The sequence below is a fragment of the Butyrivibrio sp. FCS006 genome (genome assembly GCF_000424525.1).
Classification (GTDB): domain Bacteria; phylum Bacillota; class Clostridia; order Lachnospirales; family Lachnospiraceae; genus Butyrivibrio.
Genome location: NZ_KE384203.1, coordinates 57,672 through 115,342, shown reverse-complemented (window position 1 = coordinate 115,342; position 57,671 = coordinate 57,672). Strand labels below are relative to the sequence as shown.

Annotated in this window: 60 protein-coding genes (2 of these 60 cut by a window edge); all 60 read left to right on the top strand. The window is 44.3% G+C overall.

Going from position 1 to position 57,671, the window contains the following annotated elements; translation table 11 throughout:
* On the top strand, window positions 1–272 hold the 3' portion of the coding sequence (locus G633_RS0107760) for a PaaI family thioesterase (RefSeq protein WP_196804245.1). Its footprint begins 145 nt before the window's first position; 272 of the gene's 417 nt are visible here — the last part of the coding sequence; its start codon lies beyond the left edge, outside the window; its stop codon occupies window positions 270–272.
* A gap of 30 nt (window positions 273–302) precedes the next feature.
* A complete protein-coding gene (locus G633_RS0107755; RefSeq protein WP_022768358.1) occupies window positions 303–914 on the top strand; it encodes a hypothetical protein in 612 nt (203 codons plus the stop codon).
* A 154-nt stretch (window positions 915–1,068) separates the two neighbouring features.
* Window positions 1,069–1,533 carry a ribosome maturation factor RimP gene (gene rimP, locus G633_RS0107750; protein ID WP_026512448.1) on the top strand — a complete coding sequence of 155 codons (465 nt, stop codon included), beginning with the start codon at window positions 1,069–1,071 and terminating at the stop codon, window positions 1,531–1,533.
* 23 nt (window positions 1,534–1,556) lie between these two features.
* Complete coding sequence (nusA, locus tag G633_RS17770) at window positions 1,557–2,717, top strand: transcription termination factor NusA (protein ID WP_022768360.1); 1,161 nt, start codon at window positions 1,557–1,559, stop codon at window positions 2,715–2,717.
* A gap of 23 nt (window positions 2,718–2,740) precedes the next feature.
* Entirely contained in the window at window positions 2,741–2,998 is a 258-nt protein-coding gene (rnpM, locus tag G633_RS0107740; protein WP_022768361.1) for an RNase P modulator RnpM, read from the top strand.
* 2 nt (window positions 2,999–3,000) lie between these two features.
* On the top strand, window positions 3,001–3,339 hold the full coding sequence (locus tag G633_RS0107735) for a L7Ae/L30e/S12e/Gadd45 family ribosomal protein (protein ID WP_026512449.1): 339 nt from the start codon (window positions 3,001–3,003) through the stop codon (window positions 3,337–3,339).
* Complete coding sequence (gene infB / locus G633_RS0107730) at window positions 3,326–6,217, top strand: translation initiation factor IF-2 (RefSeq protein ID WP_081664724.1); 2,892 nt, start codon at window positions 3,326–3,328, stop codon at window positions 6,215–6,217. The genes G633_RS0107735 and infB overlap by 14 nt, the downstream gene beginning before the upstream one ends.
* A gap of 24 nt (window positions 6,218–6,241) precedes the next feature.
* Entirely contained in the window at window positions 6,242–6,664 is a 423-nt protein-coding gene (rbfA, locus tag G633_RS0107725) for a 30S ribosome-binding factor RbfA (RefSeq protein ID WP_022768363.1), read from the top strand.
* Window positions 6,661–7,614, top strand: a complete 954-nt coding sequence (locus G633_RS0107720; protein WP_022768364.1) for a DHH family phosphoesterase — start codon at window positions 6,661–6,663, stop codon at window positions 7,612–7,614. The genes rbfA and G633_RS0107720 overlap by 4 nt, the downstream gene beginning before the upstream one ends.
* 66 nt (window positions 7,615–7,680) lie before the next feature.
* Window positions 7,681–8,640 (top strand): tRNA pseudouridine(55) synthase TruB, encoded by a 960-nt coding sequence (gene truB, locus G633_RS0107715; RefSeq protein WP_022768365.1) that lies wholly within the window; start codon window positions 7,681–7,683, stop codon window positions 8,638–8,640.
* A gap of 15 nt (window positions 8,641–8,655) precedes the next feature.
* Window positions 8,656–9,564, top strand: coding sequence for a bifunctional riboflavin kinase/FAD synthetase (locus G633_RS0107710; protein WP_026519578.1), 909 nt, complete (start codon window positions 8,656–8,658; stop codon window positions 9,562–9,564).
* A gap of 178 nt (window positions 9,565–9,742) precedes the next feature.
* Window positions 9,743–10,009: a 30S ribosomal protein S15 gene (gene rpsO, locus G633_RS0107705; RefSeq protein ID WP_022764670.1), complete on the top strand. Its 267-nt coding sequence runs from the start codon at window positions 9,743–9,745 to the stop codon at window positions 10,007–10,009.
* Between the two features lie 189 nt (window positions 10,010–10,198).
* On the top strand, window positions 10,199–12,286 hold the full coding sequence (locus G633_RS0107700) for a polyribonucleotide nucleotidyltransferase (protein WP_026519577.1): 2,088 nt from the start codon (window positions 10,199–10,201) through the stop codon (window positions 12,284–12,286).
* A gap of 189 nt (window positions 12,287–12,475) precedes the next feature.
* The gene (locus tag G633_RS0107695) at window positions 12,476–14,080 is read left to right on the top strand and encodes a peptide chain release factor 3 (RefSeq protein ID WP_026519576.1); all 1,605 of its coding nucleotides are present in this window, start codon (window positions 12,476–12,478) and stop codon (window positions 14,078–14,080) included.
* A 23-nt stretch (window positions 14,081–14,103) separates the two neighbouring features.
* Window positions 14,104–15,564: a transglutaminase domain-containing protein gene (locus G633_RS19230; protein ID WP_051200037.1), complete on the top strand. Its 1,461-nt coding sequence runs from the start codon at window positions 14,104–14,106 to the stop codon at window positions 15,562–15,564.
* A gap of 98 nt (window positions 15,565–15,662) precedes the next feature.
* A complete protein-coding gene (locus tag G633_RS0107685) occupies window positions 15,663–16,016 on the top strand; it encodes an Asp23/Gls24 family envelope stress response protein (protein WP_022768370.1) in 354 nt (117 codons plus the stop codon).
* 15 nt (window positions 16,017–16,031) lie between these two features.
* The gene (gene nusB, locus G633_RS0107680; RefSeq protein ID WP_026512451.1) at window positions 16,032–16,433 is read left to right on the top strand and encodes a transcription antitermination factor NusB; all 402 of its coding nucleotides are present in this window, start codon (window positions 16,032–16,034) and stop codon (window positions 16,431–16,433) included.
* On the top strand, window positions 16,423–17,649 hold the full coding sequence (gene xseA / locus G633_RS17760) for an exodeoxyribonuclease VII large subunit (RefSeq protein ID WP_051200035.1): 1,227 nt from the start codon (window positions 16,423–16,425) through the stop codon (window positions 17,647–17,649). Before nusB ends, xseA begins: the two co-directional genes overlap by 11 nt.
* 18 nt (window positions 17,650–17,667) lie before the next feature.
* Window positions 17,668–17,892 carry an exodeoxyribonuclease VII small subunit gene (xseB, locus tag G633_RS0107670; RefSeq protein ID WP_026519575.1) on the top strand — a complete coding sequence of 75 codons (225 nt, stop codon included), beginning with the start codon at window positions 17,668–17,670 and terminating at the stop codon, window positions 17,890–17,892.
* On the top strand, window positions 17,892–18,836 hold the full coding sequence (locus tag G633_RS0107665) for a polyprenyl synthetase family protein (protein ID WP_035770963.1): 945 nt from the start codon (window positions 17,892–17,894) through the stop codon (window positions 18,834–18,836). The genes xseB and G633_RS0107665 overlap by 1 nt, the downstream gene beginning before the upstream one ends.
* Window positions 18,837–18,858: 22 nt before the next feature.
* Window positions 18,859–20,709, top strand: coding sequence for a 1-deoxy-D-xylulose-5-phosphate synthase (gene dxs / locus G633_RS0107660; protein WP_026519573.1), 1,851 nt, complete (start codon window positions 18,859–18,861; stop codon window positions 20,707–20,709).
* Window positions 20,710–20,716: 7 nt separating this feature from the next.
* A complete protein-coding gene (locus tag G633_RS0107655; protein ID WP_026519572.1) occupies window positions 20,717–21,616 on the top strand; it encodes a TlyA family RNA methyltransferase in 900 nt (299 codons plus the stop codon).
* A 10-nt stretch (window positions 21,617–21,626) separates the two neighbouring features.
* Window positions 21,627–22,475: an NAD(+)/NADH kinase gene (locus G633_RS0107650; RefSeq protein WP_026519571.1), complete on the top strand. Its 849-nt coding sequence runs from the start codon at window positions 21,627–21,629 to the stop codon at window positions 22,473–22,475.
* Between the two features lie 14 nt (window positions 22,476–22,489).
* Window positions 22,490–22,945, top strand: coding sequence for an arginine repressor (gene argR, locus G633_RS0107645; protein ID WP_022768378.1), 456 nt, complete (start codon window positions 22,490–22,492; stop codon window positions 22,943–22,945).
* 1 nt (window position 22,946) lies between these two features.
* Window positions 22,947–24,644 carry a DNA repair protein RecN gene (gene recN / locus G633_RS0107640; RefSeq protein WP_026519570.1) on the top strand — a complete coding sequence of 566 codons (1,698 nt, stop codon included), beginning with the start codon at window positions 22,947–22,949 and terminating at the stop codon, window positions 24,642–24,644.
* 12 nt (window positions 24,645–24,656) lie between these two features.
* Window positions 24,657–25,304 (top strand): DUF1836 domain-containing protein, encoded by a 648-nt coding sequence (locus G633_RS0107635; RefSeq protein WP_026519569.1) that lies wholly within the window; start codon window positions 24,657–24,659, stop codon window positions 25,302–25,304.
* Window positions 25,304–27,745, top strand: a complete 2,442-nt coding sequence (locus tag G633_RS0107630) for an ATP-dependent helicase (protein ID WP_026519568.1) — start codon at window positions 25,304–25,306, stop codon at window positions 27,743–27,745. The genes G633_RS0107635 and G633_RS0107630 overlap by 1 nt, the downstream gene beginning before the upstream one ends.
* Before the next feature lie 54 nt (window positions 27,746–27,799).
* Window positions 27,800–28,066, top strand: coding sequence for a hypothetical protein (locus tag G633_RS17755; protein WP_022768382.1), 267 nt, complete (start codon window positions 27,800–27,802; stop codon window positions 28,064–28,066).
* An 8-nt stretch (window positions 28,067–28,074) separates the two neighbouring features.
* Window positions 28,075–29,487, top strand: coding sequence for a 23S rRNA (uracil(1939)-C(5))-methyltransferase RlmD (rlmD, locus tag G633_RS0107620; protein WP_026519567.1), 1,413 nt, complete (start codon window positions 28,075–28,077; stop codon window positions 29,485–29,487).
* Window positions 29,488–30,134: 647 nt separating this feature from the next.
* Complete coding sequence (locus G633_RS0107615; RefSeq protein ID WP_026519566.1) at window positions 30,135–30,953, top strand: hypothetical protein; 819 nt, start codon at window positions 30,135–30,137, stop codon at window positions 30,951–30,953.
* Between the two features lie 107 nt (window positions 30,954–31,060).
* Entirely contained in the window at window positions 31,061–33,166 is a 2,106-nt protein-coding gene (locus G633_RS0107610) for a M13 family metallopeptidase (RefSeq protein WP_026519565.1), read from the top strand.
* A gap of 59 nt (window positions 33,167–33,225) precedes the next feature.
* Complete coding sequence (locus G633_RS0107605) at window positions 33,226–33,789, top strand: HD domain-containing protein (protein ID WP_026519564.1); 564 nt, start codon at window positions 33,226–33,228, stop codon at window positions 33,787–33,789.
* Window positions 33,790–33,795: 6 nt separating this feature from the next.
* Complete coding sequence (locus tag G633_RS0107600; protein ID WP_026519563.1) at window positions 33,796–34,476, top strand: MBL fold metallo-hydrolase; 681 nt, start codon at window positions 33,796–33,798, stop codon at window positions 34,474–34,476.
* Between the two features lie 283 nt (window positions 34,477–34,759).
* Window positions 34,760–35,578 (top strand): class I SAM-dependent methyltransferase, encoded by an 819-nt coding sequence (locus G633_RS0107595; protein WP_026519562.1) that lies wholly within the window; start codon window positions 34,760–34,762, stop codon window positions 35,576–35,578.
* A 147-nt stretch (window positions 35,579–35,725) separates the two neighbouring features.
* The gene (locus G633_RS19925) at window positions 35,726–36,910 is read left to right on the top strand and encodes an NUDIX domain-containing protein (RefSeq protein ID WP_196804244.1); all 1,185 of its coding nucleotides are present in this window, start codon (window positions 35,726–35,728) and stop codon (window positions 36,908–36,910) included.
* Complete coding sequence (locus G633_RS0107585; protein ID WP_026519560.1) at window positions 36,903–37,685, top strand: class I SAM-dependent methyltransferase; 783 nt, start codon at window positions 36,903–36,905, stop codon at window positions 37,683–37,685. Before G633_RS19925 ends, G633_RS0107585 begins: the two co-directional genes overlap by 8 nt.
* Before the next feature lie 24 nt (window positions 37,686–37,709).
* On the top strand, window positions 37,710–38,450 hold the full coding sequence (locus tag G633_RS0107580) for a class I SAM-dependent methyltransferase (RefSeq protein ID WP_026519559.1): 741 nt from the start codon (window positions 37,710–37,712) through the stop codon (window positions 38,448–38,450).
* A gap of 8 nt (window positions 38,451–38,458) precedes the next feature.
* Window positions 38,459–38,968, top strand: coding sequence for an NUDIX hydrolase (locus tag G633_RS0107575; RefSeq protein ID WP_026519558.1), 510 nt, complete (start codon window positions 38,459–38,461; stop codon window positions 38,966–38,968).
* A gap of 8 nt (window positions 38,969–38,976) precedes the next feature.
* The gene (locus tag G633_RS0107570) at window positions 38,977–39,384 is read left to right on the top strand and encodes a GNAT family N-acetyltransferase (RefSeq protein WP_026519557.1); all 408 of its coding nucleotides are present in this window, start codon (window positions 38,977–38,979) and stop codon (window positions 39,382–39,384) included.
* A 19-nt stretch (window positions 39,385–39,403) separates the two neighbouring features.
* Complete coding sequence (locus G633_RS17750) at window positions 39,404–39,961, top strand: GNAT family N-acetyltransferase (RefSeq protein WP_035771116.1); 558 nt, start codon at window positions 39,404–39,406, stop codon at window positions 39,959–39,961.
* Entirely contained in the window at window positions 39,958–40,443 is a 486-nt protein-coding gene (locus tag G633_RS0107560; RefSeq protein ID WP_026519556.1) for an adenylate kinase, read from the top strand. The genes G633_RS17750 and G633_RS0107560 overlap by 4 nt, the downstream gene beginning before the upstream one ends.
* On the top strand, window positions 40,425–41,207 hold the full coding sequence (locus G633_RS0107555) for a methyltransferase domain-containing protein (protein ID WP_330363341.1): 783 nt from the start codon (window positions 40,425–40,427) through the stop codon (window positions 41,205–41,207). Before G633_RS0107560 ends, G633_RS0107555 begins: the two co-directional genes overlap by 19 nt.
* A gap of 166 nt (window positions 41,208–41,373) precedes the next feature.
* Complete coding sequence (locus G633_RS17745) at window positions 41,374–42,111, top strand: sensor histidine kinase (RefSeq protein ID WP_051200034.1); 738 nt, start codon at window positions 41,374–41,376, stop codon at window positions 42,109–42,111.
* A 2-nt stretch (window positions 42,112–42,113) separates the two neighbouring features.
* Window positions 42,114–42,596 (top strand): NfeD family protein, encoded by a 483-nt coding sequence (locus tag G633_RS0107545; RefSeq protein WP_026519554.1) that lies wholly within the window; start codon window positions 42,114–42,116, stop codon window positions 42,594–42,596.
* A gap of 1 nt (window position 42,597) precedes the next feature.
* Window positions 42,598–43,563: a flotillin-like protein FloA gene (gene floA, locus G633_RS0107540; protein WP_022768398.1), complete on the top strand. Its 966-nt coding sequence runs from the start codon at window positions 42,598–42,600 to the stop codon at window positions 43,561–43,563.
* Between the two features lie 344 nt (window positions 43,564–43,907).
* The gene (locus G633_RS0107535; protein ID WP_026519553.1) at window positions 43,908–44,633 is read left to right on the top strand and encodes a LytR/AlgR family response regulator transcription factor; all 726 of its coding nucleotides are present in this window, start codon (window positions 43,908–43,910) and stop codon (window positions 44,631–44,633) included.
* 305 nt (window positions 44,634–44,938) lie between these two features.
* Window positions 44,939–46,519, top strand: coding sequence for a ribosome small subunit-dependent GTPase A (gene rsgA, locus G633_RS19225; RefSeq protein ID WP_051200033.1), 1,581 nt, complete (start codon window positions 44,939–44,941; stop codon window positions 46,517–46,519).
* Window positions 46,516–47,337 carry an ornithine carbamoyltransferase gene (locus tag G633_RS0107525; RefSeq protein WP_026519552.1) on the top strand — a complete coding sequence of 274 codons (822 nt, stop codon included), beginning with the start codon at window positions 46,516–46,518 and terminating at the stop codon, window positions 47,335–47,337. Before rsgA ends, G633_RS0107525 begins: the two co-directional genes overlap by 4 nt.
* 19 nt (window positions 47,338–47,356) lie before the next feature.
* Window positions 47,357–48,229, top strand: coding sequence for an NAD-dependent epimerase/dehydratase family protein (locus G633_RS0107520; RefSeq protein ID WP_026519551.1), 873 nt, complete (start codon window positions 47,357–47,359; stop codon window positions 48,227–48,229).
* Window positions 48,186–48,905 (top strand): sulfite exporter TauE/SafE family protein, encoded by a 720-nt coding sequence (locus G633_RS0107515; protein ID WP_026519550.1) that lies wholly within the window; start codon window positions 48,186–48,188, stop codon window positions 48,903–48,905. Before G633_RS0107520 ends, G633_RS0107515 begins: the two co-directional genes overlap by 44 nt.
* Before the next feature lie 108 nt (window positions 48,906–49,013).
* Window positions 49,014–49,742, top strand: coding sequence for a MerR family transcriptional regulator (locus tag G633_RS0107510; protein WP_026519549.1), 729 nt, complete (start codon window positions 49,014–49,016; stop codon window positions 49,740–49,742).
* A gap of 282 nt (window positions 49,743–50,024) precedes the next feature.
* A complete protein-coding gene (locus tag G633_RS0107505; RefSeq protein WP_026519548.1) occupies window positions 50,025–50,573 on the top strand; it encodes a GNAT family N-acetyltransferase in 549 nt (182 codons plus the stop codon).
* Between the two features lie 28 nt (window positions 50,574–50,601).
* A complete protein-coding gene (locus tag G633_RS0107500) occupies window positions 50,602–51,372 on the top strand; it encodes a nucleoside phosphorylase (protein ID WP_026519547.1) in 771 nt (256 codons plus the stop codon).
* Between the two features lie 21 nt (window positions 51,373–51,393).
* Window positions 51,394–52,167: an inositol monophosphatase family protein gene (locus tag G633_RS0107495; RefSeq protein ID WP_035770956.1), complete on the top strand. Its 774-nt coding sequence runs from the start codon at window positions 51,394–51,396 to the stop codon at window positions 52,165–52,167.
* Window positions 52,168–53,736 carry a cardiolipin synthase gene (gene cls, locus G633_RS0107490; RefSeq protein WP_081664719.1) on the top strand — a complete coding sequence of 523 codons (1,569 nt, stop codon included), beginning with the start codon at window positions 52,168–52,170 and terminating at the stop codon, window positions 53,734–53,736.
* A 51-nt stretch (window positions 53,737–53,787) separates the two neighbouring features.
* Window positions 53,788–54,738, top strand: a complete 951-nt coding sequence (locus G633_RS0107485) for an SGNH/GDSL hydrolase family protein (RefSeq protein WP_026519544.1) — start codon at window positions 53,788–53,790, stop codon at window positions 54,736–54,738.
* The gene (locus tag G633_RS0107480) at window positions 54,735–55,397 is read left to right on the top strand and encodes a sugar O-acetyltransferase (RefSeq protein ID WP_026519543.1); all 663 of its coding nucleotides are present in this window, start codon (window positions 54,735–54,737) and stop codon (window positions 55,395–55,397) included. The genes G633_RS0107485 and G633_RS0107480 overlap by 4 nt, the downstream gene beginning before the upstream one ends.
* Before the next feature lie 20 nt (window positions 55,398–55,417).
* Window positions 55,418–56,083 (top strand): lysoplasmalogenase family protein, encoded by a 666-nt coding sequence (locus tag G633_RS0107475; protein WP_026519542.1) that lies wholly within the window; start codon window positions 55,418–55,420, stop codon window positions 56,081–56,083.
* A 255-nt stretch (window positions 56,084–56,338) separates the two neighbouring features.
* Window positions 56,339–57,430, top strand: a complete 1,092-nt coding sequence (locus G633_RS0107465) for an MFS transporter (protein WP_026519541.1) — start codon at window positions 56,339–56,341, stop codon at window positions 57,428–57,430.
* Between the two features lie 88 nt (window positions 57,431–57,518).
* A protein-coding gene (locus G633_RS0107460; RefSeq protein ID WP_026519540.1) for an O-antigen ligase family protein crosses the window boundary here: on the top strand, window positions 57,519–57,671 show its start. 1,185 nt of this gene lie beyond the right edge of the window; only the first 153 of its 1,338 coding nucleotides appear in the window; it begins with the start codon at window positions 57,519–57,521; the stop codon falls past the right edge of the window.

Here is a 57,671-nt window from a genome sequence, read left to right as displayed (position 1 = left end):
TTTCATTTGTTGATGCTATGGCGGGAGCGACGGGAAGCATGAGCGGATATTATGTCACAACCGTATCTGCTAATCTGAATTTTCTTTTACCTGCTGTGAACACAGAGTATATATACTGTGAGTGCATGAAGCTAAAGACCGGTCGGCACATTCTTGTGTTTGATATAAGAGTTACCGATGATGCCGGGAATCTGCTTGATAGCGGAGAATTCTCATTTTATGCAAGTAAAGTTTCTGTTCTTGAGGGGAATTTGAAATTCGGGGATAAGTAATTGTAAGAAAAGGAAAAAGAGGAGAGAGTTATGAAAAGAGTGAACAAGTTATTGATTATGGCCATGACCGGCGCAGCTGTCATTAGTCTTGTTGCATGTTCAAACGGTGATGTGCCAAAAGAGGAAGAAAAAGACCTTTACCAGGCCTTTCTTGATGGAGAAGTATCTGCAACCCGTATCACTGAAGACGGTGGGGAATATACCTTCAAGTACTCAGATCTTCCGCATGATCCGGAGGACTGGGAGTGCTACACAGTAAGTGATGAGAGAGTTGACCTTGACAATGACGGTGAAGAAGAGCTGATCATAAACGGCCCTTACGGCGGAATGTATATCGATGTCAGAGACGACAAGGTATATGTCCTTGCAGAGGGTGAGGGAACAACCGGCGAACTTAGCTACACAAACTATCAGGATGCAGTATATATAGTTCATCGTGATACATCCCACGGCGGAAGGCAGATGTACTGGCTTGATAAATACAACGGTAAGGGCGAAGCCGAAGACTCTTTTACCCTGTCTGCTGAGTACTGGGATAATGAGAATGACCAATATGATGAGAACAGCACCTTCACCTTCCGGGATAAGGCAATCACAATGCAGGAATACGAGGATCTGGTAAAAGAGATCATGGGTAAATAGTAGGGGGAACTAGAAAACCCTTGACGAAATCGCATAAACATGGTATTGTCTACATGTAAATTGTAAGTGGGCTCGAAAAAAGCCCACTTTCTTTATGCCAAGATAACGGAAAGGCGCTGTTATCTTGACGGTCTCAATTAAGAGAGGAAATTACATAATGAAGAAAAGCGAAATTGAAGCAAAGACTGAAGCAATCTTACAGCCTATCTGCGAGAAGTTCGGTGTGAGGATCTATGATGTCGAGTACGTCAAGGAAGCCGGAGAATGGTACCTTAGAGCCTACATCGACAAGGATGGCGGTGTTAACATCAATGACTGCGTTGATGTAAATCATGCGCTCTCTGATGCGCTTGATGCGGATGACTTTATTGAGGAAGCCTACACTTTGGAGGTTTCAAGCCCCGGACTTGGAAGGCAGCTCAAGAAGGACAGGCATTTTGCAAACAGTATTGGTCAGGACGTTGAGCTTAAGCTCTTTAAGCCCAGGGATGGAGTTAAGGAGTTTGCCGGTACACTAAAGGCGTTTGATGACACCACAGTTACCGTAACTATAAATGATGAAGATGAAACTTTTATAAGAAAAGAGATATCAGTTATTAAGCTTGCTCTGGATTTTTAATCCGGACGGAAATGGAGATTACGATGAGTAAAGAATTAATGGATGCCCTTGAGCTACTTGAGAAAGAGAAGAACATCAGCAAGGATTCACTTTTTGATGCTATAGAGAACTCTCTTATCACAGCATGCAAGAACAACTTCGGTAAGGCTGAGAACATCAGAGTAGAAGTTGACAGAGAGAGCTGCGATTTCAAGTGCTACGCTGACAAGGAAGTTGTTGAGACAGCAGATGATGTAATGGATCCCAACCTTGAGATCTCACTTGATGATGCCAAGAAGATTTCAAAGAAGGCCAAGGTTGGAGATATCGTTCCTGTATCTCTCAATTCCAAGGAGTTTGGACGTATCGCTACACAGAACGCCAAGAACGTTATCCTTCAGAAGATTCGTGAGGAAGAGCGTGGCGCTATCTATAATGAGTATTTCGAAAAGGAGCATGACATCGTAACAGGTGTTGTTCAGAGATTCATCGGCAAGAACATCTCTATCAACCTTGGAAGAGCAGATGCTATCCTCAATGAGAATGAGCAGGTTAAGACTGAGGTTTACAGACCTACACAGCGTCTTAGAGTATATGTTCTTGAAGTTAAGAATGGTTCAAAGGGACCAAGGATTCTTGTATCCCGTACACACCCTGATCTTGTAAAGAGACTCTTCGAGCAGGAAGTTGCTGAGATCCAGGACGGTACAGTTGAGATCAAGTCAATCGCAAGAGAGGCAGGAAGCCGTACCAAGATCGCTGTTTATTCCAAGGATCCTAACGTAGATGCTGTAGGAGCATGCGTAGGTGTTAACGGAAGCAGAGTCAACCTTATTGTTGATGAGCTCGGCGGCGAGAAGATCGACGTTATCAACTGGGATGAGAACCCCGGTAACCTCATTCAGAATGCTCTTTCACCTGCAAAGATCGTAGCAGTATTTGCTGATCCTGAAGAGAAGAGCGCTAAGGTTGTTGTTCCTGATTACCAGCTTTCACTTGCCATTGGTAAGGAAGGTCAGAATGCAAGACTTGCAGCAAGACTTACAGGCTACAAGATCGATATCAAGGATGAGACACACGCTAAGGATGCTCCCGGATTCCGTATGGAAGACTACCTCGATGATGAGGATGAGTACGATGAGGAGTATGAGGGCGAGTACGAGGAAGAGTACGAAGAGGCACCTGAAGAGGGCACTGAAGAGTAACTTAAACTCTGGTTGGAGAATACATGCAAAAGAAAATTCCCATGAGAAAATGTGTTGGCTGTGGTGAGATGAAGGAAAAGAAGGATCTGATCAGGGTTCTTAAGACTCCTGAGGATGAGATACTTCTTGATACCACCGGCAGGGCCAATGGCAGAGGAGCATATATATGTAACAATGCCGATTGCCTTAAAAAGGCAGTTAAGAACAAAGGCCTTGAGAGATCACTTAAGTCACATATACCGGCAGAAGTGCTTGAGCGAATGGAAAAGGAGCTTAGCTAAAGTTGGATCCAAATAAGGTTTATTCTTTGCTTGGTCTTTGTATGAGAGCAGGCAAGGTTAAAAGCGGAGAAACAGCCGTAATGGATGCAATCCGCAAAAGAAAGGCTTGTTTGGTCATTGTAGCAGAAGATGCTTCAGATAATACGACCAAACAGTTTAGTGATAAGTGTAAGTATTATAACGTCCCGATAGTTTTCTTTGGAGACATGGAAAAACTGGGACATGCAATTGGTAAGGATGTTCGAACTAGTCTGGCAATAACGGACAAAGGTCTGTCTGAGTCACTTCGGAAGAACTTACTCGAAGAAACAAGTGGAGGAAATGCGAATGGCAAAAATTAAAATATCCGAACTTGCGGGAGAGCTTGGATGCGAGGCAAAAGAGCTGATAGCTTTTTTGCAGGAAAAAGGAATAGAAGCAAAACGCTCTAACAGTTCAATAGAAGAGACAGATGCTGACGTTGCCAGAAAGAATTTTGGTAAGGGACAGGGAAAGAGCGCTGCAGAAGAAGCACCTAAAAAGGCTGCAGAGGCTCCAAAGGCTGTAGAAGCACCTAAGGCTGTAGAAGCTCCCAAGGCAGAAGAGCCTAAGAAAGAACCTGTAAAAGAGGCAGCTCCGGTACCAAAAGCAGGAGAGCAGGCACCTGTCAAGAAAAAGAAGAAGATCATTGTTGTTACCAACAACAATAATTCACAGAGAGGCGGACAGGGCCAGCAGGGTGGAAACGGAAACAGAGACTTCGGAAACAGAAACCGTGACAACAGAAACCAGGGTGGCAACGGACAGGGCCAGAGAAGACCTACATTTGCTCAGGCTCAGAACACATACCGTCCTATCAAGCCTTTAACAGCTCCTTCACAGATGGAGAGCTATAACCAGCCTATCAATAAGTCTGTAGCTCCAAAGCCTGCACCAAAGAAGGAAGCAGCGCCTGTTCAGGAGGCAGCTCCTGCACCTGTTAAGAATACAGCACCTGTTCAGCAGAGTGCACCTGCACAGCAGCAGGCACCGGCAAGACCTGCACAGCAGCAGGCTCCTGCAAGACCTGCAGCACCTGCTCAGAATAGAGATAACAGGGATAACAGAGACAACAGAGATAACAGAGACAACAGAGATAACAGAAATCCTCAGAGAGGCGACAGACCTGCCTTCCAGGGAGGAAGAAACGATAGAAACGACAGAAACGACCGCGGCCAGTCAAACGGCGGTGGTAAGTTTGGTGGCGGAAAAGATAACAGATTCGCCGGCAAGAATGATAACAAGGGTGGTCAGAGAGGCGGCTTTGATGGCGCAGCTGACAGACCTGAGGGCGGACATGACTCAAGACGCCGTCAGAACCAGGAGAAGGATAAGAGAAACAAGAAAGACTTTGCTCTTGAGCAGGAAGAGATGATGCCAAGAAGCAAGAGAGTCGGCAGATTCATCAAGCCTGAAGTTAAGAAGGTGGAGGAACCTGAGGAGCAGATCAAGGTTATCACAATCCCTGAGAAGGTTTCCATCAAGGAACTGGCTGAGAAGATGAAGATGCAGCCTTCAGTTATCATCAAGAAGCTCTTTATGGCAGGTCAGATTTCAACTGTTAATACTGAGCTTAGCTATGAGGATGCTGAGAATATCGCAGCTGATTATGATATCCTCTGCGAGAAGGAAGTTCCTGTAGATGTTATCGAAGAGCTTCTTAAGGAAGAAGACGATGCACCTGAGACACTTAAGAAGAGACCTCCTGTAGTCTGCGTAATGGGTCACGTTGACCACGGTAAAACATCACTTCTTGATGCTATCCGTAAGACATCCGTTACAGACAGAGAGGCAGGCGGAATCACGCAGAGAATCGGTGCTTATACAGTATCTGTAAATGACCAGAAGATCACATTCCTTGATACTCCCGGTCACGAAGCATTCACAGCTATGCGTATGCGTGGTGCTAATTCTACAGATATCGCAGTACTTGTAGTTGCTGCTGATGACGGTGTAATGCCTCAGACAGTTGAGGCTATCAACCATGCTAAGGCTGCAGAGGTTGAGATCATCGTTGCGATCAACAAGATTGATAAGCCAAATGCCAACATCGACCGCGTTAAGCAGGAGATGACAGAGTATGGTCTTGTTTCAACAGATTGGGGCGGAACAACAGAGTTCGTACCTGTTTCAGCTAAGTCAGGTGAAGGTATTGAGGACCTCCTTGAGACCATCATCCTCACAGCTGATATCCTTGAGCTCAAGGCTAACCCTGACAGAGAAGCAAGAGGACTTGTCCTTGAGGCAAGACTTGATAAGGGCCGTGGCCCTGTAGCTAACGTTCTTGTTCAGAAGGGAACACTTCATGTCGGAGATTTCATCTCTGCAGGAGCAAGCTCAGGTAAGGTTAGAGCCATGGTTGACGATAAGGGCAACAAGCTTAAAGAAGCTCGTCCTTCACAGCCTGTTGAGATCCTTGGTCTTTCAGATGTTCCAAATGCCGGTGAGGTATTCCTTGGACATGAGACAGACAAAGAGGCTAAGCAGTACGCAAACACATACCTTCAGCAGCACAAGAAAGACCTTATTGAAGAGACAAAGGCTAAGATGTCACTTGATGATCTTTACTCCAAGATCGAGGAAGGAAGACTTCAGGAACTCAACATCATCATCAAGGCCGATGTACAGGGTAGCGTAGAGGCCCTTAAACAGAGCCTTCTTAAGCTTTCCAATGAGGAAGTTGTTGTTAAGGTTATTCATGGTGGCGTTGGTGCCATCAATGAGTCTGATGTAACCCTTGCTGCAGCATCAAATGCCATCATCATCGGATTTGATGTTCGTCCTGATGCAACAGCTAAGAGCATGGCTGAGCACGAAGGCGTTGAGATCAAGCTTTACAAGGTTATCTATCAGGCAATAGAAGAGATCGAGTATGCTATGAAGGGCATGCTTGCACCTATCTATGAAGAGAGAGTTACAGGACATGCTGAGGTTCGTCAGATCTTCAAGGCATCCAAGGTTGGTAACATCGCCGGTGCATTTGTCAAGGACGGTGTCATCAAGAAGGATTGCAAGGTTCGTATCTACAGAGATGACGATATGATCTTCGAAGGAGATCTCGGATCACTTAAGAGATTCAAGGACGACGTTAAGGAAGTTAAGGAAGGCTTCGAGTGCGGTCTTGTATTTGACGGCTTTGACCAGATCCATGAAGGAGACAGGGTAGAAGCTTATGAGATGGTAGAGGTACCACGTCAGTGATGCCCTTCCACAGAGGAATAAGAAATGCGTAAAAACAGTAATAAAAACAGAAGAATAAACGGTGAAGTCCAGAAGGTTATTTCAGAGGCAATCCGTTACAGCAAGGACCCAAGGATCAGTCCCTTTACATCTGTCATGGATGTAGAGGTTGCTCCTGATCTTAAGACCTGTAAGGTCTGGGTTACTGTAATGGGTAATGAAGAGGACAGAGCAAGAACTCAGGAGGGACTTAAGTCCGCATCCGGTTATATCCGCTCTACTCTTGCAAAAGAGCTTAACATGAGATATACACCTGAGCTCAGATTTATAATGGACGACTCCATTGAGTATGCAATTAACATGTCCAAGAAGATTGATGAAGTAACGGCTAAGGATAACGAGGCAAGACTTGCCCGTGGAGAGAGCCTGGACGAAGATTTGCCGGAAGAAGATCAGGAGGAAGAATGAAGATTGACCAGCTTGTCCAAAGCGCAAAAACAATCGGAATAAGTGGCCACATCAGACCTGATGGTGATTGCATCGGCTCATGCATGGGACTGTATCTTTATATCAAAAAGAACTATCCCAAGATTCGATGCGATGTCTTCCTTGAGACAATTCCACCGGAATACAGATTTATCAAAGATATAGAAGATGTAAGAAGTGATTTTCAGACAGATATTGAAAGCTATGATATATTCTTTGTTCTGGATTGTTCCAAGGACAGGACAGGAGATGCAGAGAAGTATTTTGATGCAGCTGCAAAGACAGTAAATATTGACCATCATGTGAGCAACAAAGGCAGTGGTGACGAGAACTACATAGTACCTACTGCAAGTTCAGCATGTGAGCTTATTTACGATGTTATTGATCCGGACAAAATTGATATTGAAATTGCCAAGTCCCTTTACATGGGAATGGTAACAGATACGGGCGTTTTCAAGTACAACAACACATCGCCCAAGACCATGAAGACTGCAGCAGAGCTGATTTCCTACGGCTTTGACTTTGGTAGCCTTATTGATCATGTCTTTTACGAAAAGACCTATATCCAGAATCAGATTCTTGGAAGAGCCCTTCTTGAGAGCATTATGCTGATGGATGGAAGATGCATAGTATCGGTTGTCTCCAAGCAGACAATGGAATTCTACGGCGTTTCAAGCAATGACCTGGATGGTATTGTAAATCAGCTGCTCCTCACGATCGGAGTTGACTGCGCGATATTTATGTATGAACTTGCACCACTTGAGTACAAGGTAAGCCTTCGCAGTAACGGAGCAGTAAATGTGGCTGAAGTAGCCGAGATGTTCAGCGGCGGCGGACACGTCAGGGCAGCAGGCTGCACTGTCAGCGGAACAAGCCACGACGTTATCAACAACATTACTAAATACATTCACAAACAGCTCTACGGAGTTTGATTGAGACTTATGGATCACAAGGCAAATCGTGAGAGATGTCTTGTGATTTTTGTAAGCGGGTAAAAAATGCAGAACAAATACAACGGACTTATAAATATATACAAGGAGCAGGGCTTTACTTCAAATGATGTAGTGGCTAAGCTCCGCGGAATCCTTAAGCAGAAAAAGATCGGCCACACCGGGACTCTTGATCCTGATGCTGTAGGAGTTTTGGTTGTATGCCTGGGAACAGGGACCAAACTGGTCGAGATGCTCACAGACCACGACAAAGAGTATATTGCCGTGTGCAGACTTGGCGTTACCACAGATACTCAGGATATGTCCGGTCAGGTCCTTGAGACAAATGAAGTAAATGTCACTAGGGAAGAACTTCACGAGGCAGTAAAGGCTTTTGTTGGTGATTACGACCAGATTCCGCCTATGTTTTCCGCAATCAAGCAGAATGGGAAAAAGCTCTATGAGCTTGCGAGGGTAGGCATAGAAGTCGAGAGGAAAGCCCGTAAGATTCACATAGATGCCATTACTATTTTAGATGATTCACTACTTGCGTCCGACCACATTTTTACCATGGAGATCAAATGCTCCAAGGGAACCTATATCAGAACCCTTTGCCATGACATCGGCCAGAGGCTGGGATGTGGCGCAGCGATGCAGCATCTTACAAGAACCCGTGTGGGAGCATTTTCGCTGGACAGTGCAGTTACTCTGTCGCAGGTGGAAGAGCTCAGGGATGCAGGAACTTTAGGAGACATAATTAAATCGCCTGAGTATATTTTCAGGGACCTTGATAAGATCCATGTAAAAGACGCTGCAAGAAAGCTTTTGGAAAACGGAAACAGCTTCAGAAAGGACAACGTCCTCAATGAAGATCCCACCGGCGTTAATGACACTGAATACGAAAAAGAGATGTTTAAGGATGGCAACTCTTTCAGGGTTTATTCTGAGGACGATACCTTCTTTGGCATCTACACATACAATGAAAGAACAAGACTTTTTAACGTGGACAAGTTCTTTTACGAAGCATAATCGAAAGATCATAAGATGGAAATAATTACCGGAACAACCAAGTTTCATATAGACGAGAAAAGTGCCGTGGCTATCGGTAAATTCGACGGAATACACGTGGGTCACAAAAAGCTCCTCAAGTACATTTTGGAGCAGAAAAAAGACGGCTTAAAAAGCGTAGTCTTTACCTTTGATCCATCGCCGGAAGAATTCTTTACCGGGCACAAGGTGCGCCAGCTCTACACCAGGCAGGAAAAGAGAAGAGAGTTTAAAAAGCTGGGAATCGACGTCCTTATTGAGTTTCCTCTTACGGAAGTAACAGCAGCTACAGATCCGGAAGACTTTGTAAGAAGGATCCTTGTCGGTCAGCTCTCTGCAGATTACATTGCAGCCGGAACCGATGTGACCTTCGGAGCCGGAGGAAGAGGAGATCAGTACCTATTAAAGAGCCTTGCAGGAGAACTTCTTTACGAGCTTGAACTTATCGACAAGGTAAGACTTGACGGTGCAGAGGTCAGCTCCACGAGGATCAGGAATGAAGTAGCCGACGGCAACATGGCCATGGCAGAAAGACTCCTTGGCAGTTACTACAGTGTCTGCGGAATTGTCGAGCATGGAAGACATATCGGTCATACGATTGGGATTCCCACAGTCAACATCATTCCGCCTGAAGATAAGCTGCTTCCTCCTTACGGAGTCTATTCCAGCAAGGTTCACCTCGGCGGTAAGGTGTACGACGGAATGACCAATATAGGCAGAAAGCCAACTATATCCGAACAGGAAAAGGTCGGAGTTGAGACCTATATCTACGACTTCGACGGCGATGCCTACGGGGAGTTTATTGAGGTTGAGCTACTGAGATTCGTAAGACCCGAGATGAAGTTTGACAGTCTTGATATGCTTAAGGCTCAGATACAGAGTGATCTGGAGAATGCCAGAGCATAAACTGCATGAGTAAAGATAATACTTTACACAAATGACTTTGTGTGATAGTATAAATTGGTTGCAGCTTGATTTCCTGCAACAGTAACAGAAACGACCTTTACTAACGGTCATGGACACTCCAACCGGGCCTTGGTAACAGGCGCATTTCAGGATTAAAGATTTAAAAGGAGAAAAGAAAATGATCACAAAAGAGAAGAAAACTGAAGTTATCAACAAGTTTGCCAGAAAGGCCGGCGACACAGGATCACCTGAGGTTCAGGTAGCTATCCTTACAGAGAGAATTCAGGAGCTCAACGAGCACCTTCAGAAGAACCCTAAGGATCACCACTCAAGAAGAGGTCTTCTTAAGATGGTTGGTCAGAGACGTAGCCTTCTTGGATACCTCAAGAAGAAGGACATCGAAGCTTATCGTAAGCTCATCGCTGATCTTGGTCTCAGAAAGTAATTTTTGAAAGCAAAGGCGGGATAAGGCTGATTAACGTCGGCTTATTCCGCTTTTCTACGTTTATGAGAATTTGCGCTTTTTATGCGCTTTTCTATAGAAGAGTAAACATGTTTTAATGCACACGCACCCGAAGTAGTGCCGGGATTTTGGCACTGGATGAGGGAAGGCGGATGAGCAGAAGGAGAAAAAATGGTAAAAACTTATTCAATGGAACTGGCTGGTCGTACACTTAAGGTTGAGATTGGCAAGGTAGGAAAACAGGCAAACGGATGTGCTTTCATGCAGTATGGAGATACAACAGTTCTCTGCACAGCTACAGCATCAGCTAAGCCAAGAGACGGAATTGATTTCTTCCCACTTTCAGTAGAGTATGGTGAGAAGTTCTACGCAGTTGGTAAATTCCCCGGTGGATACAACAAGAGAGAGGGTAAGCCATCTGAGAATGCTATCCTTACAAGCCGTGTAATCGATCGTCCTATGAGACCTCTTTTCCCTAAGGACTATCGTAACGACGTTACAATCGAGACTATGGTTATGTCAGTAGATCCCCAGTGCAGACCTGAACTGGTTGCTATGCTGGGCGCATCTGTTTCAGTTTCTATTTCAGATATCCCATTTGATGGCCCTTGCGCTATGACACAGATGGGTATGATCGACGGCGAGCTTATCGTTAACCCTACTCAGGAGCAGTGGAACACCGGTGACCTCAAGCTTACAGTAGCATCTGTAGGACAGAAGGTTATCATGATCGAGGCCGGTGCTAACGAGATCCCTGAGGAGAAGATGAAGGAAGCTATCTACAAGGCTCATGATGTGAACCTTCAGATCATCGAATTCTTCAAGGGCATCGTAGCTGAGGTTGGTAAGCCTAAGCACGAGTACACAAGCTGTGCTGTTCCTGAAGAGCTCTTTGCTGCAATCAAGGAAGTTGTTCCTCCTGAGGAGATGGAGAAGGCAGTCTTCACAGATGACAAGCAGACAAGAGAAGGCAACATTGCAGAGATCACAGATAGACTTACAGAGAAGTTTGCAGACAACGAAGAGTGGCTTGCAATCCTCGGTGAGGCTATTTATCAGTATGAGAAGAAGACCGTTCGTAAGATGATCCTTAAGGATCACAAGAGACCTGACGGACGTGAGATCAAGCAGATCAGACCTCTTGCAGCAGAAGTTGACCTCATCCCAAGAGTACACGGAAGTGCTATGTTCACTCGTGGACAGACACAGATCTGTGACGTTGTAACTCTTGCACCTCTTTCAGAGGCTCAGAAGGTTGAAGGTCTTGATGCATTTGCTGCAGACAAGAGATATGTACATCAGTACAACTTCCCTGCTTATTCAGTAGGTGAGACAAAGGTTTCAAGAGGACCCGGACGTAGAGAGATCGGTCACGGTGCACTTGCTGAGAGAGCACTTCTTCCTGTTCTTCCAAGCGTTGAGGAGTTCCCTTATGCAATCCGTGCAGTATCAGAGACATTTGAGTCAAACGGATCAACATCAATGGCTTCAACATGTGCATCCTGCATGTCACTTATGGCTGCCGGTGTTCCTATTAAGAAGATGGTTGCAGGTATTTCCTGCGGTCTTGTAACAGGCGATACAGATGACGATTTCGTAGTTCTTACTGATATCCAGGGCCTTGAGGACTTCTTCGGAGATATGGACTTCAAGGTAACAGGAACAAAAGACGGTATCACAGCTATCCAGATGGATATCAAGATCCACGGTCTTACAAAGCCTATCGTTGAGACAGCTATCGCACAGTGCCGTGAGGCAAGATTCTTCATCATGGATGAGTGCATGAGCAAGGCTATTGCTGCTCCTCGTCCTGAAGTATCTGAGTATGCTCCTAAGATCGTTTCTCTCCAGATCGATCCTGAGAAGATCGGTGATGTTGTTGGACAGAGAGGAAAGACAATCAACGAGATCATTGCAAGAACAGGTGTTAAGATCGACATCACAGATGACGGTAAGGTTTCTGTATGCGGTGAAGATAAGGCTATGATCGAGAAGGCTGTAGAAATGGTTAAGACCATCGTTACAGACTTCGAGAAAGGTCAGGTATTCACAGGTAAGGTTGTAAGCATCAAGGAGTTCGGTGCATTCGTAGAGTTTGCTCCCGGCAAGGAAGGAATGGTTCACATCAGCAAGATCTCCAAGGAGAGAATCGAGCACGTTGAGGACGTTCTCACACTTGGTGACACTGTTAAGGTTGTATGCCTTGGCAAGGACAAGATGGGCAGAATCAGCTTCTCAATTAAAGACTGTGCCCAGTAATTTACTGTATTGACATAATACGGGGCTGCTGAAATCTATGTTTGTCTTCTTGGCACGCTTGCGCTGGTGATATCTGGCAACGGTACTAAGCACCTAAAGGACAGGTGCTAAGTACCGGCCGATATCAACCACCTGCGGCGACAAACATAGATTTCGCAGCCCCTCGTTTTAGGTAATAAGGATATTAAAATGGGTAATTCTAAAGATACGATTAATGAGATAAACAAGCGACGTACATTTGCGATTATTTCGCATCCGGATGCCGGTAAGACTACACTTACAGAGAAGTTTTTGCTTTATGGTGGTGCTATTAATATGGCCGGATCTGTAAAGGGTAAGGCGACAGCAAGACATGCGGTTTCTGACTGGATGGAGATTGAGAAGCAGAGAGGTATTTCTGTAACATCATCAGTACTTCAGTTTAATTTCGAAGGGTGCTGTATCAATATCCTTGATACCCCCGGACACCAGGATTTCTCGGAGGATACCTACAGAACACTGATGGCTGCGGATTCAGCAGTCATGGTAATAGATGCAAGTAAGGGTGTTGAGGCCCAGACAAGAAAGCTCTTTAAAGTCTGCGCCATGAGTCATATTCCGATCTTTACCTTCATCAACAAGCTGGACAGAGATGCAATGGACACCTTTGATCTTCTTGATGATATCGAGAATAATCTCGGTATTGCCACATGTCCCATGAACTGGCCAATCGGTTCAGGTAAGAACTTCAAGGGAATCTATGACAGAAGAGAGAATCACATCGTAACTTTCTCTGAGACCCAGAAGGGTACCAAGGAGGGAAAAGAGACTATCATTGCAATGACAGATACAGATGCCATTGACAAAGAGGTTGGTCAGGACGCTTTCAGCAAGCTCACCGATGATATCGAGCTCCTCGACGGAGCAGGTGCTGAGTATGATCTTGAGAAAGTAAGAGCAGGTGAACTTACGCCCGTATTCTTTGGATCAGCTCTTCAGAATTTCGGCGTAGAGCTCTTTTTACATCACTTCCTTAAGATGGCTACACCACCGACAGGAAGGGTTTCAGCAGACGGCACCAAGATTGACCCTAAGGAGAGTGATTTCACTGCCTTTGTCTTCAAGATTCAGGCTAACATGAACAAGGCTCATAGAGACAGGGTTGCTTTCATGAGAATATGCTCAGGCAGATATGATGCAGACAAGGAAGTTAAGCATGTTCAGAGTGGCAAGGTTATGCGTCTTTCACAGCCTCAGCAGCTTATGGCTGATGAGCGTAAGATCCTCTCAGAGGCTTATGCGGGAGATATCATGGGCGTATTTGATCCGGGTATCTTCTCTATCGGAGATACAGTATGCATGCCTAAGGACAACGTGGTATATGAGGGAATCCCTACCTTTGCTCCCGAGCACTTTGCAAGAGTTCGCCAGGTTGATACCATGAAGCGTAAGCAGTTCGTAAAGGGTATCACACAGATAGCTCAGGAAGGTGCCATCCAGATCTTCCAGGAGTACAACACAGGTCTTGAAGAAATCATTGTTGGTGTTGTTGGTGTCTTGCAGTTTGATGTATTAAAGTTTAGACTTGAGAGTGAGTATAATGTTGAGATCATCCTTGAGAGCCTTCCATACGAGTACATCAGATGGGTGGACAACGAGGATGTAGATATGTCTTCACTTGTTGGAACTTCCGACATGAAGAAGATCAAGGATATGCACGACAGACCACTTCTTCTGTTTATCAACGAGTGGAGTGTCGGTATGACAATGGAGAGAAACAAGGGACTTATTCTTTCCGAGTTCAAGAAAAACTAAGATTTTACTCTGGAGGGGCGCTTTTGAAAAAAGCTGTCATGACAATTAAAAGGGGCATTGCTCTTGTGCTGGTGACGGCAACCTGCGCATTATCTCTGACCGGATGTGAATATGAGAGTTTTGATGACTATCTTAAGGCTCTTGGAATCAAGGATCCGATGGAGTATAGCGATGACATCTTTGAAGCTGCCAGTGTAGAGGATATCTATGTGGCAGAAGAAGATGTTCCGGCGCAGGAAGTTGAGCAGGCGGCAGAAGAGATTTCTTTTGACATAGGAACGCTGGAGAGCTCAGAGCCGGAAGAAGATGCTGCAGCGCTTGAGTTTAGCACAAGCGAGCCGGCAGATATTGCTCTTGAAGCAAAGTACAAGAACGCATCCGAGGCAGATATTGACGAGGACATGAAGGCTGCAAGAGTTGCCATCGGTCTTACGGATGACGGAATTGCCAAGCTCAAGAAGCAGCAGGAAGGTCTTTATGCCTATGAGCATCTCACGGATGCAGGCAAGACCCTCTACGTAGAGATCCTTGCGACTCTCAATTCTCTGTCAAAAGACATAATAGTATCCACCACAAGTGATGATGCGATAGAGATGGTCTTTGACTATGTCATGGCTGATCACCCGGAGATTTTCTACGTAGATGGCTATCAGTACACCAATTATTCGGTTGGTGATACTATAACCAAGATTTCTTTTACCGGTAATTATCTGTATGATGCCACAGAGGTAGCGAAGAGGCAGGCCAAGATCAATGAAGCAGTTCATGCATGTCTTGCCAATGCACCGGCTTCAGAGGATGATTACTACATCATCAAGTATATATACGAGTATCTGATCGCCAACACCGATTATGATATCGGTGCTGCGGACAATCAGAATATCTGCTCGGTATTTATTAACGGAAAGAGTGTATGCAACGGCTATGCCAAGGCTGCCCAGTACCTGCTTAACAAGATGGGAGTCAGCTGCACACTTGTTACCGGAACGGTTAATACCAAGAACGGAAAAGACATAAGACATGCCTGGAACCTTGTTCTTTGCAACAACACTTATTACTACCTGGATGTGACATGGGGAGATGCTTCCTATCAGACGGTTTCAGGTGAAAGTGCGGATGCAACCAAGCTCCCGGATGTTAATTATGACTATCTCAATGTAACGACTGCCGAGCTTCTCAGAAATCACACTATCTCAGATATTATTCGCATGCCAGTATGCAACAGCATGACTGACAATTACTATGTCAGAGAGGATGAGTACTTCACATCAGCTGAGCTTGTACTGGTCGGAGATCTCTTTGACCGCAGATACAAGGACGACAGCAGGAATGTGACCATAAAGTGTGCGTCGGATGAGATTTATGATGCGCTCTTTGAGGAGCTTATCACTAACAGAAAAGTGTTTGAATACCTTCAGGGAGATACTTCACAGGTATCATATACCACTTTTGAAGATACCAGAACTATTATATTTTGGCTCTGACCCATGTTTTGGATATTTATGATATAATGAGTGATAAAGGTATTTAAAGTTATAATAAAGCATGCTTGTTTTATCGCAAGTAAATGAGAGGAACTGAAATGGGAAAAGAAATTGCAGAAGTAGGATCAGTTAAGATCGCAGATGATGTTGTGGCCAGAATTGCAGCACTTGCAGCCCTTGAGGTTGATGGTGTTTCAGCTATGGCCGGTAATTATACAAGTGAGAATTTAGAGAAAGTCAGCAGAAAGAACCTTTCAAAAGGGGCCAAGGTCATCGTTGGATCAAGCGACGTGAAGGTTGATCTTGCACTTATGATGTCATACGGTTTCAATATTCCTGCAACATGTCAGCAGGCACAGACCCGTGTTAAGGCTTCTGTTGAGAACATGACAGGACTTGAAGTAACAGATGTCAACATCAGGATTGCCGGCATCACAATGCCCAAGGCATAAGAAGGACAAATAATGATGAATAGAACAGAACTAAGAGAGCAGGTTTTTGAACTGCTCTTTCGTGTTGAATTCAACTCAATGGAAGATATGTCAGAGCAGGAGGAGCTCTTTACCCAGACCTCTGACAAGGAAATAAGTACTAAGGACGCTGATTATATCAGGGATAAGTACGAGAAGATCGCTGAGAAGCTTCCGGAGATTGATGAGGCAATAAATAAAGAGACAACCGGATGGAACACAAGTAGAATTGGTAAGGTTGATCTTGCCATCATCAGACTTGCTATCTATGAGATCAAGTATGATGATTCGGTACCTACCGGTGTCGCAATTAACGAAGCTGTTGAGCTGGCCAAGAAATACGGTCAGGATGGCTCACCTGCCTTCGTAAACGGAGTGTTAGCTAAATTTGCGCAGTGAATATACAGTCACACAGGTTAATACATACATAAAAAATATGTTTACACAGGACTTTCTCCTAAGGAGTCTTACGGTCAAGGGAGAGGTCAGTAACTGTAAGTACCATTCATCCGGTCACATATATTTCACTATCAAGGATAATGGTGCTGCTTTAGCCTGCGTGATGTTTTCCTCTGACAGACTTAAGGGTCTATCCTTTGAGATGAAGGAAGGCCAGCAGGTCAAGGTCTCAGGTTCGATAAGTGTATATGAAAGAGATGGTAAATACCAGCTTTATGCAAGGAAGATAGAACTTGACGGAGCTGGAGTTCTTTATGAGAGATATGAAGAGCTAAAGAAGAGACTACAGGAATCCGGTATGTTTGCATCTGAATACAAGCAGCCGATTCCAAAGTACATACGAACTCTCGGTGTTGTGACGGCACCAACAGGGGCTGCTGTGCGCGATATCATCAATGTCGCCACCAGACGTAACCCGCATATCCAGATCATTCTTTATCCTGCCATAGTACAAGGCGAAAAGGCCGCCGAGAGCATAGTAAAGGGCATTCAAACTTTGTCCTGCTCAGAGGCTGATGTCATCATCGTCGGACGTGGCGGAGGTTCTATAGAAGATTTATGGGCATTTAATGAAGAGATTGTCGCTCAGGCAATTTTCGACTGCCCCGTTCCGATCATTTCAGCAGTTGGACATGAAACAGATACTACAATCGCAGACTTTGTCTCTGACAGAAGAGCACCTACGCCTTCCGCAGCAGCAGAGATCGCGGTATTTGAATACGACAGATTTATTCAGGATCTTGAGGATTACAGAAATACTCTTTTGACGCGAATGGACAGAAAGCTTGGGCTATTGTCTATCGAGGAAAAGAGATTGTCTCAGGCTCTTAAGCACCTGAGCCCCATGGGCAAGATCAGGGATAAGCTACTTAGGATGGACCAGTATCAGGATTCTCTTAAGATGCTTATGGAAAAGAGACTTAAGGCTGCAAGGCACGAACTGGAAGTAGATATAGAGAGGCTTAAGGGGCTTTCACCACTTGACAGACTTAAGACCGGCTACTCCTATGTCGCTGATGATAAGGGGAAAAATGTTCGCAGCACATCGGATGTTGAGATAGGGGATGAACTATCTGTCTATGTAAGTGACGGCCTTATAAAGACAAGCGTCACAGGGACCGGTACGGTGGGATTTTTATCGGGCCGGGAGGACTAATGAGAAAAGGAGCCGCTTATGGCAGCTAAGAAAAAAGAAGAAAACATGACAATCGAGGAAGCTTTTGCTGCGATTGATGAGAAGATAAAAGCTCTTGAGGATGAGGACATTTCTCTGGAGGATTCTTTTGCGCAGTACAAGGAAGGAATGGAGCTGCTGAAGTTCTGCCACGAATCCATTGCGAGCGTAGAGCAGAAGGTTAAACAGATTGCCGATGACGGCAGCTTGGAGGATTTTGAGTAATGAGCAGTGTTTCCATTGAGGATGAACTCTTAAAGAGAGCAGCCTATTTTGAAGATATACTTGGGAAGTCACTTCCTGCAGAGGAAGGATATGCAAAGACTGTTATAGAGGCCATGAATTACAGCCTTTTGGCAGGAGGAAAGAGGCTTCGTCCTGTGATGATGCTTGAAGCTTTTAAACTCTTTGCGGGACAGGATGCTGATGATTCCACCCTAAGACCGTTTATGCTGGCCATGGAGATGATACACACCTATTCCCTTGTGCATGATGATCTCCCTGCCATGGACAATGACGAATACAGAAGAGGCAGAAAGACTACTCATGTGGTCTACGGCCCCGGAATGGCAACTCTTGCAGGAGACGGACTGCTGAACCTTGCATTTGAGACGGCAATTAAAGGTGCTGTCTCAGGAAAAGAGCTTGTCTACTATGACGGTGATACTTCAAACCGCTATCTTGCAGCACTAGAGGTCCTGGGAAGAAAAGCCGGCATCTATGGCATGGTTGGCGGTCAGTGCGCAGATATATGTGCTGAGAATAATCATGATTACGATGATGAGACAGCTAAGGCTGTGCTTCATTATATAGACGAGAACAAGACCGGAGCTCTCATTGAAAGCAGCCTTATGATAGGTGCAATACTCGGCGGAGCATCAGCCGAGCAGGTTAAGAAAATTGAGAAGATGGGCAGCAACGTGGGAATAGCTTTCCAAATTCAGGATGATATTCTTGACATTGAAGGTGATGCCAAAGAACTCGGTAAGCCCATAGGTTCTGATATTAAGAATGAAAAGACTACCTATGTCAGCCTCTATGGCATGGAAGAAGCGAGGAAGAAGGTAAAAGAGCTTTCTGATGAGGCTACAGAGATACTAAGGGAATTTGGACAAAAGGACACATTCCTCGAAGGACTCTTTGAATATCTTATTTACAGAAAGAAATAACACGCAGTAATTGGAGTTAATTATGCTTCTTGATCAGATAAATAAGACTGGCGATATAAAGGGTATTGCCCGAGAGGATTACCCTGAACTCGCCCAGGAAATAAGACAGTTTCTCATAGACAAGATTTCAAAGACAGGCGGACATCTCGCCTCTAATCTTGGTGCAGTTGAGCTTACCATGGCTCTTCATATCGCACTGGATCTGCCTGATGATAAGATCATATGGGACGTAGGCCATCAGTCCTACACTCATAAGCTTTTGACCGGAAGGAAAGAGGGCTTTGATACTCTGCGCCAATACGGTGGCATGAGCGGATTCCCAAAGAGATGTGAGTCCGATGCTGACTGTTTTGACACAGGACACAGCTCCACATCTATATCAGCAGGTCTTGGAATGGTCAAGGCAAGAGATCTTAAGGGTGAGGATTATGCAGTAGTATCAGTGATAGGTGACGGATCCTTAACCGGAGGACTTGCTTATGAAGCCCTGAACAACGCTTCAAGGCTTGAGACCAACTATATAATTATCTTAAATGACAATGAGATGTCCATCTCCGAGAGCGTCGGAGGAATGGGCAAATACCTCAATAACGTCCGTACAGCACAAGGGTACCTTAACCTGAAAGAAGATGTGTATGCGCAGCTTCGTACCAGCACCAAGGTCGTAGATTCCATCAGAAGAGCCAAGAACTCTTTTAAACAGCTCTTCGTGCCCGGCATGGTATTTGAGAACCTCGGCATAACATACCTTGGACCTGTAAACGGACATGATACTGCAGGCCTTGTGCGTGCAATCAAGGAAGCCAGAAAGGTCAAGAAGGCCGTTATGATCCATGTGGTGACCAAGAAGGGTAAGGGGTATGAACCTGCTGAGAAGCACCCGGCAAGGTTCCATGGAACAGAGCCTTTCATCGTGGAGAACGGACTTCCAAGAAATCCAAGGACAACTGCCAACTACCAGGATATCTTTTCAACGGTAATGTGCAAGCTCGGTGCCAGGGATGATAAGGTTGTGGCTATTACAGCAGCCATGGCTGACGGTACGGGACTTAAGAGATTCAGAAATATCTATCCCGACAGATTTGTTGATGCGGGAATTGCAGAAGAACACGCAGTTACTTACGCGGCCGGACTTGCTCTCGGAGGCTACAAGCCGGTATTTGCGGTTTATTCATCATTCCTTCAGAGGGCTTACGATCAGATACTTGAGGATGTATGCCTTCAGAATCTTCCTGTAGTCTTTGCGATAGACAGGGCGGGACTGGTTGGAAGTGACGGCGAGACACATCAGGGAATATTTGATCTCTCCTACATGTCATCCATGCCCAATATGCATGTGCTGGCGCCAAAGAATAAGTGGGAACTCTCGGATATGCTGAAGTTCGCTGTCAGCTTAAACGCGCCGGTTGCAGTCAGATACCCAAGAGGCAATGCCTACGCCGGACTTGAGGACTTCAGGGCACCTATAGAGATGGGCAAGTGTGAGCCTATCTATGAAGAAAAAGACATCTGCCTTTTAGCGGTGGGAAGTATGGTCAGGATTGCTGAAGAGGTAAGGACAATACTTAAGGACAAGGGTTACAAGTGCTCATTGGTAAATGCGAGATTTGTTAAGCCTATTGATACGGATTACATTCACAGGGCAGCAGCTACCCACAGACTCTTTGTAACAATGGAAGAGAATGTGGCCTCAGGTGGATACGGTGAGAAGGTCAGGAGCTATATCGATGAAAAGAGACTTGATGCAAATGTCCTTTCCATAGCTATACCTGATCAGTTTGTAACCCATGGAAGCGTTGATAAGCTCCTTAAGGAACTTGGAATGGATGCTCAGTCCGTGGCGGATAGAATAGTAGAGGAAGTACAAAGGTAACGAATTTATGGCAAAAGATAAAGAGCGTCTTGACGTTCTTCTGGTAAACAGAGGCCTTGCGCCCTCGCGTGAAAAGGCTAAGGCTCTTATAATGGCCGGCGATGTCTTCGTCAATGGCCAGAGAGAGGATAAGCCCGGAACCACCTTTGAGGAGGCCAAGATAACATCACTCGAAGTTAAGGGTGCTCAGCTGCCTTATGTCAGCAGAGGAGGACTTAAGCTTGAGAAGGCGGTCAAGAATTTCGGGTTCTCGCTTGAAGGCAAGGTGTGCATGGATATTGGCGCATCCACCGGCGGCTTTACAGACTGCATGTTGCAGAACGGAGCAGCCAAGGTTTATTCCGTTGACGTGGGACACGGTCAGCTGGACTGGAAGCTTAGAAGCGATGACAGAGTGGTCTGCATGGAAAAGACCAACTTCAGATACATGGTCAGGGATGACATAGATGACGATCTGGATTTTGCATCCTGCGATGTGTCTTTTATCTCACTGACCAAGATCCTGCTTCCTGCAAGAAGACTACTAAAAGACGGAGCAGAGATGGTGTGCCTGATAAAACCCCAGTTTGAAGCCGGAAAAGAGAAGGTCGGCAAAAAGGGCGTTGTAAGGGATCCGGAGGTTCACTCCGAAGTCGTACACAGAATATTTGATTTTATGGGGATTGCGGGCTTTGAAGTTCTTCATCTGGACTTCTCGCCTATAAAAGGGCCTGAGGGCAATATAGAGTATCTGATCCATATCCGCAAGGATGCTTCGAGAAATGCTGAGGTTGAGGGGCTTTCCGAGGCAGACGGAGAAAAGAAACTTGCAGAGATTCAGGCAGATAAGAGCGGTATTTCTTTTGAAGAAGAGAACAATAAGCTCATAGAGGATGCGGTATTAAGGGCAGCAGCAGAGCTTAAGTAGGGGGCTGGCTATGGACAAGTTTTGCATTGTTACTAACAGGGTCAAGGATAAGGACTTAAAGGTTACAAACCACATTAAGAATTATTTGGAAAAACGTGGCAAGACGGTTGTTATCGCGTCGGAGAAAAGCGAGGAGGAAGATCCTCTTTTTATCACAAGAAAGCATCTGAGCATCATACCTGAGGATACGGACCTTGTGATCGTTCTCGGTGGTGACGGTACCATGCTACAGGCAGCAAGAAGCGTTGCCTATCAGGATATTCCGCTTGTGGGCGTTAACATGGGAACAATGGGATATCTGGCTGAGGTTGAGGAAGCCGGAGTAGATGACGCTCTTGATCGCATACTTAAGGGGTGGTATGAGATTGAAGACAGGATGATGCTGCGAGGCGCGCTTGAAGGCAAAAAGGACTATTCCCTCAATGACATCATTGTTACAAGATACCAGGGAATCGCAACGATCGGTTACAACATTTTTGTAAATGATCAGTTCCTGTGCAGTTACTATGCAGACGGACTTGTGGTATCTACACCTACAGGTTCCACCGGATATAATATGTCGGCAGGTGGTCCCATCATTGAGCCATCCGCAAATATGATCCTTGTAACCCCAATCTGTCCGCATACGCTCAATTCCAGGAGCCTTGTCTTTTCCCCGAATACAAAGATCGATGTTGAACTGCTTCCCGGAAGAGACGGAAATCCAATGACAGCCATCAGCAGTTTTGATGGCAGCGGAACTCTCCTTATGCACACAGGAGATAAGATTGAGATTAAGATGTCCAAGAAAACTACTAAGATCCTAAGGCTTAACAAAGTAAGTTTCCTTGACGTCATAAGTAAAAAATTTGAGAAATAAGAAAGGAGTTTGTCATGAAGAAGAACAGACATGACAAGATTATCGAGCTCATTAACAACTATGAAGTAGAGACACAGGAGCAGCTTGCATCACTTCTTAAAGATGCGGGCTATGATGTGACTCAGGCTACGGTTTCCAGGGACATCAGACAGATGAAGCTCACCAAGCAGGTGACACCTGACGGAAGACAAAAGTATGTGTATACCACAGCTGATCCTGAAGTTATGCATGATAAATATGTCAGCGTAATTAAGGCCGGCTATGTGAATATGGACGTTGCAGGAAATCTTCTTGTTATCAGGACGGTTTCAGGTATGGCCATGGCGGTTGCAGCAGCAATAGATGCTCTTGATATGCCTGAGATCATCGGCTGCATTGCAGGTGATGATACAATCTTTGTGGCAATGAAGTCCGAAGAGATAGCCAAAGAGTTAATGGATAAGTATAAGGGCTTTTTAAACAGAGGATAAGATGTTATATAGTTTACACGTTAAGAACCTTGCTCTTATCAAGGAGCAGGAGATCGAGTTTTCCAAGGGCCTTAACATTCTCACCGGTGAGACAGGCGCAGGTAAGTCTGTCGTCATCGGGAGTGTTAACCTGGCTCTGGGAGGAAAGGCAGATGCTTCGCTCATCAGAACCGGCGAGGAGTATGCCTTGGTAGAGCTGGTTTTTGGAGTTGAAAATAAGCTCCAGATGCAGCGCCTTAAGGAGATGGATATTCCTGTAGAGGAAGATGGAACGCTTATCCTGCAACGAAAGATCATGCAGGGAAGAAGTGTTTCAAAGATCGGGGGAGAAAGTGTTTCAGCAAGACAGCTGAAGGATATCTCTAGTATTCTAATCAATATTCACGGTCAGAATGACCATCAGGAGCTTCTCCACAAGAAAAAACATATTGAAATTCTGGATGATTACTGCGAGGCTGAACTGGCAGGGTTTTTTGCTGAGCTCGCAGCTAAGTATTCTCATATGAGAGAGCTGGAAAAAGAGCTTTCTGAGACCGATATTGACGAGACTGCAAGGATCAGGGAGCAGGAGCTTTTAGAGTATGAGATAGGCGAAATCGAGGATGCAGCTCTGGTAGCCGGAGAGGATGAGGAGCTTGAGAGCAGCTATCGCAAGATGGTAAATGCTCAGAAGATATCGGGGGCGGTTTATCAGACAGCTGCCATGGTAAACTCTGGAGACGGTGAAGAGAGCGCTTCTGATATGGTTGGAAGAGCGGTAAGGGAGCTATCAAGTGTGGTTTCCTATGACGAGGAGCTTGAGGACCTTCTTTCGCAGTTATCTGATATTGAGAATCTGCTCACTGATTTCGGACATTCCATTTCGGATTATATTTCTGACCTGGAGTTTGATGATGAGAAGTTCAGGACAACAGAGGACAGACTCAATACGATAAATCATCTTAAGGACAAGTACGGCGGCAGTATAGAAGCCGTTCTTAAATACATGGAAGAAAAGAGTAAGAGGCTGGATGCACTAAGTGACCTTGGAGCTCACAGAGATAAGCTCATGAAGGAGATTGGTGAAGAGAAATCGAAAGCTCTTTTACTGTGTAAGAAAATCTCTGATGTCAGGAAGAAGGGAGCCAAGGGCCTTTCTGAGAAACTGCGCGCTGCGCTCATTGACCTTAACTTCCTGGATGTAAGGTTTGAAATTGATGTCAGAAGTGACGAGGAGAAGATAACTTCAAGGGGCTATGATGATGTGGAGTTTATGATCTCAACCAACCCCGGAGAAGCGCTTCGCCCTCTTGATCAGATAGCAAGCGGTGGTGAATTGTCGCGTATCATGCTGGCTCTTAAGACAGTGGTGGCTGACAAGGACGACATCAGCACTCTGATATTTGATGAGATAGATGCCGGAATCAGTGGTAAGACTGCCTGGAAGGTTTCTCAGAAGCTGGGCGAGTTATCACGTGAACATCAGATAATCTGTATCACACACCTTCCACAGATTGCGGCTATGGCGGATACTCACTTTATGATCGAGAAGGGGCTGAAAGACGGCAGAACCGTCACCGGAATTCACAGCCTTGACGAGGAAGCCGGCATTAAGGAGCTTGCTAGACTTCTTGGTAGCGATAACATCACGGAAGCGGTTATAACCAATGCGCAGGAGATGCGCAAGATGGCTCTTGATACTAAAAAGAGTCACAGATAATGAGGTTTAGAGATGACAATTGACAATGATGATCTTTTGAACAGCATAATGGCTTCTCTTGGGAGAATAGAGACAATTTCTTTGGATGAGATTCCAAATATTGATCTTTATATGGATCAGCTGACCTCTTTTATGGATGAGAGACTTAAAAAGACAACACGTCATCCCGGAGAGGACAAGATCCTTACCAAGACCATGATCAATAACTATGCCAAGAATGATCTGCTTCCTCCGCCTGTTAAGAAGAAGTATTCCAAGGATCATCTCATTTTGCTTATAGTTATTTACTATCTCAAGAGTATTCTGTCAATCAACGATATCCAGACTCTGATAGAACCCTTAAAGCGCAGGTTCTATGGGGCAGAGGACAAGCTCGATCTTTCAAGGATATATGAGACTCTGTATCAGCTTCAGGAGGAGTCTTTAGAGCCTGTTAAAGAGGATATCACCAAGAGATATGAAAGGGCTATGCAGACCTTTGACGATCCGGATATCAATGAAGAAGAGCAGAAGAAGATGCGTCTTTTTTCATTCATAACTCTTCTTAGCTACGACGTTTATGTCAAAAAGCTGCTCATAGAGAAGATTCTGGACAACATGACAGAAAATGATGATAAGCCGGACAACAAAAAAGAAAAGAAAACCAAGGATAAGAAGTAATGGGAATTTACGATACACTCAATTCGCAGCAGAAGAAAGCAGTGCTGCAAACTGACGGACCGGTGCTTATTCTGGCCGGGGCAGGCAGCGGTAAGACCAGGGTACTGACCCACAGAGTAGCTTACCTGATTGATGAATGCGGGGTTAACCCCTGGAATATAATGGCCATCACCTTCACCAACAAGGCAGCAGGTGAGATGAGGGAAAGAGTCGATAAGATCGTGGGCTTTGGTGCCGAGAGCATCTGGGTTTCCACTTTCCACTCGAGCTGTACCAGAATACTCAGAAGATATGCAGACAAGATCGGTTACAGCAATAATTTCACGATTTATGATACGGATGATTCCAAGGCACTTATGAAGGATGTCTGCAAGAGATTCCAGCTGGAGACTCAGCAGCTCAAGCTCAGAAATATAATGGGCATCATATCCAAGTGCAAGGACAATCTGGTCAGCCCTGAAGAGTACGCTCTTTCAGCGGGCAATGACTATATCAAGACAAGAGTTTCCAAGGCATATACCGAGTACCAGCTGGCGCTGAGGAAGAATAATGCCTTTGATTTTGATGATCTTCTGATGAAGACCGTTGAGCTGTTCAAGAAGAATCCTGACATTCTTGACTCCTATCAGGAGAGGTTTAAGTACATTATGGTGGATGAGTATCAGGACACCAACAATGCGCAGTTTGAGCTTATAAGGCTCCTTGCTGACAAGTACAGAAATCTCTGCGTTGTAGGTGATGACGATCAGAGTATTTACAGATTCAGAGGCGCCAACATCAGGAATATCCTGGACTTTGAAAAGGTATATCCCGATGCTACCGTTATTAAGCTGGAACAGAACTACAGATCTACCCAGCAGATTCTTGATGCTGCCAATGCAGTTATCAGCAACAATTCAGGGCGTAAGGCTAAGGCTCTTTGGACTGACATCAAGGATGGGGAGAAGGTACACCTGCGGGAGTTTGATACTGCTCAGGAAGAGGCCGAGTATATAGCTTCAGAGATTGGAAAGCTAAAGAGAAATCATAAGCTTTCCTATGATGAGACAGCAGTTCTTTACAGGACCAATGCCCAGTCCAGACTTTTGGAAGAGAGATTCGTTTACGAGGGTATTCCCTATGATATCGTAGGTGGCACAAACTTCTACTCAAGACGTGAGATAAAAGACCTTCTGGCATATCTTAAGACCATTGACAGTGGACTTGACGATATCGCAGTCAAGAGGATAATCAATGTTCCCAAGAGGGGAATCGGCGCAACAACCATAGATAATGTTCAGGCCTACGCCGATGAGAGGCAGATCAGCTTCTTTGAGGCTCTGTGTGAAGCAGACCAGATCATGACAATATCACGTGGAAGTGCTAAGCTTACCGACTTCGTGACCATGATCAGGGCTTTCAGGACCAAGAGTAAGACTTTCTCCCTGGAAGAGCTCCTTAAGGATGTCATCGATGTTGTTGGATATATGGACTATCTGAAGACACTCGATGATGATGACGACAGTGGGGACAACGATAGAGCTGCCAACGTAGACGAGCTTATATCCAAGATCGCTGCCTATGAGGAGAACGAGGAAGTTGAGCAGCCTACTCTTACGGGATTCCTGGAAGAGGTGGCGCTGGTTGCCGATATAGACAGAATCGGAGAGGACAATGAGAAGGTCCTTCTTATGACACTTCACAGTGCCAAGGGACTTGAGTTTGAGAACGTGTATCTGGCCGGAATGGAAGAGAACGTCTTCCCCAGCTATATGGCGCTTCAGTTTGAGGACTCGGATCCTGAGGGCATTGAAGAGGAGAGAAGACTTGCGTATGTAGGCATAACAAGAGCTAAGAAGAATCTTACTCTTACAGCCGCAAGACGCAGAATGGTAAGGGGCGAGACCCAGTACAACCGTCTCTCAAGGTTTGCTCAGGAGATTCCGGATGAGCTGCTTGATCGCAACAAGCCTTTGACAGCAGCTTCCTTCCTGTACGAGGGCGGCGAGACTATTGATGATGACTTTGACTATTCATCAGACGATGATTACTTAGACGGCGGATATTCGGGAATCAAGCCTGCTTTTGCAAAGGGACTGGCTAAGAGTGCGTCCAAGAGCTCTTTTGCTAATGGAAAGTCAGAACTGGCCAATACATATAAGTTGAAGGCTAAGCCCAAGCCTAAGGTAACTAAGCCCAGAGCAGTGCCGGACAAGCCATATATAGCCGGCGCAGGTGCGACTCATGCTAAGGGACAGCTTGCAGGAATTTCCAAGGGAATGCCGATGAAGGCAGAAACTCCGGACTATGTTGTAGGCGACAGAGTATCCCACGTGAAGTACGGAGAGGGCACTGTTACAGGTCTCGAGCAGGGCCCAAGAGATTACAAGGTTACGGTAATGTTTGACGGACCGGGCCAGAAAGTAATGTACGCCGCTTTTGCAAAACTTAAGAAAATATAAGCCCGATACATGTTATAATATTTACATCAAACAATTTTTTAGGAGGGGTTACAAATGGAAGTAAAATCTAAAATTGAAGACTTAATTGAAATGACACGTATTAACGAGCTCCTGGATAAGAGAGAGGCAGCAAATGCCAAGAAGCCTTCCAACGTGATCCTTTGGGCACTGGCAGTACTCGGAGCAATTTCTGCAGTAGCAGTTATTTCTTTCCTTGTATATCGCTATATGACTCCCGCGTTTGAAGACGATTATTACGATGATGACTTCGATGATTTCGAAGATGACTTTGAGGACGAGGACTTCATCAGAGAAGGCTAAATTTTATTGTGAAGAAAAAAGATATTATCGAGGGAATTGTAAAGAAAGTTGAATTCCCCAACAAAGGAATAGTTGAAACCAGTGAAGGGAAGGTCATCGTAAAGGGTGTCCTTCCCGATCAAAAAGTATCTGTCCAGATAACAAAGCTTAGGAAGGAAAGGGCAGAGGGAAGAGTAGTGGAGGTCCTTGAGGAGTCTCCCGATGCTCAGGATAGTCCCTGCATACACTTTGGAAAGTGTGGCGGATGCAGCTATCTTACCATGCCCTATGTCAAGGAGCTTGGCCTCAAGGAACAGCAGGTCAAGACACTGCTTAAGCATGCTATGGACAGACAGGAAGGCAAGTTTACCTGGGAGGGTATCAAGACCAGCCCGGTTAAGTTTGCGTACAGAAATAAGATGGAGTTCACCTTCGGTGACGACTCCATAGGAGGCCCCCTTTGTCTTGGTATGCACAAGAGGGGCAGTTTTTATGATATCGTAACGGTCTCAGGATGCAGAATCGTTGATGATGATTATAAGGCCATTCTCTCAGCAACTCTGGACTACTTTGCCCCGATGTATGAGAGGAAGGAAATCTCTTTCTACCACAGAATGAAACAGGTGGGCTATCTTAGGCACCTCCTTGTAAGGAAGGCTGTTAAGACCGGAGATATCCTTGTGGACCTTATCACTACCTCTCAGGAAGAGCATGATCTGTCAGGCTTTACGGAGACTCTTTTATCTCTTGATCTCACCGGAAGAATTGCAGGAATCCTTCATACCAGGAACGATTCCCTTGCTGATGCGGTAATTGACGAGGGCACAGAGATCCTCTACGGACAGGACTTCTTCTACGAGTACCTGCTGGGACTTAAGTTCAGGATCACTCCGTTCTCATTCTTCCAGACCAACAGTTTGAGCGCTGAAGTGCTTTATACTACGGTAAGAGGATACATCAGAAGTTTATATGATCAGAAGAAGATCAGCCAGGATGAGATCATCTACGACCTGTACTCAGGAACCGGCACTATTGCACAGCTCCTTGCTCCTGTTGCCAACAAGGTCATAGGTGTTGAGATTGTGGAAGAGGCTGTCGAAGCAGCCAGAGAGAATGCCAAGTTAAACGGCCTGGACAACTGCGAGTTCATCTGCGGAGATGTCCTTAAGGTTCTTGACGAAATCGAGGACAAGCCTGATTTCATCATCCTTGATCCGCCTCGTGACGGCATTAACCCCAAGGCGCTTCAGAAGATCATCGGCTACGGAGTTCGTTACATGATCTACGTCTCCTGCAAGCCCACATCCCTCGCCCGCGACCTGGAGATCCTTCAGGACGCCGGATATGAGATGACTAGGGGCGTTGCTGTGGACCAGTTCCCCTGGACGAGCCATGTGGAGACAGTCGTTCTCTTGACGAAGGCAAGCGGCAGCGAAGGATGAGTGCTGTAAGCGCTGTTGTTCCGGAGAGATAACATTTTTATGACTAATTTGCAGTCCGCCGTTCTTGGCGGACTGCTATAATTCTATTTTTCTTAGAAATTGGCAGTGGCATTTTCAGTCTATTCACTGCTGATATTTCCAAAAATCAATTTATGGCAGTTGTAATTTTGAGGCGAATTCTGCTTTTTTCTTGTATTAAGAGTTAAAGAGTGAAGAAATGCTGGAAAACCTGTTGCTTTGAAGAGTTTCATTGATTTCAACCGGTGTTTTTAGTTGTAAATCCTGTTGAAAATAGCGATTTTATCAATTCCAACAGATGATTTTAGCTGGAACAACCTGTTGGGAATGATAATAATATCAATTTCAACAGGTACAATTAGATGCATTTACCTGTTGGAAAAAGTAAGTATAGAAAATTCAACAGGGCAGACACTCAAATAAACCCTGTTGATAACCATAAATAACTCAATTACAACAGGAAGAAGCTGAGAAAATACACTGTTGAAATTAAGAGAAATAAGGAAATCAACAGAGTGATATGGATCAAGCATAAGCAAGTAAGTGCATACAAAAAGAATACATTGGAGTGATCAAAAAAATAACATCAAAGAAAAGAAATAGAAATGAACAGAAAGGAACAGTAGGAATTGCAAGGATTAAAAGAATTACTGGTAAAGGAATCAAAACGAATTAAAGAAATCAAAAGAACAGTTGATGAAAGGCTCAAAGATGTTCCGGATGGAACACTTAGAATAACGACGGCAAAGAAGCAAGTCCAATATATACAATGTAAACAGGTACAATGTACGGAGACAAGTGATAGACAGGAATTCAAATTGTCCTATATTAAGAAAGATGATCTGCCATTAGCCAAACAGCTTGCTCAAAAATCATATGACCAGAAAGTCAAAAAGCTTGTGGATAGGAGAGAAAAGCAACTTGAAAGGCTGGTCAAAGAGTATAATGATGACGAAATTGTGGCTATCTATAACAGTTTGAATGACAAAAGAAAAAGTCTAATAAAGCCTGTAGAGCCCACTTACGAACAGCGCCTGGCTGAGTGGAAATCAGTCCCATATGTCGGCAAAAGCTTTGAAAATGTTAAAACTGAAATCTACAGCAAGAAGGGCGAGAGAATGCGCTCCAAATCTGAGAAATTTCTTGCGGATATGTTCTATGACATGGGCATTGAGTATAAGTATGAATGCCCATTGTATCTAAAGGGATATGGTATAGTTTATCCCGATTTCACATTGTTAAGCAAAAAGACATTTGAAGAAATATACTGGGAGCATGAAGGAAGAATGGATGATGCTGAGTATGTCGAGAAGGGTATCAGGAAAATCGATCAGTACACAAAGAATAATATCATCCCCGGAAAGCGTCTGATCCTCACATATGAGTCATCAACCTATGCGCTCAATACTACAATTGCAGAGATGCTGATCAGAGAACATTTGCTTTGAAATCAGTGCCTTGAATTTTCGACAGATAAATGGTAAAGATAAAATACAACAGGAAGATAAAGAAAGATCATCAAAGGCGCTGTCGAGTTATGATAAGGAGAACATCCATGACAAAACTAAACAAGAAGTTTCTTTCAGTGATTATGTCAATTACACTTATATGTGCAACTATCACGGGCTGTGGAAAGGCAAATACTGAAACTGTAGAAAGTGGAGACGTACAAAGTGATGTTTCAGGGCTTCCAATGGATTCATCGGTCATGACCCCATGGATCAACTCAACAATCCTCGGTATGGTCACAGAGGATGTTAATGCTGATCTTAAGGATGATTTTTACCTTAATGTGAATCATGACTGGTTGATGAATGCTAAGTTGCGCCCGGGATATCCAACCGAAATGCCTCTTCTTGACGCCGCCGATATTGTAAAAAACAGATGCATGGATATGCTTACAGATACAAGTCTTACAGGCGAAGATGCAGAAAAAATACAGAATTACTACGAACTATGGCTTGACTGGGAGGGACGAAATGAAACAGGTATCGACCCGATTATCCCATTTGTGCAAAAGGTAAGAAATGTTTCATCTCTTGATGAAATGTCAAAAGTTCTGGTTTCAGAAGAAAACTTCAAATGGGGAGTCAGTCTGGCAACGGTAGACCTTTCGCTGAACAGTGAGAACTCCATTCTCTACGAGGTTCAGATATCTCCTACAGAACTTTCACTGCAGGATTCTGCTGAATACAAAATCCTCACAGAAAATGGAAAACGTAAGCAAAAGGCAAACAAAGAAACAGCTGGCTATATGCTTGGCAGAGTTGGTTTTTCCAAAGATGAGATAGACAAAGCTTTGCAGGATATGTATGATTTTGAGGCCAAGCTGACAGAATATGAAAAGAGTGTTTTGGAAAGAAGTGACCCGACTTATGTAACGGCTTCTGTTAATCCTGTAACCATGAAGGATATTGAGACTCTTTCTCCCAATTATCCCTTAGTAGAGTATATGGAGAATTATGGCTGGTCAAAATCCAAACTTATCAATCTAAGCGAGCCGGAGTGGCTTAAGGGTTTAAATGAGCTTTATACAGAGGAAAATCTGGAGGGCATTAAGGCATATATCCTTGTCCATAGCATCGTAGCTTACATAAGTGTCATTGATGAAGAAGCATATCGCGAGTATCAGAGAATAAGCAATGAGGCTTCAGGTACAACTGAGAGTATGCCGGATACAGAACTTGCTTATTCTGATGCCAGGGAAAAGTTTCCGGGCAGCTTTGGACGCATTTATAAGGAAAAGTATTTAACTGAAGAAATGAAACAGGAGATCACAAAGCTATGCCAGGATGCTATTGACGCTTATGATAATATGTTTGACTCTGTTGACTGGCTTTCAGAAGAAACCAGAAAAGAAGCCAAAAATAAGCTTCATAAGATGAAGATAAATGCTGTCTATCCTGATAAGTGGGACGATGATTCTATCTATGTAGTTAAGTCAAAAGAAGAGGGTGGAACACTTTTGCAGGCGATACTTGATTATGGTGAAGCGTTACGAAAAGATTCCTTAAGTCGCCTCAATACCACAATCGACAGGGATATTTGGATGGTTGACATGCTTGATACAAATGCGTTCTATAATCCAATGGACAACTCCATCAATATAATACCGGGATTCTTCTGTGATGTTACTTATAGAAGTGATATGTCCTTGGAAGAAAAATATGGTGCACTTGGCAGTGTTATAGGCCATGAAATCTCTCATGCTTTTGATACTAACGGTGCTCAGTTTGATGCAGAGGGTAACCTTAATAACTGGTGGACGGACGAAGATTATGCAGCATTTAAAGAAAGAGCTGACAAGCTTGTGGCGTACTACGATAAGGTCGTAGCCTTCGATGATGGCACAGCGTACAAGGGACAGCTTGTACAGACAGAGGCTATAGCAGATATGGCAGGCTTAAAATGCATGCTAATTATGGCCGGCAAAATAGATGGCTTTGACTACGATAAGTTCTTTAGGGCAAATGCACATTTGTGGGCAAGAGTCGGAACAGTTGAATACATGGAGGCGGCTGTACTTTCTGATAAGCATCCGCTTCATTATTTGAGATCCAACGTTACTTTGGCTCAGTTTGATGAATTTGTTGATTGCTATGACATTAAAGAAGGTGACGGTATGTACATGGCACCTGAAGACAGGATTGCAGTATGGTAGAATACTCCAAATACATACTGATTTTTTAATTGCCAGGAGTCATAAAGAAGAGGATAAGTATGAATGCAAGAGAGTACCTGGATATTTTACATGTGGCAGAGAGGTTAAAAGATACACCTCGCCATTGCACAACCACAAACCGTAGAACCGAGAGCGTAGCTGAACACAGCTGGCGAATCTCGCTCATGGCATTTCTTTTAAGGCATGAGTTTCCTGAACTGGATATAGATAAGGTTGTAGATATGTGCCTTATCCATGACCTTGGCGAATGCTTTACCGGTGATATTCCTACTTTCATCAAGACAGATGACGACAGGGAAGTTGAGGATTCTCTTTTAAATAAATGGGTACAGTCCCTACCGGAAGAATTATCAAAGGATATAGCTGACCTCTATAGGGAAATGGACGCACAGGAAACAAAGGAAGCAAAGCTCTATAAGGCTCTGGATAAGCTGGAAGCTCTTATTCAACATAACGAATCACCTATAGATACCTGGTCAGAGAATGAGTATGAGCTTAACAAGACCTATGCATTTGATACAGTGTCTTTTTCCGAATGGCTTACGGAACTGAGAAAGGCTGTGCTTGACGATACTTTGAAAAAGATTGATGAAGGGAAATGAAACACCATGGAATTGAAGAGGCTATCAAAGCACATATGGTATATGCCCTTTGAGGAGGAAAGAGATCGCCCGAACCTTGGTTATGTCAAAGGTGATAATTACAGCATAGCGATTGATGCAGGCCACTCAGCTGCACATACAAGGCAGTTTTATGATCTTTTGGAAAAAGAGAACCTCCCACTTCCGAGTATGACAGTAATAACCCACTGGCACTGGGATCATACTTTTGGAATGCATGCAGTAAACGGACTGTGTCTTGCTAACGAAAAGACAAATCAGTATCTTGCTACATGGAAAGAAAAGATAGAGACAAACGGTCCCGGTGAATTTCTGTCTATGAATGAAAGCATCAGAAAAGAGTATGAAGGGAATAAGGAAGTAATAGTAGTTAAGGCTGATATGACGTTTTCCGGTGAAATCACGTTTGACCTTGGAGGCTGCACTGTCAAAGTTATGCAGACAGAAGCTCCTCATACAGATGACTCAACAGTGATTTACGTATGTGAGGATAAAGCTCTTTTCCTCGGAGATGCAACCTGCCCACAGTTCCCAAACGGTGCAAAGGATCCGGCTCTTAGCAGAAAACTTGCCGATACGATAAGGGAGATCAATCCTGATATATGCGTGGAAGGTCATTGGGTACCGGTAGAAACCGATGATACACTTGTGGATTTATTAATGCATTGACAACACTCTATGTCCGCGATATCATAGCAAACAATAAACCGATAAGGAGCACTTATGAATCAGCGCTATATGTATAACTACATGGAGATTATGTATAGACATATTCGCTTATAGCTGGATTTATCCACACAGCTGTGAGCCGATAGGTCTTATCTGTCTGTGTGGTTTTTCGTATATGATGATTTATGAAAAGCACAGGGCAGATTGTAGTCTTGCTGATGTGCTTTTTTTGTTGCATAAGACCAGCATGAAAATGGATGCTTGCAAAAAGGAGGAACATGAAATGGGACTAGAGGGAAAAGAGCTTGAAGAATTATATCTGAGACAGTACTCAGGCGCAGGAGAAGAGTATCGTTTGTTTAGTACAAAAGTAAATGAAACAGAGTACAGATTGACCATGCACTACCTCCATAGATTTCTAAAACCCGGTGACAGGATCATAGATATCGGCGCCGGCTGCGGAGTTTACACAAATGCTCTGGCTAATGAAGGTTATTCAATCGATGCGATAGACCTGCATCCGGACAACGTTGCCAGAATGAAAGAACTCTTTAAAGACGCAGAAAACATAAATGTGCACCAGGCCAATGCTATGGATTTAAAAGAGTTTCAGGATGATACCTATGACTTGGTACTTGAGCTGGGCCCTGTCTATCATCTTCATAAGACACCGGAGAGAATAGCAGCGATAAAAGAAGCTGTAAGAGTAGCTAAAAAAGGTGCACCAATATTTGTGGCATTTGTGCTTCAGGATGCTCCGCTCATACAGTACATATTCCAGCATGAGAATCCGGCTGAAGAGATAAAGACAATAGGCTACGAAAGGGACACAGCCAGAGTCACAGACAATACCGGATCATCTATATACCTTGATACTATACCCACAATAGATGAACTGACAGAGCTGGTGTTAAAAGAAGTGCCTGTCACAAAAGGCCCAAGATTTGCTCAGGATGGACTCTCACACGTCATCAGAGACTCAGTAAACAATATGTCGGAAGCGTCCTATAACGAGTGGCTTCAGTACCTGATAGCAACGGCTGAAAGAGCTGATCTGATGGGCTATTCCAACCATGTTGTGCAGGTTTTCATCAAGAAATGACGATGGCTATTTCTTGTGAGCTCCATGGTTATCGGATATAATTGAATAATGGTCCCTAGGGACGGGGGTTAGGGACCATTTTTGAACCCTGGGGACGGAGTCAAGGGCTCATTTTTTTCGACAGGTATGAAAAGAGGAGAATTAAGTATGGCGGGACAGATTACGCACATGGAAGTAGCGTACAAGCTGATAGACAGATTGGGGATTGCCGAGGGGAAGGCGGAGTACATACTCGGCTCGGTGGCGCCTGATTCGGTGCACTTTGACGAGGATTATCTGAGCAAAAAGATACATTCCCATTTATTCGAGAACTGCGGACCCTGGGGAGATACGCAGAACTACGATAACTGGATCATAAATATCAAAGCCTTTTGGAACAAATATGTGGTAAAAGAAAATGACAATATCCGAAAGGCATTCTACATCGGAATAGTCGTGCATTGCCTGACAGACTATTGGAATGACCTATCAATCTGGCGCGCTCTACAAAAAGAGATGATTCCGCCGATGACCTACGAGGAATTCAAAGAAGCATATTACCCTGAATCAAACAGAATAGACAGATGGCTCTATCAGAACATAGATGACGCCGATGAGATAATGAGACTTCTTGAAGACTCAAAGGCGGAAGATTTCGAGGACTATGTTAAGGCCACGTGCATGACGAAGATGAAAAGACATCTCATAGACGAGCAGTACAATCTTCCTGATCCTATTGATGTGTCCGGACATAAATTCTATAAAGCAGATATGATGCGCAGGTTCGTGGGCGAAGTCCCGAATCGGGTTTTCGACCAGATAAAAGAGTTTGGAGACAGCTCTCCGGTTCAGATGCTGCTTATAAATGATGACTACCTTGGACATGTAGAGACGCTTCGTCATGCTTGCAGAGGAATACTTGTAAGGGATGGAAAAGTTCTTTTGTGCCACGAGCCAAAGAGTGGACTTTACATCATTCCCGGCGGCGGAGTAGAAGGTCATGAACACTACGCTGAGTGCTGTGAGCGTGAGATGTTGGAGGAGACCGGCTACAGGACAAAGGCCGTAGCAGGATATCTTGATATTGAGGAGCTCTTTGACGTCTGGAGGCACATCAATCATTACTATATATGTGAGCTGATAGAAGACACCGGTATTCAGCACCTTACAGAGGCAGAAATGCTTGCAGGCTACACAAATGCATGGGTTCCGCTTGAACAGGCGCTGGAGATATTCGGTAAATACGAAGACTACCATGACAAGGACATAGCAATTTACGGGCTTTACAGGCGTGAACATGCTGCGCTTAATGAGTATGAGAAGTTCATCTCAGGAGGAAAGCGCAATGGATAACAGGTCTTTTGACTCAAAGAGAATAGCGCTTGGTTACGCCAAGCGCCCGTGGCTTCACAAATCTGTTATTGAACAACTGCTTAAAGACTGCAATCTTGACGCAGCATATAAATTCAAGAACGGCCTTGACGTCGGCTGCGGAGCAGGTTTATCTACAAAGGCACTTCGTCTTGTTTGCGACAAGGTGACCGGGACCGATATCGCGGACTCAATGGTAGAAGTGTGTAGAGATATTTATGGAAAAGACCTTTCGTATTCTTTTTACGCTTCAAAGGCCGAGGAGACAACAGTCCCCGAGAACAAGTACGACATAGTAACCGCCGCAGGCGTTATTAACTGGGTTGATGAGAAAAAGTTCATGGCAAATATGCTAGATGTCATGGAAGATGGTGGCCTACTCGTCATATATGATTTCGGAATAACCGACAGAATGACCGGGAGCGATGCCTACACCACATGGTATCAGAACGAGTATCTAAAGAGATTTCCTAAGCCTTTCAGAAAAGAGAATAAGTGGACTCAGGCGGATCTGCCTGAAGGTTTCACCATGGAGAAGCAGACAGAGTATGACATGGAGTATACATTTGACCTTGAATCATTTGTAGACTTCATGCTGATCCAGTCAAATGTGAATGCGCAGATCGAGGGTGGAAATATAACAGCTGATGAGGCCGGAGAATGGATAGAGATGTCTCTTGCGCCAATATTTGAACAAGGTAAAAAGAGCCTTATCTTCCATGGCTACAGCTGGTACATAAGGAAAAACAATCATTAAAACATCACCGAATGGAGAATGAAAATGCCCAAGCAGAACATATTTGACAACGAAACATTCTTTGAAGGTTACAAGAAAATTAGGGAAAAAGAATCAAACGCCAACGACCTCTTTGAAATCCCGACGCTGTTTTCTCTTTTACCAGATCTGATGGGGAAAAGAGTTCTCGACCTGGGATGCGGATATGGCGAGCACTGTATCTCTTTTATCCAAAAAGGAGCAGACAGGGTTGTGGGCATTGATATTTCGGAGAAGATGCTGGAAGTGGCAAAGGCCGAAAACAGCGATCCGAAAATCGAATATCGTCTCATGCCGATCGAGGACATTGATCAAATAACAGAGAAGTTCGACGTTGTAATAAGCTCCTTGGCACTTCACTATGTTGAGGACTTCGAAGGAGTAGTAAGGAACGTGAATTGCCTCCTTACACCCGGCGGCGAATTTATCTTTTCACAGGAGCATCCCTTTAACACCTGCCACAGTACAGGCAATCGCTGGACCAGGGATGAGAACGGTGAAAAGATACATATCAATCTGAAAAACTATGGTATCGAGAAAGAAAACGAGAGCACCTGGTTTGTAGACGGCATCAAGAAGTATCACAGAATGTTTTCAACCATAGTAAATATGCTGGTAGAGACCGGTTTTACCATAGAGAAAGTGGTAGAGCCGCTACCTGATGAAGAGCTTCTTAAGAAATTTCCGGAGCATAAAGATCTTTTCCATAAGCCGGATTTTCTGGTCATTAAGGCAAGGATACATTGAGGATCACCATGAAAAGACTTTTTGAAATTGATTTAAAAGACTATAAGGAATCAGGCAACGTATTTCGAAGACCTTCTGCCAGAGCAATCATCAGAAAGGGCGACAAGATCGCGCTGGTGTACAGCCAGAAGGAGAAGTATTACAAATTCCCGGGCGGCGGAATTCACGATGATGAGGACAAAAGACAGGCTCTTATCCGAGAGGTCAGAGAGGAAGTCGGAATGGTTGTCATTCCTGAGAGCATCAGGGAATTCGGAAGTGTCCTCCGCAGGCAAAAGAGTGATCGGGGAGAGAACACTATCTTCGAGCAGGAGAACTTTTATTACTTCTGCGATGTAGAAGACGAGCTGGTTGAGCAGGAGCTTGATGATTATGAGAGCGATGCGGAGTTTGTGCTGCGCATAGTAGATCTTGATACTGCAATCAAAGCCAATGACATATATTCCAGCGATGTCTTTTTTAACGAGGTCATGATAAAAAGAGATCTCAGAGTGCTGAGATTATTAAAGGAGTTGTGAAGCTAACCATGGAGATAAGACGAATAGAGGATAACGAAAAGATAGGAGAGTTCATCAACAGGGAGTTCACAGATTATGCTGTGGACTGTGAAGTGGCGCTGAACTTTGAGGAATTTACCTTTGCTGCAGAAGATGATGGAAAGATAGCGGGGGTCATCACGGGACGAGCATATTACAATGAGGTTCACATCGGGGACCTGATAATCGGAAAAGAGTATAGAAGAGCAGGTGTCGGCAGAAGGCTCGTGGCAGCAGTTGAGGATGCTTTCAAGGGAAAGGGGTATGAGAAAATCGCCCTTACTACCTTTGGATTTCAGGCACCGGAGTTTTATAAAAAGCTGGGCTATGAGCTTGAGTTTGTGAGAGAGGATAGGGATCCTAAGCTTTGTAAGTATTTTTACCTGAAGAAGATTTGATACTAGGAGAAAAGACCTGATGATTACTCTTGAGACAGACAGGCTGATCCTCAGAGATTACACTGAGAGCGACTTTGATGCCTACTACAAATTAAAAACCGATGATAAGACCATGTACTATATGCAGGATATCAAGCTGGACTTAGAAGATGATGCCAGGGCAGAGTTTGAAGGCGTGCTTGCAGATATGGAGAAGCTTGATAGGGAGTTTTATTTCCTGCACATGGAACTTAAAGACACCCATGAGCAGGTAGGAAGCGTCGGATACACTGTTACAGGAACAACTCCGGTTGGTAAGCTTGTTCATTTGGGATACTTCACATATCCGAAGTTCTGGGGAAACGGATATATGTCCGAGGCAGTGCAGAAGGTGCTCGAATTTGCTTTCACTCAGGACAATGTATACCGTGTCACAACCGGGTGCCTGGCTGAGAATATCGGCTCCGAGAGAGTTATGCAAAAAAGCGGGCTCATAAAAGAAGCAGAGCACATCGACTATGAGTGGCATGACGACAGAATGAAAACCCGCCTGGAGTACAGGCTTCTTCGTCATGAGTGGGAGAGTATGCATAAATGACAAAAGTACTTGTACTGGGGTGCTCCGGAAGTGGTAAGAGCACCTTTTCAATTAAACTTCATGAGAAAACAGATCTTCCGCTGTATCATCTGGATAACATATGGTGGAAGGCAGACAGAACCCACATTTCCAGGGATGAGTTTGATGAGCGGTTATCTGACCTTGTAAGTCGCGATAGTTGGATCATTGATGGAGACTACAGCAGAACTTATGAAAAGAGAATTGCAGCCTGCGATACAGTCTTTTTCCTGGATTATGGTGAGCAGGTCTGCATGGACGGTATCATAGGCAGAGTGGGTCAGGATCGCCCCGATATGCCATGGACAGAGAATCAGCTGGATCCTGAGCTTGTGGAGCTGGTTAAGAACTATGAGGAAGAAAACAAGCCGGTGCTTTACGAGCTCTTTTCCAAATATAAGGACAAAAAAGTGATCACATTCCACACTAGAGAAGAGGCAGAAAAATGGATTACAGAAATATGAATACAGACAGAATAAATGAACTTAGAAAAGAATGGGAAGCAGAGGAGAAGATTGCCCACATTCACGGCTGGGACTTTTCTCACATACATGACAGATACGAAGAGGAGGACAATCTTCCCTGGGATTACAAGAAGATAATTGAGGAGTACCTTGATCCTGACATGAAGCTCATGGATTTTGACACAGGTGGAGGAGAGTTCCTGCTATCGTTGGGACACCCTTACAAGAACACAGCAGCAACAGAAGGCTTTCCGCCAAACGTTGAGCTGTGCAAAGAGACTCTTTTACCACTTGGGATTGACTTTAAGCCCTGCGATAATGAGTCAGACATACCTTTTGCCGACAGCTCTTTTGACATAATGATCAACAGACACGGCAGCTTTGACCCCAAGGAGATACACAGACTTCTTAAGGATGACGGTATATTCATCACTCAGCAGGTGGGAGGCAAGAACGACAGGGAACTGGTGGAGATGGTTCTTCCCGGCACACCTGAGCCCTTCCCGGAGTTAGAGCTCTCTATCCAGAAAAGGAAATTTGAAGAAGCCGGATTTGAAGTGATCCGAGGCGAAGAAGTGTACAGACCAATCAGATTCTATGACGTGGGCGCATTCGTGTGGTTTGCTCGCATCATAGAGTGGGAGTTCCCCGGATTCTCAGTAGAGAAGTGCTTTGACAGGCTCCTTGAGATGCAGGAAAAAATCGACAAGAATGGCTTCGTCGAGGGAACCATCCACAGATATCTCATTGTGGCGAAAAAGTAAAAATGAGCCCTTGACTCCGTCCCTAGGGATCAAAAATGAGCCCCTGACTCCGTCCCTGGGGCTCATTTTATGTCATTTCAGTGGGGATTTTGTATAATTGAGAGGAAATGAATTGTTCAAAAAGGCAGTGATGCTATGATTGGTATATAGAAAAACGGAGGCGGTTGTGGGAGACTCATCTTTTTATCTAATCGGTTTTGTCATATTGGTTGTAATACTCATTGCCTGTATTGCTGTCCTAATAAGGAACTACATGAAGCTGATAGCCAGGAATGATGCACTTATGGAAAGCGTCGATAACCTGTGCAAGCTCAATGACAAACTCAGAATGGACAGACATGACTACCTTAACCATCTGCAGATTGTCTATGGTCTGATGGAACTTGAGGAATACGATGAAATGAATTCGTACCTCAGAAAAGTTTACAAGGAGCTGCTAAAGACAGGAAAAGCTGTAAAGACGTCAAAGCCTGCGATAAATGCACTCCTGGCAGCCAAGATGGCAGAGGCGGAAGCACAGGGAATCGAATTTCAGGTCGATGTAAAATCAGATCTAAAAAAACTAGCCATAGAGGACTGGGAGCTGTGCAAGGTTCTCTCCAATCTGATTGACAATGCCATGAAGGCACTTGAAGATTCCACCGGCGAGGAAAAGAAGCTCAGAGTGCAGATCACGGAAACCCCTGAGAGATACATTTTCAGTGTGGATGACAATGGTCCGAAGATCCCCGAAGATATAAGAGATAACATTTTCAAAAGAGGCTTTTCAACCAAGAAAGGCGAAGGCCATGGAATGGGGCTTGCAATCGTATCCGAGATTCTGGGTAAGAACAGTGGAGATATTGAACTTTCGTCAGATGACGAGGAGACAGTATTTACGGTAAGCTTTGGAAAAGGAGAATGATTATGGGAGCAGTTCAGATATTGGGAGTTATAGTCCTGATAATAGGAATACTTCTGATAGGTGTCGAGTTCTATATGCCCGGCTTTGGCTTTCCGGGAATAGCAGGTATCATCTTTACCGCAGCCGGCATCTTTCTGACCGGAAACAGCATGCAGCAAAGAGTGATAGTGGGAGTCATATCCATTGTCATAATCGCAGTAATGCTCGTGATAAGTATAGTGATATTCGGGTCAAAAAAGATAAAGTCACCCATCAAGCTTGATGAAGACCTGCCAGGCAAGAACCTGTTTATCGATGAAAAGGATATGGAGTATCTTATCGGGAAAAAGGGAGTTGCAATAACGGATTTAAAGCCCACAGGAAAGGGCGAGTTTGATGGAGTCAAGCTGGATATTCAATCTGCAAATTATTACATAAAAAAAGATTCTGTTCTTGTTATAACAGAAGTAAAAGACAACAGGATAATTGTAGAGGAGGAGAAATAAAATGATGACAACTATTATAATAGCAGCAATTGTAATCATACTTTTAATCGTGTTCTTTGCTGTGATCCCTGTTGGAATGTGGATTTCAGCAGTAGCCAGCGGGGTTAAGATCAGTATCTTTTCCCTGGTAGGAATGAAACTTAGAAGAGTTAAACCTGTAAAGATTGTTAGTCCTCTTATCAAGGCAACAAAAGCAGGTATAAATGTTACGACCAATCAACTTGAAGCTCACTACCTGGCGGGCGGAAATGTAGACAATGTTGTAAATGCACTGATAGCTGCAGAGAGAGCCAGCATGAATCTTTCCTTTGAGCAGGCATCAGCTATTGACCTTGCAGGACGTGATGTGTTTGAAGCGGTAACCATGAGCGTTACTCCCAAGGTCATTGAGACACCTCAGATTGCAGCAGTTGCAAAAGACGGTATAGAGCTTCTTGTTAAGGCCCGTGTAACTGTAAGGACCAATATCGACAGACTTATCGGTGGTGCAGGTGAGGCAACAGTTCTTGCAAGAGTAGGTGAAGGTATTGTAACAACTGTTGGCTCGGCAATCACTCACAGCAGCGTTCTTGAGAATCCCGATGATATCTCAAAGGTTGTACTTGAAAAGGGACTTGATTCCGGCACAGCTTACGAGATCATGTCCATTGATATCGCAGACATCGACATCGGCAGAAACATCGGAGCTAACCTACAGAGCCTTCAGGCAGAGGCAAACACCAAGATTGCTCAGGCTAAGGCTGAGGAGAGAAGAGCGATGGCTGTAGCTCTTGAACAGGAGATGAAAGCAGAAGTTGTCAAGGCTGAGGCAGAGATTCCAAGAGCAATGGCAGAAGCCTTGAGGTCAGGAAATATCGGAGTGCTTGACTACTACAACCTTAAGAATGTTCAGGCAGATACCAAGATGAAAAACGATATCGGCAACAGCATCGCTGAATATGTCGAGACCAAGAAAGACAAGAAATGAAGTACCATCACCGATGTTATCGGAAATGGTTTCTACAATACCTTACGGTATAGTAAGGCACATTCACGGTGCCGCTACTCCGTCGGGAAATCCCTTCGGCATACTTTAAGTGTTATATATGCGCTTGTGGCGCTTGGGAACTAAACACCTTGTATATTTTACGCACCACAGGTTCTTGTTTTATTAGATTCGTGGTGCAACCTCATATATACAGTTTTCAAGGATCCGATATGTTTATTCTATCACAAACAAATGTTCGAGTAAAGCGATTCATCCCACAACCGAACTCTTCGGAAGGGGTTTTCTCGCGCGTTATTTATAATAAACTTTGAAGGGGCGAAGTTATGATACGGGTAATGATAGTTGAGGATGAAGAACAGATTAGAAATATTCTAAAAAAGATGATCGAGAAGACTTCCGATTGCGAAGTTGTATCCTCATGCGGCAATTTCGCAGCGGCTATCAGCGACTTTATCAAGTTTCGCCCCGATGTTGTCTTCATGGATATTGACCTATCCGGTGAGAGCGGCCTTGAATGTGCCAAGGCTATTACCGAAGTCGATCCAAAGGTGAAGATAGTTTTTGCGACAGCCCACAGCGAGTATATGGCCAATGCCTTTGAGATATATGCTTTTGACTATCTCGTCAAACCCTTCGATCTTGAGAGGATAGGCAAGACACTTGGCAGGATAAAGAGTATGACAGCGGAAAAAGACACTGAGGCAAAAGCTGAAGGCTCTTTTGACAAACTGGTGATTCGCGGAAAGGAAGAGATAAATCTCATTGATACAAAAGACATCTTAATGATCGAGCGGACCGACGGCATAAGCAGGATAGTGACCAGGGATGAGACTTTCCTTACCTCATCATCTCTTTCTTCCATTCAGGAAAAGCTCGACCCCGATAAGTTCATGAGATGCCACAAGTCTTACATAATCAGAGTGGAAGCAGTAAAAAAGCTTGAGGTATATGGCAGATGGACATATACCGTAACTCTCAAGGATACAGACGAAACTGCTCTTATGACTTCTGAAAAATATAATGAGATGAAGCAGAAGCTGGTATTCTGACGAACTAAAAAACACGTTGACTTTAAAACGCATATTTGTTACTCTTTGTAATGTAATAAAAATCTTAAGGAAAGCGAGGTAATCATAATAATGAGTGCAAACAGAACAGAGCTTGTAAATGAATATAGTATGATGACCTCGGTTTATGCCTTCTGATATCTGCAAGGCGTTAATATAGTGTATTTAGACCGTGGCATTTTTGTCGCGGTTTTTTTATTGCGCTGTCTACAAGGTCTCCATACTATGGCTAATAACTAAACCTGAAAACAACATGAATTAATAAACATAATCAAGGAGACAAAACATTGAATAATTTAATAATCAGAAAAGAAACTACAAGTGACTACTACGATACAGAACTAATGACCATGCGCGCCTTCTGGAACATTCATGGTCCTGGATGTAATGAGCATTTAATGGTTCACAAGCTTCGCGGCGCTGATGAGTATCTGCCTGAACTCAGCCGTGTTGCAGAGCTTGATGGCAGGATTGTTGGAGCAATATTTTACTCAAAGGCTAAGGTCGTGGATGGCGATAAAGAACACGAAGTCCTGACCTTCGGACCTCTGGCCGTTGAGCCTACATGCTTTAGCGCAGGGATAGGAGCGGCGCTGTTAAAAGAGACTATTTCTCTTGCCGGGGCAGCAGGATACAAGGGGATCGTGATCTGCGGAGAGCCTCAGTACTATCCAAAGCACGGCTTTAAGACCTGCGACAACTTTGATATCCATCATCCGGCATTTGGAAATGCAGATGCATTTATGGCACTTCCTCTTAACGATGGGTTCGAAGATATTCACGGTCTGTTCTATGAAGCTCCTGTTTTCGAGGAGTGTGAGGATGAAGAGGAGGTAAAAGAGTTCACGGATCAATTCCCGTATTACAAGCCTCTTAAGCTTTCCTGTCAGTGGCTTCATGAAGAAAAACTCGGAAGAATATCACAGGTAAGCAAGAACAGCTATATGATAAAATTCTGGGAACAGGAAATCCCTGCAAAGCTAAAGGGCAGTTTTTACGGAGAAGATGCAGATAAGCTTCCGGTAGTTGGCGACTATGTGACATTTCGCTATAACAGACAGGGGGATTCAATGATCCTCTCTGTATGCGAGAGAACGAGTTTCCTCCAAAGGCCCGACCAAGCCAAGACGGGAGTTATGCAGTACATGGTTTCCAACGTGGACTACTGCTTTATTGTTACATCTCTTAATGAGGACTATAACTACAACCGTATAGCGAGGTACGCAAGTGTTGCACTTCAGGGTGGTTCTACTCCTGTCGTGATCCTTACCAAATCCGACCTCTGCAACAACACAGGAAGATATGTGCGTGAGGTGGAGCAGATTTCTGATAAAGTGCGCGTTCATGCAATTTCAGCGATCTATGGCATCGGCCTTGAGGAACTCAGAGAATATCTGATCCCCGGAAATACGATCTGCCTTATGGGCTCTTCCGGTGTCGGGAAATCAACGCTTGTCAACACTCTGATAGGGGAGGACATCATGAAGACCTCAGAGATCAGAGAGGATGATGACAAGGGACGCCATACTACAACCATCAGAAGACTCATAGAGACATCAAACGGTATCTGCTTTATTGACACTCCCGGAATGCGCGAAATAGGCATGGCAAACACCGCTGAAGGTATTGATGATACCTTTTCCGATATTGTAGAATTGGAATGTCAGTGCAAATTCAGTAACTGCAAGCACGAGACTGAGCCCGGATGCGCAATTAAGGCTGCCATCGAAAGCGGAGAGCTCTCCCCTGAGAGATATGCGCTGTACAAGAATCTTGGCTCAGAGAATACCAAGAACTACGCCAAGAAAAAAGAAATTTCCAAGTGGGCCAAGGCATATAAGAAAAACAATAACAGGTACATGGAATGAAATCTTTTATAAGACTTACGGATCACAAAAAAGAAGAACTTCTTAAGATATTTGAGATTGCCGATACCATCGAGGAGTATGACGGATTCCTTAAGGGGAAGACCATAGTTATGTTCTTTCCGGCATCCAGCATAAGAACCAGAGTGTCTTTTGAAAAAGGAATATATCTTCTCGGTGGCCAGTCCATATTGTTCGATCCAAAGACACTGGATAAGAAGGAAGAAATAAAGGATGTGTGCGGATATCTGCAGAACTGGGCAGATGCTGTTATAGTGCGTTATCCGGATATTGACATGATAGACAGGATGGCTGATGCAATGTCAGCCCCTGTTATTAATGCCATGACTGATGACAATCATCCCTGCGAGATAATGTCCGATCTCTACACGCTTTCTGGGATCAGAGAGGATTACCTGAGTGATGAGTATCTGTTTGTCGGCGGCGATGGAAATATCGGAAGAGCCTGGAAAGAGGCATCGGACGCCTTTGGCTTTTCGCTTACTCATTGCGGCCCTGGCAAATACAAGATTCCCGGAGCTTCTTTTGATGAGAGATTGGAGAGTGCAATTGTTGGAAAAGACATTGTCTGCACCGATTCAATTCCGGCGAGTATGCTGGAGGATTTTAAGAACTATCAGGTGACAAAAGACCTGATGGAACATGCCAATGATAAGGCAGTCCTAAATCCGTGTTCTCCGTTCTATCGCGGAGAAGAAGTATCTGCGGAAGTGATCGATTCCGATTTCTTTGTGGGATATGAGTTTAAAAAGAACCTGTTGAAAGTTCAGCAGGCAATCATGATATATGCCATGAGCTGAAGGAAAAGAGGAGTTTGTTATGAAAATACTTGTTGTTGGCGGTACAAGATTTTTTGGAATTCCTATGGTCAATGCACTACTTTCTGCCGGCCATGATGTGACGATTGCAACCAGAGGAAATGCCAAGGCAGAATTTTCCGGTGAAGTTCGGAATGTAATCTTCGACAGGACAGATTCTGCAAGTGTAAAAAGAGCTTTAAGCGGACTTGAATTTGACGTAATAATCGACAAGATTGCCTATGGCTCCAATGATGTAAAAGCTCTTTTGGAGAATGTATCCTGTGACAGGTATATTCAGATGTCCAGCTGTTCTGTGTATCATGAAGAGCATGCGAATATCAGAGAAGTGGAGTTCATAACTAGTAATCACCCTTTAAAATGGCAGGACAGACTTCCCGATTATCCCGAGACCAAGCGAAATGCAGAGCGTGCGGCTCTTGAGTTTATGGATGAAGCTTCCTGCACCTTTGTGAGATATCCTGTTGTTCTGGGAGAGAATGACTATACCGGGCGACTTCGTTTCTACGTCGATCATATAAGGAACAAAAGTCCCATGTACGTTGATGATATGGACTGTGCAATGTCTTTTATCCATGAAAAAGAAGCAGGGGAGTTTATCGCATACCTTGCAGATCACCCATGTGACGGCGCTGTAAACGGCTGTTCAAACGGAGTCATAAAGATTTCGGAGATAATTGATTATGCTGAAAAGAAAATCGGTAAGATTGCGATTCTTGATGCTGCCGGCGACGCAGCGCCATACAACGGACTGACAGATACACTTAGCTTTAATACTGACAAGGCGAGAGGCATTGGCTATACATTTTCGGATTTAGGTGATTGGATATATGGGCTATTGGATAATTGCAACGCTTGCAGCGTTTTATGTTAAGGGGCTTTGCGGATTCGCAAATACTCTGGTTTTTACGTCGATTTTAAGTTTTACGGCAGCTAATATAAACATCTCTCCTTTGGAGCTAGTTCTTGGATATCCGACAAACCTGATAATAAGCTGGAAAGAGAGAAAGTCGATAGACCTTAAGATTGTTCTTCCGCTGGCGGTCATGGTGATAGTCGGAAGCTTTGGTGGAGCTCTTTTCCTGAAGAATGCGGATATCACGCTGGTCAAGATAATCTTCGGCGTGCTGGTGATAATTGTCGGAATAGAGATGCTGCTCAGGGAATTGTCCCATAAGAAGATGGAGAGCTCGAAGATACTACTTACAATAATAGGAATTCTGTCAGGCTTTCTTTGCGGACTTTTTGGAGTCGGCGCACTGCTTGGCGCCTACGTTGGCAGGACGACAGATAATATGAAGTCTTTCAAAGCCAACATCTGCACAGTATTTGTGATTGAGAATACCTTCAGAATAGGTCTTTATCTCTTCTACGGAATTCTCACTGTTGCTGCCTTGAAAAGAGCCTTGGTGCTTGCACCATTCATGCTTATCGGACTGGTGGCAGGAATGCTCAGCGCCGGAAGGATAAGCGAACATGTGGTAAAAAAGATTGTGATCATCCTACTGATCGTATCAGGAATCGCACTGATTCTGAACAATATACTTTAAAGAGGTTCATTTTGAACCTCTTATTTTTTGCTTATTTGCAAAAAAGTTGTTGACTCTGACGTTACGTAATACTTTAAGCTATAATTACACGTGAAGGAGAAGAAAGCCATGATGACAGTAAATGAAGTAAGTAAACTGACAGGAGTGAGTATACGCACTTTGCAGTATTATGACAAAATAGGGCTTCTTGCGCCGGCGGAGTATACCGAGTCCGGATATAGGCTGTATGACGATGCAGCCCTGGAGAAGCTGCAACAGATTTTACTGTTCCGGGAGCTGGAGTTTCCGTTAAAAGACATAAAAGAAATTGTGACCAGATCTGATTTTGACAAGAGGAAAGCACTGGATCAGCAGATTGGGCTCCTGGAACTTAAGAAAGAGCACATTGAAAACCTGATCGATATGTGCAAAGGACTAAAACTGAGAGGAGTGAGAAAATTGGATTTTAAAGCATTTGATATAAGTAAAATTGATGAATACGCAAAAAGGGCAAAAGAGCAGTGGGGAAAGACTCCCGAATTCAAAGAGTTTGAAGAAAAGGATAAGAACCGCACCGATTCTGAAAAGGCAGATATGATGGCTGATTTCATGAAGATATTCGAGGAGTTTGGCGCCATGAAGGAGCAAGATCCTGCATCTGCTAAGACCCAGGCTCAGGTTAAGAAGCTTCAGTCCTACATCACAGAGCATTTCTACCACTGCACCGATGAGATTCTCTTTAGCCTTGGCAAGATGTACGCCGGAGGCGGAGAGTTCACCGACAACATAGACAAGATGGGCGGCGAAGGAACTGCAGAGTTTGTCTATCAGGCAATAAAGGTATATTGTGGCAAGTAATAAATTGTCAGTAAAAATAACCTATAGACTGAAAATTGTATTGACAACACATAATACGCCCTTTATACTAACAACTAATTATTTCGGAGGAAAGTTCACCATATGACAAATACACGTCTCGTCAACAGAATGGTCTTGGTAATGCTCGTGAATATTTATCAGGAGTTTTGTTTACCATGTGAGATGAGGTAGAACTTTCAGTGTAGAAAGTATTATGTATGATTTAGACCTTATCAAGCACATGTTTGGTAAGGTCTTTTTTTATACAAAAGGAGGGAAATTATGAGAATCGAAGAAGAGACAATCACATTAAAGGACGGAAGAGAACTAACACTAAGATCCCCCGAGGAAAAAGACGCACAGGCAATGCTGGACTACATGATAAAAACTGCAGAGGAAACTCACTTCCTTGTAAGATATCCGGAGGAGATTCAGACAACACCTGATAAAGAAAAAGAGATAGTAAACTTCGTGCTTGAAGCAGATGACCGCGTATGGTTCACAGCGTTTGACGGCGAAAGAGCTGTTGGCAACTGCTCAATTTCTCGAAACAGAAACCATATCAAATTAAAGCACAGATGCGATTTAGCAATTGCACTGACTCAGGACTATACAGGGGGCGGACTTGGCACGATCCTGATGGAAAGGGCAATCGCAAAGGCAAGAGATATGGGCTTTGAGCAGATTGAACTCGGGGTATACGAAGACAATGAAAGAGGCCTTGCCCTATACAGGAAGATGGGATTTAAAGAGACGGGCAAGATTCTTAGAGCATTCAAACTCAAAGACGGCACATACTTCGATGAGATAAATATGGTCCTGTTTTTATAAGCAGGTATAAGCAGAGGGAGGACATGAAATGATAATAAAGAATGAGATACCAATACTTGAATACGATGATCATTCAGCTGAAGTTATAACTCCGAACCACGACTGGCCGGAGCTTCAGCTTCCGAAGAAGTGCCTGTTTACATTTTTGGGAGACGTGGTTTCAAAATTTGCGCAGGAGCATAATGCAGAAATTGTTGAGAAATTCATCACGGTTTCACATACCGTTGAGATATATGTTCTTCATGAAGAGGGTGAGGATATATGCCTTGTACAGTCTCTGATAGGGGCTCCGGGAGCTGCTTCCCTCATTGACTGCCTCATAAGCTGCGGCTGTGAGAAGATAATTGCCGTAGGCTCATGCGGAGTTCTTGCAGATCTTCCTGAGAATGTCTTTATTGTTCCAACAAAAGCTCTCAGGGCTGAAGGCACATCCTACCACTATCTCCCGGCCTCAAGGTATATCGAGCTGGATAAAGAGCCTGTGGCAGCAATAGAGAGGTGTTTTAATAAACATGATCTTCCATTCGTGACCTGTACAACCTGGACTACGGATGCATTTTTCAGAGAGACAAAAGACATGGTAAAATATCGTTTAGAGGAAGGATGCTCTGTAGTTGAGATGGAGTGTGCTTCACTTGCCGCAGTATGCAGAAAGCGAGGAGCAAGCTTTGGCCAGTTCCTATTTACAGCTGATTCTCTTGCAAATGTTCATGAATATGACGTAAGAGATTTTGGAACAGGTTCTCACGAAAAGGCTTTGCTGCTGGGACTGGACGTACTGAAGGAATACACAGACTGACAGGAAAGGAACCACCACGAAATGACAATAGAAGATATAAAGCAGATAGCTCGGGAGGCAGGAGACATCTTACTTGCAGCCAAACGTCCGAAGATCATGGAGAAATCGGGACATGCAAACTTCGTCACCGAGACGGATGAGAAGGTCCAGAGGTTTCTGGTTGGCAGGTTAAAAGAGCTTCTTCCTGAAGCAGAGTTTCTCGGAGAAGAGGACGGGCAGGACGTATTCTCAGCCAAGATGGCAAAGGGGTTATGCTTTGTCATTGATCCGATAGACGGAACCTCCAATTTCATCTATGAATACAGACCATCAGTAGTATCCATCGGTCTTCTGAAAGACGGACAGCCCTACATGGCGGTAGTCTACAACCCCTACGATGACATGATGTTCTCAGCCATAGCAGGAGAAGGCGCATACATGAACGGCGAGAGGATAATGTCTTCTGAAGCACCTTTGGCCGAGCAGCTCTCATGCTTTGGCACTGCACCATATTATGAGGAACTGAGAGATAAGTCTTTTGACATGGCAAAAAAACTCCTTCCGCTGTGCGTAGACCTAAGGAGGTCCGGAACTGCAGCCTGGGATATGTGCTGCGTAGCCATCGGAAGGTGCGGACTATACTTTGAGCTTAAGATTCAGATCTGGGACTATGCTGCAGCAGCGCTCATCGCCAAGGAAGCCGGATGCAGTGTGACAGACATAGAAGGCAATCCCCTTTCATACACAGGTGCTTCATCGGCGCTTTGCATGAGCAGGGGCGTAAAAGAGATTCCGACTTGCTTTAAGGAGGCTTAAATGATGGATTCCGAGGCAGGAATAAGGCTGAACACGCACAGTAAGCTCGGTATATTAAAGATATTTTTCAGCCGTTTTATACTGATCTTTCTGTTTCTTGTGGCACAGGTCTTTTTGTATATTACGCTCTTTGGATGGCTTGAGAAGTACATCCCTTATTATGCTGTGCTTGAGATCATATTTGCATATGCAATGGTCATTTATCTGTTCAACAATCGAATGGATGCTTCGGCTAAGCTGACATGGCTGGCGGTTATTGCACTGGTGCCCCTTTTTGGCGTCGCACTTCTTGCCTTTACCACATCCAATATCGGCCATCGAAAAACACGCAAGAGAGTTGAGGAGATGATAAAACTCTCTGAAAATGCAGTTCCTCAGGACGGCGATGTTATAGAAAAACTAAAGGGCGACCCTTACGGTACAGATGACCTGGTGAAGTATCTGAACCGAAGTGGCGATTTCCCAATCTTTACAAATACTGAAGTCACTTATTTCCCGCTTGGTGAAGACAAATTCAAAGCCCTTTTGGAAGAGCTTGAAAAGGCGGAGAAGTTCATATTCCTCGAATACTTCATTATAGAAGAAGGCTACATGTGGGGGAAAATTCTGGAAGTCCTTGCAAGAAAAGCGGCGGAAGGAGTAGATGTCAGGGTCATGTATGACGGAATGTGTGAGATAACCCTTCTTCCCCATGACTATCCAAAACGCCTTAAGACCCTGGGAATTCGGGCCAAGATGTTTGCGCCAATCGCACCGTTTTTATCATCTCATTACAACAACAGAGATCACAGGAAAATTCTCGTCATTGACGGCAAGGTAGCCTTCAACGGCGGTGTTAACCTGGCGGATGAGTACATAAACCACAAAAAGATGTTTGGGCACTGGAAAGACACTGCAGTTATGCTTAAGGGTGAGGCAGTCAGAAGCTTTACGCTTATGTTCTTGCAGATGTGGAATCTCACAGAGCCTGAGCCTTCATTTGATCCCAAGTTCCTTGAACCCACAGGCTATCCTGAGACTGAGGGCTTTGTTGTTCCTTATGGTGACTGCCCATTGGATGAAGACAAAGTGGGAGAGACTGTCTACATGGACATCCTAAACAGGGCGACGGATTATGTTTATTTCATGACGCCCTACCTTATTCTGGATGGTGAGCTCCTGACAGCGCTCAAGTACGCGGCTGAGAGAGGTGTGGATGTAAGACTTATTCTGCCGGGAATTCCGGACAAGAAATTTGCCTACGCTCTTGCTAAATCTCACTACAGCGAGCTTACTGACTCCGGCGTTAAGATATATGAATACACACCGGGCTTTGTCCATGCCAAGGTATGTGTCAGTGATGGCAAAAGAGCTGTTGTCGGAACCATAAATCTCGACTACAGGAGCCTTTATCATCACTTTGAGTGTGCGACATATCTGTATAAAGTGCCGTGTATTGCGGATATTGAAGCCGACTATAATGACACACTTTCGAAATGCCGCGAGGTAACGAGAGAGACTATAGCTCATGAAAAAATAGCCTACAAGGTTATCGGAGCACTGCTTAAATTTATCGCACCACTGCTGTAGACGCGCATTTCATCATGGTATAATTAAATAAATCACGTTGGGGGAAGAGAAATGGTTCTGACAAATGAAGAATTAAAAGACTTGTACTTTGGGGCGTACGAGTTTAAGGAGACTGATGACGGCTACATTCAGGCCTTCCAGTATTCCAAAAAACAGATTGACTACTTTGAGAAAGTATTTGATTTCTGGTATGAGAGATGCACTGCATCAAGTGCCAAGACGCTTGAGTTTACGACTGAGGCAAAAGAGATATCCTTTGATTACAAGATAATTTGGAAGGGATCTCCGGACTCTTTTGAACTTGTAGTAGATGGCCTTGTTACTGCAATTACTTATGTAAAAGACATCATGGACGTCGGCACCATAACATGGGAGCTTCCTGAGGGTAAAAAGAATGTTATCATCTATCTGCCTGCGGATGCCACAGCTCTGATCAGGAACTTTACAACAGATTCGCCGGTAGAAAGAGCTAAAAAGAATGAAAAGGTTCTTTGGCTGGGAGATTCCATAACACAAGGATACGGACCCTTAAGATCTTCCTGCACCTATGTCAGCGTAGCCAACAGACTTCTTAATTATGAAATCGTAAATCAGGGTATCGGTGGCTACATATATGACAAGGGTTCCCTTATGAAGATGGAAGGCTATGATCCCGATAAGATAATCGTCGCCCTGGGGACCAACCAGTACGGCGATGAAGATATGACAGCAGTTGAAGAGTACTACGAAACTCTCACAGGTATTTACGGGCATGAGATCCCAATTCTCTGCATATCTCCAATCTGGAGAGGAGATTCCGTAGAGGGCATACCTACACTGATGGCTTTCTGTAAGAAAGTAAAAGAAATTGCCGGCAGATATGAAAATGTAAAGATAATAGACGGAATGAAGCTTGTTCCGCATTTGTCTGAGTATTTCCTCGACAACCTTCATCCCAACTGTCTTGGATGTGAGATATATGCAGGAAACCTTGTGAGAGAAATCAGGAGGATCGGATTTTGAATAACATAGAAAGAAGAGATCAGGGGCTTGTCTACATTTCCGACGACTCAGTATTTGAAGAGCAGAAGGTTGCTCGCAAGATAACACAGAAGCTTAACACAGTGGACAGATCCGATTTTGATTCCATCAGAAAGATCATCACTGAGCTTTTTGGAAAGATCGGAGAGAACTCTTTGGTTAACCCGCCGTTTTACTGTGATTACGGAACGCACATAGAAATCGGCAAGAACTTTTTTGCAAACTATAACTGCACCATGTTGGATGTAGGAATGATCCGCATCGGTGATAATGTGCAGATGGCGCCAAATGTAGCTATCTATACAGCCGGTCACCCGGTTCATCCCGCTACCAGAAATACCATGTATGAGTACGGGATTGATGTCACTATCGGCGACAATGTCTGGATTGGCGGAAACGTTGTTATCTGCCCGGGAGTGACCATCGGCGCCAACTCTGTAATAGGCGCCGGATCTGTGGTTACAAAAGATGTACCACAGTGGTGCGTGGCAGCAGGAAACCCATGTCGTGTGATCAGAAAGATCACGGAAGAAGATCGTAACAAGTATTTTGCAGGAAAAGAGATTGATGCAGAGGCCTGGGAACATATCCAGAGAATCCAGGCTGATGAAAATGATCCCGTCAAATATCCAACAGCTTAACAAAAGTAAAGGAGAAAAATATGCTGCAGGTCATAATCCTAACTGCTTTATGTGCCGTTTTTGCTACGCTACTTTTAAGAGCCGAAGTACAAGAAAAATATGTATCGGCTGATGTCTGGAAGGGATTTGCGTCTCTTTGTTTTGTGCTGATTGGATTATTAAACAACCCCGGCGGCAATGTGGCAACACTGCTCATCTATGGCCTTATTCTGGGACTTATAGCTGATATATTGCTTAACTTAAGATTCATCTTAAAGAAGAGAGGACAGCTGGCATTTCTTATTGGAATCCTCGTTTTCCTGGCGGGACACATTGTGTATCTTATCGCAATTCTTGAGATGTCCACAAACTGGAAGATATGCATTGCAATAGGACTTGCACTGGCAGGACTTCTTATCCTGTTGCTTTTCCAGATCATCTCCGCGAAACTGCCGTTCAAGATATTCGGTGTAATTTATATCGGAGCTATCATGCTTATGAACGCAGTTGCAGTAGGCAACCTGATCGCCAAGCCATCGGCGTTTACTGCGATATTCGCCCTGGGAGCCTTTCTGTTCCTTATCAGCGATATTGTTCTTATCATCAACACCTTCGGAAAAAAGTTCAGGGAGAGCTTTAGGATATCCAACATTGTCCTGTACTATGCAGGCCAGATCCTGATTGGTGTCAGTCTGATGTTCCTGTAAAAGAGCCATCGGAAGATAGACAACATGCAGAATCAGTGGTATTCTGACTAATAGAAAAACTACGAAAGGAGAGCACATAGATGACCTGGAAAACAGTAAACCTTCATCTGATGAAAGGTAACGTTTTAGCTGTTTACGGGGATAGTGCGCTCTTTTTTAGGTAATAACCGACATAAGTATCAGCAGTCGGAAAAAATTAAGAGACATTATCTCCTTATTCTTTTTAAATGATCAAAAGACTAAGGAGATTTTTTTATGGATAAGAAAACAGCTAAATCACAAATCAATAAACTACTTGGAATAGACGCCGTAGCAGGCCTTGCGATAGCAGGTGCTGCCTGGGTGGCACTTCTTGCATCCAGGGGCTTTAGTACAGTAGAGATAGGCCTTTTGGAGAGCATCTTTCACATAACCAGCCTTACATTTGAGATTCCATCCGGAGTTATCTCGGATGTCTTTGGTCGCAGAAAGACCATGGTGGCCGGACGAGTAATGGTGATAATCTCATCACTCCTGATGATAGTATCCAGAGACTTCTTCACTGTTGCCCTGGCAATAGCGGTAAATGCGCTCAGTTATAACCTGGCATCGGGAACCAGAGAGGCTCTTGCCTATGACAGTCTCAAAGAAGCCGGAATAGAGAGTGAGTATGATAAGTTCGCATCAACAGACCTTATGATCTATCAGATATTTGGCTCTGTGGGAACGCTCCTTGCGGGATTAGCTCTTTTCCTTGGATATAAAAGAGCTAACATGATTGATGCAGTAGTAGGTGCTATCTCGGTACTCATAGCTCTTTCACTGGTTGATGTAAAGACAGATCTTCAAAACGTCAGCTCTGCCTCAGACAGATTTAAAAAGGTAATCTCGGAAAGTACCGCTTTCATCAGACATAACAGAAAGGCCAGACTCATAATACTGTTCAACTCCCTTATAGGTGCAGTGGACATACTGATACTGTTCTTTTTACAGGCCAAACTTCCGCTGATGGGGCTTAGTAACTTCTGGCTCGGACCGGTACTGTTTATCATGGGAATGGGCGCAGCGATAGGAGCTAAGGTGACGGAGTATTTTCCGGAAAAGAGATATAAGAGGATTGCGATCATAGCAACAGTTGGAGTAATGATTGCATTCGCTTCAATATTTACCGGTAATTATTATCTGATGATAATAGGCGGCTTTATCGGTGCTTTCTCTGACAACTTTGTCCAGGTAAGGACGGATATTCTGCTCAACACAATGATTCCGTCAGACCAGAGAGCAACGCTTATGTCTGTAAACTCTTTTGCCTTTTCCATGGTGATGATCGTGCTTTCGCCGATATTTGGTATATTATTCAGCGTTTGAAAAACGGAGATATGGATGATTATTCTTCCATATCTCTATTTTTTATGGTTTAATGCTTAATGTGTATGTTTTGTTGGAGGAATGTTATATGTTGAGTGAGAGATTACTGCAAAAAATGCATATCTTTCTGGCTTCAGTGATCGTATTCATATACGCTTTTGAGGGAATATGGGGAACAATGACCAAAGCACCATACGTTCTTACCGGGGGTATGGCAGCTGTTATGGTCATATACGCCCTG

Excerpts from the sequence above, each read along its gene's own strand:
- G633_RS0107755 (WP_022768358.1), top strand. The coding sequence starts at position 303 with ATGAAAAGAGTGAACAAGTTATTGATTATGGCCATGACCGGCGCAGCT.
- nusA (WP_022768360.1), top strand. The coding sequence starts at position 1,557 with ATGAGTAAAGAATTAATGGATGCCCTTGAGCTACTTGAGAAAGAGAAG.
- rnpM (WP_022768361.1), top strand. The coding sequence starts at position 2,741 with ATGCAAAAGAAAATTCCCATGAGAAAATGTGTTGGCTGTGGTGAGATG.
- infB (WP_081664724.1), top strand. The coding sequence starts at position 3,326 with ATGGCAAAAATTAAAATATCCGAACTTGCGGGAGAGCTTGGATGCGAG.
- rbfA (WP_022768363.1), top strand. The coding sequence starts at position 6,242 with ATGCGTAAAAACAGTAATAAAAACAGAAGAATAAACGGTGAAGTCCAG.
- G633_RS0107720 (WP_022768364.1), top strand. The coding sequence starts at position 6,661 with ATGAAGATTGACCAGCTTGTCCAAAGCGCAAAAACAATCGGAATAAGT.
- truB (WP_022768365.1), top strand. The coding sequence starts at position 7,681 with ATGCAGAACAAATACAACGGACTTATAAATATATACAAGGAGCAGGGC.
- G633_RS0107710 (WP_026519578.1), top strand. The coding sequence starts at position 8,656 with ATGGAAATAATTACCGGAACAACCAAGTTTCATATAGACGAGAAAAGT.
- rpsO (WP_022764670.1), top strand. The coding sequence starts at position 9,743 with ATGATCACAAAAGAGAAGAAAACTGAAGTTATCAACAAGTTTGCCAGA.
- G633_RS0107700 (WP_026519577.1), top strand. The coding sequence starts at position 10,199 with ATGGTAAAAACTTATTCAATGGAACTGGCTGGTCGTACACTTAAGGTT.
- G633_RS0107695 (WP_026519576.1), top strand. The coding sequence starts at position 12,476 with ATGGGTAATTCTAAAGATACGATTAATGAGATAAACAAGCGACGTACA.
- G633_RS0107685 (WP_022768370.1), top strand. The coding sequence starts at position 15,663 with ATGGGAAAAGAAATTGCAGAAGTAGGATCAGTTAAGATCGCAGATGAT.
- nusB (WP_026512451.1), top strand. The coding sequence starts at position 16,032 with ATGAATAGAACAGAACTAAGAGAGCAGGTTTTTGAACTGCTCTTTCGT.
- xseB (WP_026519575.1), top strand. The coding sequence starts at position 17,668 with ATGGCAGCTAAGAAAAAAGAAGAAAACATGACAATCGAGGAAGCTTTT.
- G633_RS0107665 (WP_035770963.1), top strand. The coding sequence starts at position 17,892 with ATGAGCAGTGTTTCCATTGAGGATGAACTCTTAAAGAGAGCAGCCTAT.
- dxs (WP_026519573.1), top strand. The coding sequence starts at position 18,859 with ATGCTTCTTGATCAGATAAATAAGACTGGCGATATAAAGGGTATTGCC.
- G633_RS0107655 (WP_026519572.1), top strand. The coding sequence starts at position 20,717 with ATGGCAAAAGATAAAGAGCGTCTTGACGTTCTTCTGGTAAACAGAGGC.
- G633_RS0107650 (WP_026519571.1), top strand. The coding sequence starts at position 21,627 with ATGGACAAGTTTTGCATTGTTACTAACAGGGTCAAGGATAAGGACTTA.
- argR (WP_022768378.1), top strand. The coding sequence starts at position 22,490 with ATGAAGAAGAACAGACATGACAAGATTATCGAGCTCATTAACAACTAT.
- recN (WP_026519570.1), top strand. The coding sequence starts at position 22,947 with ATGTTATATAGTTTACACGTTAAGAACCTTGCTCTTATCAAGGAGCAG.
- G633_RS0107635 (WP_026519569.1), top strand. The coding sequence starts at position 24,657 with ATGACAATTGACAATGATGATCTTTTGAACAGCATAATGGCTTCTCTT.
- G633_RS0107630 (WP_026519568.1), top strand. The coding sequence starts at position 25,304 with ATGGGAATTTACGATACACTCAATTCGCAGCAGAAGAAAGCAGTGCTG.
- G633_RS17755 (WP_022768382.1), top strand. The coding sequence starts at position 27,800 with ATGGAAGTAAAATCTAAAATTGAAGACTTAATTGAAATGACACGTATT.
- G633_RS0107610 (WP_026519565.1), top strand. The coding sequence starts at position 31,061 with ATGACAAAACTAAACAAGAAGTTTCTTTCAGTGATTATGTCAATTACA.
- G633_RS0107605 (WP_026519564.1), top strand. The coding sequence starts at position 33,226 with ATGAATGCAAGAGAGTACCTGGATATTTTACATGTGGCAGAGAGGTTA.
- G633_RS0107600 (WP_026519563.1), top strand. The coding sequence starts at position 33,796 with ATGGAATTGAAGAGGCTATCAAAGCACATATGGTATATGCCCTTTGAG.
- G633_RS0107595 (WP_026519562.1), top strand. The coding sequence starts at position 34,760 with ATGGGACTAGAGGGAAAAGAGCTTGAAGAATTATATCTGAGACAGTAC.
- G633_RS19925 (WP_196804244.1), top strand. The coding sequence starts at position 35,726 with ATGGCGGGACAGATTACGCACATGGAAGTAGCGTACAAGCTGATAGAC.
- G633_RS0107585 (WP_026519560.1), top strand. The coding sequence starts at position 36,903 with ATGGATAACAGGTCTTTTGACTCAAAGAGAATAGCGCTTGGTTACGCC.
- G633_RS0107580 (WP_026519559.1), top strand. The coding sequence starts at position 37,710 with ATGCCCAAGCAGAACATATTTGACAACGAAACATTCTTTGAAGGTTAC.
- G633_RS0107575 (WP_026519558.1), top strand. The coding sequence starts at position 38,459 with ATGAAAAGACTTTTTGAAATTGATTTAAAAGACTATAAGGAATCAGGC.
- G633_RS0107570 (WP_026519557.1), top strand. The coding sequence starts at position 38,977 with ATGGAGATAAGACGAATAGAGGATAACGAAAAGATAGGAGAGTTCATC.
- G633_RS17750 (WP_035771116.1), top strand. The coding sequence starts at position 39,404 with ATGATTACTCTTGAGACAGACAGGCTGATCCTCAGAGATTACACTGAG.
- G633_RS0107560 (WP_026519556.1), top strand. The coding sequence starts at position 39,958 with ATGACAAAAGTACTTGTACTGGGGTGCTCCGGAAGTGGTAAGAGCACC.
- G633_RS0107555 (WP_330363341.1), top strand. The coding sequence starts at position 40,425 with ATGGATTACAGAAATATGAATACAGACAGAATAAATGAACTTAGAAAA.
- G633_RS0107545 (WP_026519554.1), top strand. The coding sequence starts at position 42,114 with ATGGGAGCAGTTCAGATATTGGGAGTTATAGTCCTGATAATAGGAATA.
- floA (WP_022768398.1), top strand. The coding sequence starts at position 42,598 with ATGATGACAACTATTATAATAGCAGCAATTGTAATCATACTTTTAATC.
- G633_RS0107535 (WP_026519553.1), top strand. The coding sequence starts at position 43,908 with ATGATACGGGTAATGATAGTTGAGGATGAAGAACAGATTAGAAATATT.
- G633_RS0107525 (WP_026519552.1), top strand. The coding sequence starts at position 46,516 with ATGAAATCTTTTATAAGACTTACGGATCACAAAAAAGAAGAACTTCTT.
- G633_RS0107520 (WP_026519551.1), top strand. The coding sequence starts at position 47,357 with ATGAAAATACTTGTTGTTGGCGGTACAAGATTTTTTGGAATTCCTATG.
- G633_RS0107515 (WP_026519550.1), top strand. The coding sequence starts at position 48,186 with ATGGGCTATTGGATAATTGCAACGCTTGCAGCGTTTTATGTTAAGGGG.
- G633_RS0107510 (WP_026519549.1), top strand. The coding sequence starts at position 49,014 with ATGATGACAGTAAATGAAGTAAGTAAACTGACAGGAGTGAGTATACGC.
- G633_RS0107505 (WP_026519548.1), top strand. The coding sequence starts at position 50,025 with ATGAGAATCGAAGAAGAGACAATCACATTAAAGGACGGAAGAGAACTA.
- G633_RS0107500 (WP_026519547.1), top strand. The coding sequence starts at position 50,602 with ATGATAATAAAGAATGAGATACCAATACTTGAATACGATGATCATTCA.
- G633_RS0107495 (WP_035770956.1), top strand. The coding sequence starts at position 51,394 with ATGACAATAGAAGATATAAAGCAGATAGCTCGGGAGGCAGGAGACATC.
- cls (WP_081664719.1), top strand. The coding sequence starts at position 52,168 with ATGATGGATTCCGAGGCAGGAATAAGGCTGAACACGCACAGTAAGCTC.
- G633_RS0107485 (WP_026519544.1), top strand. The coding sequence starts at position 53,788 with ATGGTTCTGACAAATGAAGAATTAAAAGACTTGTACTTTGGGGCGTAC.
- G633_RS0107475 (WP_026519542.1), top strand. The coding sequence starts at position 55,418 with ATGCTGCAGGTCATAATCCTAACTGCTTTATGTGCCGTTTTTGCTACG.
- G633_RS0107465 (WP_026519541.1), top strand. The coding sequence starts at position 56,339 with ATGGATAAGAAAACAGCTAAATCACAAATCAATAAACTACTTGGAATA.